Genomic DNA, 57,165 nt, shown 5'->3' with positions numbered 1-57,165 from the left:
CTCTACTACGCCTCGAACGGCGAGGGCTCGATAGGCGGATACGACATCTTCATCACCCGGCTGAACCTCGAAAACAACACCTACCTGAAACCCGAAAACGTGGGCATGCCCTTCAACTCGATCTACAACGACTACATGATGGCCGTAGACGAGATGCTCAACATCGGCTGGTTTGTCTCGGACCGGGAGCAGATACCGGGCAAGGTGACCATCTATCTGTTTATCCCCAACTCGAGCAAACAGACCTACAACCTCGACGAAATCAAGACCGACATCAAATCGCTGGCCCTCATCCGCTCCATCCGCGACTCGTGGCCCGAAGGTGCCGACTATACCGACCTGTTGCAGCAGTTGAACGACATTCAGGAGGCGCAAGTGGTGAAGCGTCCCGACTTCGTTTTTGCCATCTGCAACGGAGTACACTACACCTCGCTCGACCAGTTTACCAGTGCCGAGGCACGCAATCTCTATATCAAGGCCAACGAGGCACGCAAACACATTGCTCAACTGGAATCGAAAGTGGCCGAACTGCGGCCCCAATATACCCAATCGCAAGGGACTACCCGCCAACGGCTCTCGGCCGAAATCGGGTCGCTCGAGTCGCAGTTGCTCTCGCTCTATCCCCAACCCGGGGAGTATGAAAACCAGGCTCGCAAAGCCGAGCTCGACGCCCTGCAAAAACGACGTTAACCTCGAAATCAACTAAATACTTACAGCTATGTTCGACATTCTGGCCATCGCCCTGCTGATAGCAATAGCCCTCACACTGGCTGTGCTGGAGATATTTTTCCTCCCCGGCATCACCATCGCCGGCATCTGCTCGCTCGTCTTCTACGGAGGCGGCATCTACTATGCCTACACGATATACGGGTCGAACGGGGCCGTCATCACCCTGCTCATTGCGGCCATAGCCACCATTGCGACCCTTATCGGATTCATGCGGTCACGCAGTTTCGACAAGGTAGCCCTGCACACCGAAATCGACTCGGTCGTCCCCTCGCAAGTATCGCCCGACATCCAGGTGGGCGACGAGGGTATCACCCTGAGCCGGTTGAACCCCATGGGCACGATCAAGGTAGGCTCGCACACCCTCGAGGCCCAGGCCGAAAACGAGCTGATCGACGAGGAGACCCCGGTGCGCATCACCCGCATCGACTCCAACGTAGTGATTGTAAGCAAAGCCGAATAACCCCTATTTCAACTAAAGAAAAAAAATAACCAACAAACAATCAAGATAATGGTAGCAATCGGACTATTACTGGCGTTCGGTATTATCGTAATACTCGCCATATTCTTCTATTTCGTGCCCTTCCTGCTATGGATTTCGGCGCAAGTGTCGGGGGTGAGAATCTCACTCATACAACTCTTCCTGATGCGTATCCGTAAGGTTCCGCCTCAAATCATCGTGCGGGGCATGATCGAGGCCCACAAAGCCGGCCTCAAAAACATCACCCGCGACGAACTCGAAGCCCACTATCTGGCCGGCGGTCACGTAGAGCGCGTGGTTCACGCCCTCGTATCGGCCTCGAAAGCCAATATCGACCTGGGATTCCAGATGGCAACAGCCATCGACCTGGCCGGCCGCGACGTATTCGAGGCGGTACAAATGTCGGTAAACCCCAAGGTAATCGACACCCCGCCGGTTACCGCCGTAGCCAAGGACGGTATACAGTTGATAGCCAAGGCCCGCGTGACGGTACGCGCCAACATCAGGCAACTGGTGGGCGGTGCCGGCGAAGACACCGTACTGGCCCGCGTAGGCGAAGGCATCGTCTCGTCCATCGGTTCGTCCGAGTCGCACAAGCAGGTGCTCGAGAACCCCGACTCCATCTCGAAACTGGTATTGAAAAAGGGACTCGACTCGGGTACGGCCTTTGAGATTCTCTCGATCGATATTGCCGACATCGACATAGGCAAAAACATCGGGGCTACCCTGCAAATGGACCAGGCCCAGGCCGACAAGAACATCGCACAAGCCAAGGCCGAGGAACGCCGCGCCATGGCCATCGCCCTCGAACAGGAGATGAAGGCCAAGGCTCAAGAGGCCCGCGCCAAAGTAATCGAAGCCGAAGCCGAAGTGCCCAAGGCCATGGCCGAAGCCTTCCGCTCGGGAAACCTGGGCATTATGGACTACTACCGCATGAAAAATGTCGAAGCCGACACTGCCATGCGCGAAGCCATAGCCAAGCCAACGGCCAAGCCCGAGAAGTAATTTCGGGCCCCAAAAGCCGATATTTCGTCGTCAAAAGAAGATTATCGGTCACAAAAGCAATTGGAAAGAAAAAATATTCGTATATTTGAAACCTTTTTGACGACAAAGTTGTTATATAGGAAAACAAAATAAACAATGATTATGATGTTTCAACTACCGCCACTGCCCTATGGTCCCAGCGATTTGGCCCCGGTTATCAGCCAGGAAACCATCGAATACCACTACGGCAAGCACGAACAAACCTATATCGACAACGTGAATAAAATGATCGAAGGCACGCCCTATTCCGACATGCCGCTCGAGCAGATTATTCGAGAAGCCGAAGGCGCCCTGTTCAACAACGCCTCACAAGCGTGGAACCACATATTCTATTTCTTCTCCTTCTCGCCCAACGGTCGAAGAGCACCGCAAGGGAAGTTGGCCGAAGCCATAGAACAACAGTGGGGAAGCCTGGAAAATTTCCAGAAAGAGTTTGAACAGGCCGGCGTGACCCTTTTCGGGTCGGGCTGGGTATGGTTATCGAAAGACCCGCAAGGGAAACTGATAATCAGCAAAGAGAACAATGCAGGTTCCCCGCTGACCAAGGGGCACACACCGTTGCTGACATTCGACGTGTGGGAACATGCCTACTATATCGACTACCGCAACAGACGAGCCGAACACCTGCACCGCTTGTGGGAAATCGTAGACTGGTCGGTTGTCGAGTCGAGATACAACGAATAATTCGCATAGTCGCGCGTGAGCGTAACTCTATCTAGCACTTTAAAATAAGCATAATGTGATGAATTCTAAAGAAGAGATGCTGCGTGAGCAGCGTCTCTTTTTGCTTTAAAAAGAATTAAATCGAAATACAAATAGATATATTTTTATCTATTTTGCATACAGATGATAAATTTTCCCTATATTTGCTATCATTCAGATGCAATAATTGCATCTTTATTTACATTTTTAATTACAAACATCACATGCCTATGGCCACTAAAAAATTTATTCTCTCTGAGAAAGAGATTCCGCAGGCTTGGTACAACATTGTCGCCGACATGCCACACAAGCCCATGAGCCCGCTGAACCCGGCCACCAAACAACCGCTCGCCGTCGAAGACCTCTACCCCATCTTTGCCGAAGAGTTGTGTAAACAAGAGCTGAACGCCACCGATGCTTGGATAGAGATACCCGAGCCCGTGCGCGACATGTACAAGATATGGCGCCCCACCCCGCTGGTGCGAGCTCTGGGTCTCGAGAAGGCACTCGACACGCCGGCTCATATCTATTTCAAGAACGAGAGTGTAAGTCCCGTAGGCTCGCATAAACTCAACTCGGCCATTCCCCAGGCCTACTACTGCAAACAACAAGGTGTGACCAACATCACCACCGAAACCGGTGCCGGGCAATGGGGGGCCGCCCTCTCGCTCGCCGCCAAAGCCTTCGGTCTCGAGCTGGCCGTCTATATGGTCAAGGTGAGCTACCATCAGAAGCCCTACCGCCGCTCCATCATGCAGACCTTCGGTGCCCAGGTAATCGCATCGCCCAGCATGTCGACCAAAGCCGGACGCAAGATTCTCACCGAGCACCCCAACTACCAGGGAAGCCTGGGCACGGCCATATCCGAGGCGATAGAGCTTGCCCTGAGCACCCCCAACTGCAAATACACCCTGGGCAGTGTGCTCAACCACGTGTCGCTGCACCAGACCGTCATCGGCCTCGAAGCCGAAAAACAGATGGAGATGGCCGGCGAATACCCCGACGTCATCGTCGCCTGTTTTGGCGGAGGGTCCAACTTCTCGGGCATCGCCTACCCCTTTCTGCGCCACAAGCTGCGCGAAGGCAAGGAGATCCGCCTCGTGGCTGCCGAACCCGCCTCGTGTCCCAAGCTGACCAAAGGCGTATTCCAATACGACTTCGGCGACGAGGCCGGCTACACCCCACTGCTCCCCATGTACACCCTGGGGCACAACTTCGCACCGGCCCATATCCACGCCGGCGGACTGCGCTACCACGGGGCCGGGACCATCGTCAGTCAGCTCAAGAAAGACGGATACCTCGAAGCCGTCGACATCGACCAGCTCGACACCTTCAAGGCGGCAACCCTCTTTGCCCAGAGCGAAGGCATCATTCCGGCCCCCGAGTCGGCCCATGCCATCGCCGCAACCATCAAGGAAGCGCTCCAGGCCAAAGCCGAGGGTAAAAAACGGTGCATCCTCTTCAACCTCTCGGGGCACGGACTCATCGACATGGCCGCCTATGACCAATACCTGGCCGGCGACCTCAGGAACTACAGCCTCTCCGAAGATGAAATCAAGAAGAATATCAATGAGTTAGACAAGATTATTTAACCATGCAAAAAAACTCCGGGAAAAATATTCGAAAAAATAATTGATTTTTTTCGTCCAAAAATTTGGTCAGTTCAAAAATACCGCCTATATTTGCATCGCCTTTCCGAAAGAAAGCAAGCCGGCGGTTTAGTGTAGTGGCCTAGCACGCAACCCTCTCACGGTTGAGACTCGGGTTCGATTCCCGGAATCGCTACAACAAGAAACGAAAACTCAAAAGCCTATCAATTAGACTTTTGAGTTTTTTTCTATCCCAAAACGGGACAAATACGAGACAGAACCGCGTCAAATACGCCCCTTGTTTAGCGAGTCACCTGCGATTCGTTAAATAAAAAAATGCTTAAAAATATCCTTCCCGCGCGGATTGATTTTAACAACGATAATCTCGGATCAACGTAAAAACCTGAGGGATTCATAAGATTAAGCATAAATTTTAGCTAGTCTGAACAAGAAGAACGCCTTATCCTTTACTCCTCTGAACTGCGAACGGAAGCTCTTTATTTTGGCATTGAAGGATTCAGAAGCCGCGTTTGTGGAACGCCTCTCAAAGAAGTTAATGATTTCCAGATAATGTGTCTGTATGGATCTTGCCACTCTGCCAAAAGCCAGGAAGCCCGATTTGTCCACCTCGTCATACCATCTGGCAAGTCTTGTCAATGCGGTATCCTTATGCTTACACTGGTGATATATCAGCCCGAGTCTCATGGAAAGATAGTAGGCCTTCTTTATCTCGGGATATTCTCTGAAGAGGATTTTGGCTCGTACACGCTGTGATTCGGTCCATAAAGATTCCTTCTTATAGAGAAGATAGATGCTTCTTGCCAGCAGCTGCTTTCTCGAATCCCCGTTCTCGAATACCGGAGCATGATAGATTTTCCCGCAAGCTTTGGCATGTGCCATCTGTATGGATTCCTCATCCAAGGCTTCCCAGCGTGCCTTCACTCTCATTTCCTGAACCTCTTCATAAGCCAGTTTCTGGACATGGAAGCGGTCTGTGACACGGCGTGCGGCAGGGAAGCAGATTCGTGCCGTCTGCTCCATGTTCGGAGCCATATCGAGGGTTATCTCCCTGACCTGAAACCGCCTGCGTCTGGAGAGCTTCAGCAGGACGGATGTGACGATCCTTACATCGGTACCCTTTATGATGGCAATGATACTTCCCAATCCTCCTCTTCTCTCCTTGTTTATCAGGATTGTGTAGAGTTCTCCCTGTGAAAGGTTGACCTCATCAATTCCCACATACGGACCGATATTCTTCTCGAAAAGAATCCATTTTTCGGCATGGGGGAGCTGGTCCCAGCTCTTGTAACCGCTCAAGTGGTTGCGGTACTGACGCTCCAGAAGATCTCCGTCCACGCCGAAGAGGAATCCCAAAAGCTTGCAGCTTACCGGAAGTGTATCAATATAGTTCTTTTAAAAAAGACGCAAATTCTTGCGTCATACGGCTCCCTTCTGCAACCAGCTTCCAGTTGCGGCTTACATAACGGCCATCTTCCTTCACAATCCATCTGCGCCGGCGGATATTCAGGAAAAGTTTCTTGCCACGAACCGGAAAGTCCTGAACCACTACAGGATCATAAAATCCCTTGCTTTCCACTTTCATTTTTGAATGTTCTTCAGGGACTTCGTTTTTCTCTTCCAGATATATTACTATTTCCGTACTGCTTTCCTTTACATCCGAGATGATAAAATAATCCAATGTCCCTTCGGGAAGAAGGAGACGATAGCCGTTGCTTTCCATATCTGTTGCTGATTCATTGTTCGCAAAGATACGATTTTATACGGTTTACTCCTCAGGTTTTTACGTTGATCCATAATCTCCCGCAAAACTCCCCAATAGACAAGATTATCAGTTTCACCTACCCAAGGCTTCGCGAAAATAAACCGGTGTGGTATGTCGAATTTTATGCCTTCGACCCCGTCCGAAAAACCATGCGTCGGAAACGCATAAAGGTGGGTAGGTTGGCCACCACAAAACAGCGCAGAGAATATGCCGCCGGGCTCATTGTCCGCCTCTATCAACAACTTATACGCGGGTGGAACCCCTGGGTGGATATAGTTACTAAAACAAACTTTTTGTTTGAAGATGCAGTCAAACGATATGTGGAGAACAACAACCAGATGTACAAAGATGGCATCTTCCGGAAAGAGACTTATATCAGCCACGAATCGATGATCCGAAAACTGGTCGGCTATAACGAAAGCCGAGATGTGCCCATCACATACCTCTATCAACTCGACAGACTATTCTGCAACGACTTCCTCGACTACATTCACCTCACACTCGGTAATTCTCCGCTATACCGTAACAACTGCCTGGTTTTCATTAAGGCATTTTGCACATTCTGCGTAGAGAAGGGGTTGATGAACGAAAACCCGGCGAAAGGGGTTAAGCCATACAAGCGCAACCTCATTGAGAAGCGGAGGAAGGTCATTCCACCGGCTATCGTCCGGCAGATAGGCGAGCACCTGCTTCGCCACGACAAACACTTCCTGCTGGCATGCTACCTGCTCTACTATTGTTGTGTGCGCCCTATCGAGCAGACAAGGTTGAAGCTGCAATACTTCAATCTGAAGGATTGTACTCTCACCATACCCGCTGAGGACAGCAAAAACAGGAGAACCCAAACGGTAACCCTACCCAAAAAGGTGATATTGCTCATGCTCGACTTGGGTGTGTTCAACAACCCGCCGCACTTCTACCTTTTCTCGAATGAACTCCTCCCTGGCAGTGTGCAAATAGACCGTCGGCTCATTACCATCAGGTGGTCGCGCCTGAAAAAGGAGTTGAAGCTCGACGACGACTACACCTTCTATTCGCTTAAGGATACAGGAATCACCGAGATGCTGGAGAAGAATCTCAGCAACATCTCGGTGAGAGACCAAGCCAGACACAGCTCGCTGGCCGTTACCGACATCTACACCCAGCGGAGGAAGAAGGCCGACAAGCACATCGTAGACCTCGATGGGGCTCTTTAGTCGGTTCGATAGAACGTTCCCTTCAAGAGCTGTGACATGCCGTATTCTGTGAATGTGGCCGTGATTTTTTCACAGATGTATGACTTTCCTTGAATGAAAAACAACCCCCTAACAGGCGGAATCTTGTTCGCCAAAAACTGGAAATTGTATTTTTTACAGCTGTCGATTGGAGTGTCGAAATAGGTAATGTCGCCAGCTGCTCTATTTAGTCGTATACTATAGTCTGTCTCAACATAAGTCCAGTCCTCATTTGTAGATATTTTGTCGATGATTGGCCTGGGGAGCAGCCCGTTAAAATAGTTCGTGCCGTCCCAGAATGCGACAAAAAGTTGGGAAAAATAGCCCGCGCTCTTTTCGTCCTCACCCGCTTCGAGCATCTCTATTGGGCGATATACAGAATTGTTCCCTGCCTCTGAGTCTCCATCGTCAAAGTTGAGATCCAGGAATATGCACTGTCCTTTGCTCGTCTCGGTGTCATCTATCCAGGCGGGCACAATCCCTATCTCGATACTGTTTCCCTCCTCATTTTTCCCAGAACGCTCACCGAACTGATTCACCGGCTGTAGGATATTGATTGCCAAATCGTAATCAGTCCCAGAAACTGGGTCGTGATAGCCTCCAGGAATAATCCGCAAAGCTCTAAAAACGAAATAGGTACCCAGATTCGCTGCGTATAAAATTTTGTTCAATTTTGAGTCTGGGAGGTAACTGGCGACTACACTCTGCTTCAGATTCTGATTGTCCGCAATTAACTCGTCCATTGTGTTATAACGTACAATCATCTCATCATGTCCTTCAATCAACCAGGGGCACGAGTAGAATTTCCACATTTCATGGTCACAATCGGAATATCTCAAGGTTGATTCACATCTGTATGAAGATTCACCCTCGGAGCTAACCTCTACTGTAAAATCATCGGAAACATCGTTAAGGGTTATCCAGGCATTAAAATCCGCATCTTTAGAGATGAAATGGAGTGTCACAGTCTTACCCCTATGGTCAATGTCGATAAATGCAGACAGGAAGTTCTCCAAATGTTCAAAGAACTCGGTTACGGTCCAGTGAGGAAGGGCTTTGGCTATTTGGGGCATATCCCAGGCATACGGAAGCGAATTGCAAACAATGAGATGACGATATTTCGATCTTTCCCATTCCCCGAAATCATAGCTATACCCCAGGGTCTCGCAAATTTGTTTTGCGATAAACAGTAAATACGGCTGGAACGACACCCCCTTGGTGTCCGGGTGCCATTTATAGGAGCCATTTTCATATACGACCTCATTCTGTATATTCCCCGAATAGTTGTTGACCCAGGGCAAAGCTATATACTTTGTCATGCGGTCGATGCTTCGCCAAAGCCATTCTGGAGGTGTATTACTCATAATCACATACTCAAATTCGCCCAAGTCGAGTTCATTGATGTATATTTCGTCGAAATCGCCGATGAAGTTTTGGGCGCTCATGCCTTCAAGGAATTGTCCCTTGATTTCAGACTGCGACACCTCGACAATAGCGAGAACCCCCATTTTATAGAAATTGGTATCCCGCAGTTCACAGGAAAAGTTCACTTTTTCAATATCGACATCTTTCCGATACAAATGCCCGAATATCGCCCGGTTCTGAGGGCAGTCGATTATTGGGAATGTAATAGACAACGTGTACTCATCAGCACCTGAGAATAACCGATTCTCAGAGATAAATTCAAAGGAGGTGCCTTTCTTCAAGACAGCCTCTTTACCATCTACAAATATTTTCATTTTCGGCGTGATTTAGGGGTTTTGTTCCTTATGAGACGATCGTATTCGTCCTGAGCTTTCTTGATTCCTCGGTCGCCGGTAACCGTGTTAACCGTGACAAACGGCTGGTCGAGACGGTCGTTCAGTTGCTTGATGGTCTCGTTGTATGAGTCAATCAGTGCGACAAGTTGGTGGTAGGGGACGCTCCCATCAGAAAATCCCACCGAGGTGTTAGTTGCAATTGGTGTGGTTCTGAAGCTACGAACCGTGCCGATTGTATTGGTACGCTGTGCATACTCGAGGGCATCGATGATGGGCCGGGTTACCGGCGACGTCACCAGTTTCTGGCTGGCGACCCACTCGCCGGCATGGACGATACCGGCCGGCTCGTTCACCGGACCGGGGCGAGTAAAACCGCCGACAGCATATCCTTGCGCCTCGGAGGCTTGCTGCTGCTTCTTGATTGCGGCTATCTGCACAGCCCCGGCGGCTACGGCCAAACCGGCGGCAATAGGGGCCATGATATACCCGACAAGCGGTATCGCGGCCGCCGAACCATAGGCTGCGATGGCGTTCTGTGCCGTTTGTGCGATGGCCTGGATTACCTGCATGGCAAACATCTTGCGGTTGGCCTCGTTCTTGGCCTTGGCAATCTCTTTCTCTTTGTCCTGCTCGAGCTTCTTGACCTTGTAGGTATTTCCTTCTGCCAGCGAAATCTCCTTGTCGTAGCGGTTCTCGATGGCTGCAGTCTCCATCTCCAAATTCGACTGAACGATTGAGGAGATTTGCGAGAAGATGGCCGACATTCCAGACATGATCATACCGAAAGAGTCGGTCACAGCCCTTCCGCCATCGCTTTGCAACCATTCGGCCAGTTCGGCGTTAGCCTTCTCCATGGCATTGAAACTCTCCTCCGTAGTTTCTTCGAGATACTGCTTTTTCAGGGCCTTTTCGGCGATGACCGATGCCTCGATGATTTTCTGCTTCTTGGCGGCATCGGAGCCGGCCGTCTCGAGCATCTTCTTCGTCAAGGTATCCAAAGCATCGATTTGCAGGCGGTACTGCTGTTCGCGCTTTTCGGCCGACATAAGCGATATCCCTTGGAAATACTCCTCGTAGAGTGCCTTCTGTCGGTTCTGCGTCTCTTTGAATTTCGCCAGTTTATCGGCCTGCAACTTCTCGGTGATTTGGGTCTCGATGTCGGCGCGCTCCTGACTCCCCTCGGCATACAGTTCTTTGAGCCGATTGAGATAGGCAATCTCCGACTCGAATTTCATCTGCTGGTAGGTTTTCTCCGAAACCTGCCCCCGCATGTAGCTATCGGTGAGTGCCACCTCGCGCTCGCGGCGTTCGGCTTCTATCTCCTCCTTGGCCGCATCGAACTGCGCCTTGTTGCGCTGGGTCACCTCCTTCTCGGTGAGTTTGTTCAATTCACCGGTGATTTCGGCAATCTCCTGCTCGGTGGCTTCGGTGTTCTGCAACTTTTTCAGCAGATACTGTTTGTCGAGTTCGGCCTTCTTCTCATTGTACTGGTTGTAATCGATGAGACCCGTGGCATAGCTGGCGAGAGTTTTCGACTGCTCGAGCGCCAGCCAGTCGTCCTCTGCCTGGAACTTGTTCTTTGCACTGCCCGTGCCTACGGCTGAGCCACCAGGTGTTCCGATAATAGCCCCATCTGTCCCTTGACTGGCAAATACAGCGGTAGAAGAAATTCCATACTCTTCGGCCAGCCTTTTGTTGGCAGCCTGGAGCTTAACAAGCCGATTGTTCGCCTCGGCGTATGCTTTCCAGGCGGCATCGGCGGCGGCCTTCTCGTTGTCTGAACTGGGAGCTACTCCTATGGTCACAAGATTCGACAAAAGGGCCGACTGATCCTGGGCGGAACCTCCGACCATCTCCGAAGGGCGAATCGTATTCTTGTCGATGTATTCGCTTCTTCGGTGTTCGGCCTGCTTGTATGCGGCATCTGTATCGGCAACATTTTTCTCCAGCTCCGGCATAGACTGTTCAATCTTGACTATCTCCTCCGAATTTTCTTTAATCAAGTCGGCGGCCGCCTTCGCCTTGGCATTCTTGAGAATCGATTGGGTTAGTTCGTCGTATTTGGATTTTGCCTCCCCCAGCATAATCTGCTCGGTTGACATCTTGGCAAAATAGTCGGGGTACATAGCCTGCAATCGCTTCGCGGCCTTGATTCTCTCGTCCTTGGAATTAGCCTCATTGACTGCTGCCTGGTAGAGGGCTTTCAGCTGGGCCAGCTCCGCCTTCGATGCCGAAGCGGCGGCCTCCGACACATCGGAGATACTGCGCTCAAACTCTCGCTCTGCCTTGGCAGCTTCAGCGGCTTCTTCCCGGGCCGATTTCATGCGCTCCCGATACGACAAAAGAGCCCCTGCTCCGGCAGCCAAAACACCCACCAACAGCCCCACAGGCGACATCTTGGTGGTTCTGTTGAAGGCTTTCATCACGACGTCGGCTTTGCGTACTTGGCCCTCCAATCTAAAATATGAATATCTGAGCAATAAAACGATACTCTTCCCTGTTGCCGCAATCGAATTTCCCACTTTCTGGGTGGCATTCCACAGCTTTTGAGCTACTGTTCCGGCCTTGACTGCCACCGTGTACCCGGCATAACCGGCAGCCAGCGAAATTATCAAGGTCCGATGCTCTTTCATAAAATCGACCGTCATTTTCAAGGCTCTCAACGCAGCTGAAGAACTGGTAATCGCATAGCGCATGACGGGGAGAAGGTCCTTACCAAGAGTAACCGAAATCTCATTGAACGATTTCTTCGCTTTGTCGAGTTGCGCCTGCACCGTATTGTTTTGGACGTTGAACTCTGTAATGGCCGAAGTGCCTTCGTCAAAGGCTTCCTGAGCCAGTTTTTGCTCTCTCCGAACCGATTCGATATTACCAGCCAATACCGACAACACACTGGCAGCACGGGCTCCATCGAGTTTCATTTCGTCGAACATGGGAGCCAAAGCCTGCATACCACCGGCCCGGCCCAGGGTGTCGAGAAAATAGAGCAGGGCCTCGTTCGCATCGTTTTTCACCATCTGAGCGAACTGCTGGATATTGATACCAGCGATTCGGGCCAACTTCTCCGGCTCCTTGTACATTTTCATAATTACGCCCTGTAATGCCGTTGCCGACATCTCAACCTGCTGGGCATTCTGGTCGAGTACCGAAGCATACCCCATGATTTGGGAGACTGTCATATCGGCCTGCTTGCCTACACCGGCCATGCGGTTCTCGAAATCGACCAGACAGGAGGCCGATGCGGTAGAATTTTGCGAGACTTCATTGATGGCAGCACCCACGGCCAGCATGGCTTTACCCATACCCATTCGGTCCGCATCGCCATAAATCGACGATAGCTTACCGATATCCCGGGTTGCCCCCTCTCCCAACTCATCGAGAGCTACGTTAATCACATCGGCTGCCCGCACATATTCGAGAACGGCGTCCTGCGATGTGATACCCAATTTACCGGCTTCTTGAGCCAGTTTGTTGAGCTGTTCGCGAGAAGAGCGGGTATCCATCGTTTTGAACGATTCGTTCAGTTTCTCTACCTCGTCCATGGTCATGCCCGTAAATTTACGAACGCTTGCCATCTCGCCCTCCATATCGGCATAGCTCTGGACCGCTTTTCTTCCCGACATAGTCAACCCGGAGATGGCTGCCATCGACATGGTAATGGCATTACCCCAGTCGAACATCTTTTGCGAGAACCGAGTCCACAGCGACTCCTGCTCTCTCATGGAGCTTTTCACCGAGTTCAGTTCCCGCTGTACCAGTTTTATTTTTTCGACCTGGGCATTCCAGGCGGCTGACCCTCGCTCGATATTGTTGAGCTGCCGACGCAAAGTGGAGAGGGTTTTCGACAACTCCTTGGGGGTGGCCCTGTCAAGTCGACGCATGACACTCTCGGCCTGCTGTACCGACGAGGTCATCTCTCTAATTTCGGCGTTTGCCTTCTTCAACTCCTTCTGTAGCTTGTTCATCTCTATTTTGTCGCCGCTGTTGCGGGCCTTGGCCAGTGCATTCTCGAGGTCCTCGGCCCGTTGCCGGAGAGCCTTCAACCGCTCCTCTGCATTCTTGCCATTTACCTCCAAAACGATAGAGGCAGATGTTTCATAATTGCTCATATTCGTTCATATTTTTCACGAATATGGGCACTCCAGGCGACCCAATAAAAGACACAAAAAGAGCCTCGGGGGAAGATTCCCCGAGGCTCCGACAAAAAGTCTATTCCGATAATCGACTTACGAGTGACGATGTTTCCTTTTGATAAAACGAATGAAACGGGTGCAAAGAGCAACTATCGCCGTTATCACGAAAGCTGCCACCACAATCCAATATATGTACCAGAATATAACGCTAACCGCCGTGAGTGCTCCAAGAGCCATAATTATCACGAACAAGAGCACAAATCCAAAGGCAATCAATATAGACATATTTCCTCCTTTTCTTCGAAGATAGTGAAAATTTTCGGCATTCGCAAGCCCATCACACAAATTTTTGAGGCTTCATCACCCAACCATGTCGCCCATCAGGATAATAGGCCGAGCGGAAACCGAGCGAGAGCATGGTCATCGCAACATCGTTGGGCACTAAATCGGCCATATCGTCCAGGTCGCGCAAAATATCGTCGGTGGTACGAACGACGGCCCCCTCGTCGGTGAGAGCGGCGGCCGGCACCCACTCCTGTAAATACTGTTCTACGAGGTTCTGCAACGAAACCTCCTTCTCTTGCTTATTCATGATTCTCTCCTTCCTTCGTTAGGTGAAACATTTCGATATATTCCTCGATCATCTCCTTGAATACGGGCACCTGGGACTCCCGGTCTAACCAAACGAGCGAGCGAGGGATAGCAGAAGATTCTACCTCTATCTCTACCGACGGTTCTTTCGCCGGCTCTTCGGCCGGGTAGCGGGTAATCCGAACAATCAGGTCGTCGTGAGTAAACTCAATCGTATGGGTTTTCATCGCTCACCTCCTTTCTCCGAGAACCGGGCCGTAATACCGGCCACACCCCGATAGGCGTAGGCTGCTAGTGCGAACGCCGGCAAGCCAGCAAAGGCTCGCCGGTGGCCAGGGTGAGCAACAAGATAAACAACGAAGCGACGAAACGGACGCTTCGCCACATTTCACGGCGGGTGAGTTTGACCTCGAGCTCCCGCTCAAAAAATCGGATTAGGTAATTTTCGAGGGCCGATGTTTTTCGCCCTTCCCTTGCCTGCGACACAGGCAATGCGACTGTTCTTTTCATTTTGCTAGACAATTAAATGAAACAATATGTTGAATGATGACGGGAAGGGAACAAAAAAAGTTCCGCTCCCCGTTGTCTAGCACCTGATACAGGCTGTGGGCGCATTAACGCTCCACACGGGACGGAACTATATGTACAGCCATGGGCATAAAAAATGCCAACGGCAAAGTTGGCGAACCTCGTCGCCTGTATCAAATGCTAGACACTACAAAGATGAGATATTTTTTTGAAACGAACAAGGAATAAGGAAAAAATAAAACGGCCCCGCTTTCCCGTTGACTTCCACCTGAAACAGGCAGTGGGCGCATTAACGCTCCACACGGGGGTCGGGGCCGTACTCTATACTACCGAACCGGCCGCCATTTCCTGTGTCGCCAAACAAACCATCTTGATGCGCCGAGCGCAAAAAAATGAACAGGAAAGACAGCCGATATTCGTAATGATATCCGATATCAAGTCGGAATCTATATTATTTTTTCTCTTTATACTGAGTTGCTTCTAATTCTTGTTGAATGGGCGCACTCTTCTCAGAGTCTTTCCCTTTATAGAACGGTTCCTTAACCTTCTCTTCCGCCTTTACTGCGGCTTCTTCATTTGTAGCAGACTCTTCCTTAATTCCCGACTCTTCATTTTCTACGGCCTCTATCCTTGCTTTTTCTTCCTCCGCTTTACGACCCATCTCGTCAAATTTTGTATAAAGGAAACCGGTTAATACCCCGTATATTACAATAGCAACAATTCCAAAATAGAACCGTCTAGTCATTATATACTGTTTCCATGGTAATTGTTGTATTAAGACCGGAGATACAAGAAGATACAAACACATAAACAAAATCAACAGCACGCCCAATCCCATTGTGTTACAAATGAGTAATGGAAGATTTATTTCATCATTCGCAATAAATATATTTACTATTCCAAACAAAAAAGTTATTGCAGTAGTAAATATAGCGATCAAATCAAATGCTTTTTTATCGGTATTTTTAATAGATGATTTAATCTTATCGATTTCCACCTTCTCCTTAGTAACCGCATATATCATTTTCTGCGATTTGTACTGCTGTTCATAAGAATCTGCACGCTTAGCCAACGCATCATAATTATCGTTATTAACAAATGGCGATGGCACAAACAAATTCAATTCATATTTTTCCGAATATACACAAGACTCTTCAAACGGCAGTTGATATGCAACAAAAGCATGTGATTTACACCATTTTATACATTCTTTATATAAGGAAATCAATCGTTCTAACTCCGAGAATTTATCCTCCATTAAATGATCATTGATATCTTCCATATCAATATGTCTCTGGATACAATCAATAATGGATTGAATAGCTTTCTCGTAAGGGTGAAAATTTCGTATAGAAGTCTCTGCCTGTATATCTTCAATAACTCTTAATTCCTCTTTTATTTCCTTCAGCTTAATATCTTTTTTTACCCGAGTAAGAAAAGAAAATCGACAATTATAAAGATAATTATATACAGAATCCCAGGAGAACTCATCACTAATTTTCTCCAGCTCACTTTTTCCATGCTTAGGATCACTCTTATATGCACCATATACTCTTTTAAACTCAGCAATAAGATTGTCCATCAACTTAATTTGATTTTCTCTCTTTAGAGAAGTCCTATACATCTCCATTTTGGAAACAAATGGAGCTATTCTAATATTATCTTTATCTGGAACAGGTCTCTTCTCAAATAAAGAATAATCGCCTATATCAAGATCATTAGTCGGAATTTTTTCTTCCTTGAAATTTGAAGTAACATATCTAAGAGGCTCTTTTCTCACTCTACGGAGTATATATGCCGTCTTTTGCAGTAATAATGTATATATTTCTTTTACTCCAACAGAGGTATTTTGAACCATCATCTCAATGGAACTTCTTAACTCCAAAATTTTATAAGCTTGACCTTCATCAATAAACAAATAATACTCTTGTTGGCATATAGGAATTGCAATATTGTAAAATGTCTCAAGTAACGATTGCCTATCTGTCTTCCGGAATAACCTTTTCAGCCAAACATTGCTATTTTCATAGTCCGCCTTTTTATATTTGCTCCTAACAAGAAAAAAGAATGATTCATAAGACGCTAACGCATTGAACAACGAAGCTCCTAAATAAAAGACTTCTAGCTGAATACGGTCTTTAAGTGTTGTAATTGGTCCTACTGGAGGATTAGGGATATCCGCTAATTCCTGTTTAAACTTATCTAATACTGTACCAAATTCTTCCTCTCTTATATACTCCCCGGAAAGAATTGATCGAGTAAGATGTATAAAACTAAATTCTATGAAATCTTGGATTCTATTATAAAAATCTTGACATGCTTCACTATCACTATAATCTATATGGCTCCACTTCTCATTACCAAACTCAGCCACATATTTTTCATAGCATTTCTTCAATTCCATTATTCCCCTCCAATTTAATCAGTAAGACTAAACCGTTTATTGGAATCCTTGCGAATTGAATCCTTTGGCATCTTAGCACTCAATTGTCCCATAAATTCTGCGAAATCCATTGCCCGATTCCAACTATCCCATCTATGAGTAATCGCTACCAGGTCGAAGGCGTTTAATTCGATAAGTTTTTCATTCTCTGCGCGAAGAGCATTAACGGCATTTCGTATATTTTCAAATTCAGAACCCGCATATTCTGAGGAGTTATCCTCTCCACCTTCCCGCCTTTTAATAATTTTATACTCAGCAACATATGAAGGCAATGTATTTGCTTGAATTACATTATATACATCACTCTCCACCGGGCCATAGGGCATGGCATAAAAGTTATCAAATATATCCAAAAGATCATCACCCTTATCTTTCTTAGGAGCTGCCGTCAAAAATAACAATTTCAAGGCGGTGAGTTTAGACAACGGTTTGCCCTTTATCGTTTTATGATCATCTCTCCACTCCTCAAAAAGTTGGAGCATATAGTCAAAAGCCTTTATTTTTTTTTGTGTTTTTTCTACTATCCCTATCATAATTCCTTTTTGTACTTTTATTATACGAGAACAATAATACGATGAAAAGGGTCACAAACTATGGCATTATAATAAAATTTATATTGCCCTTATATCTTTGTTGGACAGAGCAAATCATACTATTTAAGCTATAATAATTGTCATGTGTTTGTTGCAAATATAGATATTTTTATTTTTAGTTATATCATTATATTGATAATATAATAAGTAATGTTCCTTAATTTGTAAAATATACAGTAACAAAATTCAGAACCTTTACACAAAATCACACATAAAGTATCAAAGAGCGACCTTAATATAAATAACTAATATTCAGGCATAAACCGGCACTTTATCCTATTATTTTTTATCCTTCTCGAACAATTTTCCAGCCTTCAAAACTCTATTTCACTATAAAACAGTTTCTTAGGGATTCAAAAAGGGAATTTTTCCCTTTTTTTCAGTCAAACCTTCCCCCTACTGCCCTGCGGAACGAGAGAGCCTTCCCCCAGTCGCTGGTTCGGAATATGCCCAAAGGCTCCCTGCCGGGGTACGGTGCCAGCGAGGTGCTGGGGAGGGCGCCGCCGAACGGTAGAGAAGAAGGTGCGACCTTCTCGATGGGCGGTACCTCTCCTCTTACTTATACACAAAGCCGCCCACTTTCACAAGCAGACGGCTTCGGAGGGATACCCCTTTACACAAACTAAAAAACAACTATCAGAAATTCCAAAGGGTATAGCTAACCGAGACCCCGACAAAGGGCTGAAAGCCACGAGGGGTAAGGCCATAACCGGCACCGACCCCAAGGCTCCATCTCCGAGGTTTTTCGCGCACGGTGACAACCTGAGTCCTCGGATATAAGAAAATGCTGTCAAGGCTCGGCCGAAAACCTGAGACATAGGCGGTAAATGTGCTATCGCCATACACCTTCTGCGTGATGGGGATAGCCACCTCTATACTATCGGGCAGATAAACGGCTGGTGTCGAACGCGCGGAAACGAAACGCTTTTCGCCGACGGCTTCAGCCCGTGAGATTTCGGAGCCGGCTGCCTGACCAGCGAAACGGAAGAGAAGCGTGTCACCGGCTTCCGGCGAGAAGGACGAACTGTCGGCGGCATGTTGGCCGATGCCCTGGTAGAGGCTATCACTGCCAGCCAACGACATGCGTGCGGTGTCGGCTTTCAGAGAGGGGCCACCGGCGCGATGCCCATCGATGGAAGCGGACGGAAGCCGCACTACGACATATCTCACCACCTGGCTATCCCGAGGGACAGGAAGATAATAAGGAACCGTATCGAAGAAAGTGGCGGTATCTCTCTCTCGATCCAGTTCGAGAGTGGGTCCGATGGGGCGAAGCCAGCCCCATAGCGCCACAATGAGGAGAACCCCGACGAATATCCAAGGGAGAGCTTTCATGTGAGGCTATCGAGATAGTGAACAATCCCGGCGACATGTAAATCGACAATCGCCTTTTTGCCGGTGTCGCTCAACAGGAAATCGACCTCTTCACGATTGTCCTGGAACAGGTTCTCGGTGAGCACGGCCGGGCAAAGGGTGTGCTTCAAGATGTAGAGATGGCCCTCTTTGTCGGGATCTCCGTCTGTCTCATCTTTCCGGAGCTTGAAGCCGGCGGCGCCGGCCGCCTCGTACAGGCAAGAGGCCAGGTCGTCGGCTTTCGTGTTCCCGACACTCGTCCAAGCCTCCCAGCCTTTGGCCGAGAGCCATTCCCCACCCTGCCCGGCGGCATTGACGTGAACCGATATAAGGATCGCCTGTTTCCCGGCTTCCTGGTATAGCTTGTTTGCTCTCGATACTCGTTCTTTGAGAGGGATATCCTCCTGTTCAGGGACGAGCCGAGAGACATCGAGCCCCCTGGACTCCAACTCGGCCGCAATGCGGCGCACAATTTCTCGGGTGTAAGCATACTCCAGGAGACGCCCATCAGGCGAACATTTCCCAGCTGTTTCACGGCCGTGGCCGTTGTCGAGGATTATTTTCATAGCGGCATTATTTGTATTCGGGTAAAAGGTATTGAATATTCATGGCGGCATCGTGCAGAATGGGGCGAGCCTCGCTCTCGAGTGGGATATTATCGCTCGTAAACTCGACAAAGATACTCCCCACCCAGTCGTACTTATTGTCGTTGAGCCGCTTGATGATAGCGGCATGGCACCCACAAGACGACAGTAAAGCCTTCGCATATCTATCGTCGACCTGCTCGTCGATGTTAGAGATGTACATAAAGAGATTCTTGCTCATATCGGCGCTAAACCTTGCCACCTCTGCCATCTTCAGGCTGTGGATCTTGTCGCGCATTCCTTCCACGCCCTTGCGCTTCACCTCATAGTAAACCGATAGCATACACTCATTCCCCAAGGGGTGAGGCTGCACAATATAGACCCGGTCGGCCTTCAGTAGGTAGAGGATATTCCACAACTCGCCGAACACGATAGAGGAGCTATCGTTCCTGCGTTTGTATATCACCTCCTGCTCATTCTTGAAGGCTTCGATTTTCAGATCGGTAACCTTGTCCCGCGACTTCTGAGTCGACTTCATATAGATGCTTAACACCGTCGTGATGATGGTGCCTATTGCCGTGATGATGGCAGCCAAATATTCCATATATTTCCGTGTGTTTGATTTGCTTTCTCTTTGATTTCGCCGATTTGAACTATACTAAATTTTTTTTCTCAAAAATATGGACGAACGACGAATCGTAAAAAGACAAAAAGCCCCAGCTCTCACGAGCCAGGACCCCGCAAATTATATTGATCTGCCCATCGTCTTCGCCTACACTTTTTAATATGATAATGCAACCCCATTATATGGGGACTTCATTAGGCAGCAACGTGCTGCTTGTACAACATCATGTCAGTGTAGGTGGCATTGTAGTTCATGTGGGCATTGAACTCGGCTTTCGTACAACCGTCAAAAGGGTTCCCGACGCTCTTGTTTGTGCCTATCCATTCACACAATTCGAGTATAGAGGACTTGTTTGATGTGAAATAAACAAACGAATGGTCGGCGAGAATGGTCAAGACCTTGCGTTCGCACACATTGTATTTTTCGGCCAGCACAGCTACGATATAGGAGGTTTTCTCACCATTGGCCAGCAGCCGGGCATAATCGTTGTACAGCTCGATGTAGCACACGTCGTCGAGGCGTACACCAGCGGCTTGGCAGATTGTCAGCAATTCCCGATTCAATTTCAACAGTTCGATAACTTTCATTTCAACAAAAAAATAGTACATTTGCAATATCTCACTTACATACACATACAAAAACAGCCACAAGTGTAGTCTGGGTATTTGCCCCCGGCTACGCACTTGTGGCGTGTATGTGTTAATATGTAGGTGAGATGACTATTAACAGGCCGGGGCATTTTTTATCCCCGTCCTCTTTGGCTCCTGCAGAACCTTTACATGCCTATATTTTGCGGTTTTCGTTAAACTCCAGTTCTAATTCTCTTGCCTCTTTCTCTGGGAGTTCCTCCCAGCAAGACAAATCGGTCCCGTCAGGGGCTGAAACAGCCGGAGTAACCGTGATATACTCATCTGTTTTATATACCAACAAATATCCTTCTCTCGCTTTTTCCCGTATCATTTTTCAAGCTCCTATTACTTGCCAATTTTTATCCGTAGCTACTTTTATATCTTCCTCCGTAAGTTCATGAGTACCAGGATTATTGGTAATATTTATAATTCTCTGTGACTGACCGCTGAAATCCGGCAGTTGCTCGAATACTTCCATTATAGCTCCATATTCGAATTTAGATCCGTTGATATTTATATGAGCTCCTCCAGATTGGGAGCCAAACGGGGAATCTTTACTAAATTGCAATCCGTATATGGCCGAAACAGACGAACTAAATACATTCAATTTAGTTTCAGACGTCCCAAATGAAATGGACAGTTTCGGACAGTTGTTAAATCCGTTCGCATTTAATTTGGTCGCTTTCCTTCCAATGGTAGTGGGGAAATTTATCGCTTCCTGCAAATTTATGCACCCGGAAAAAGCGCTTACCAAATCATTTACATAATCAAACAATTCCCGATTCTCCGGGAATACGATCTTTCTTAAAGCGTTACACCCCGAGAACGTATACATCATACTTGTCCAAACTCGTTCCGAATCGGTCGGTAATATAACTTCGGTTACCACTATATTCTGCTCGAAGAGATTGGAAATCTCCAAAAAATTAAATCTTGACAAATCATATCTATAATTCAACAGATTGGGGGCATATATAAATGAAAATACAGCACCCCTGTATGCCTTTATATTTTTATAATTGAAAACATCGAAAGGGTATTGCCCCAACAATTTAGAGACTGTATTCCCGGGCAATTCGTCGAACGCTATATCCTCCGAATCATATCTTATCTCATGGAGATATACCGATCTGAGCGTATCCGCTTTAAGAATATGTTTTCCGATCACTCTGACATATTCTATCCAATTGACGGCCGTATTCTGTGCCCAATTCAATATCAGATAAGAGTATAAACCGTTTTTGTTTATCGAAACCGCCTTCACTTTCGAATTGGATTTCACATTATTATAGACAGGAGAAAGTTCTATGGCATTATAAACGGCATGGTCCTCTTTGACATACAAGTCCACGTGCCAGAACCTTTCGCCGTGAGAGTCAAAAGTCCCCGTTCCTTCTTTGAATTTATGCCTGCAGATATGATATCCAGGTTCCTCCCTGCCATTCAATATTTCCGTGGTACCGTCTCCCCAATCCACTTCGATTACTTGGTCATATATCCAGAATGTTAGGTCATAATCAGGGTCTTCCCCTGTCGTATATGCAATCAACCATACATGGGACCGAGGGGTTAATTCCAAATCAGGCCATTCTGGATCCACACGATACGGCGGTCTCGATCTATATGAGGTAATAGCTGGAACGACTACGGAATTATTTATTCTGGGGACTTCTGGTACTACGACAGATTCTTTCACGGCAGTAGCCTCCGGTACGATTACTCGCTCATGAGCTACTGTACAGTTGTATGGTTCCATACATTATACAATTTTGATATTTGTAGCTTCTTTCTTCCCGTACGGGCAATATCCTTTTTCGAAATCAGAATCCTCCTGGAGGAAACGTCGCTCTACGATGAGAATCCCCCGTCGGAATGTATTCGGTTCGAAGATGCCGAACAGCTTGCCATCACGGAAGATGCAATTTTCGCGCTCATCTCCATGCTGCGAGATGATGCACGACTTCCCGGCTTCGTCTCGATAGATGAATAGAAAGTTAACGCTCTCGGGGGATATTGGGTGCCCCTCCAGGTCGCTGAAGGTGAGCTCAAATTTTATCCCTTCCCATGAATATTTTTCCTCCATTTCTGTCATATTTCATATATAATAAGTATCTTTGTCATAGCCCGATGGATATATCTTTGGGCAGTCGTAAGTGAAAAGTCCTTGTGTAGGCCCGACGGAAAAGTCTTTGGGCCTTTTTTCATATATTCTCCTTCAGCCTTTTCCCTTTTTCAAAAGTGAATGAAAAACCAACGCCATCGGCTGTATCATTGCTGACAACTCGAAGTGAAAATCTGGCGATATTTGAAATCCGAGTTCTCCCGTCGAATACAGCCAGGCCAAACTGGCGAACGACAATCTGTTCTCGAGAGTCATCATACGGGGTCTCTGTAAAGATGAACTCTTGCTTATATCGACCATAGTGAACAATGATATTCGGGAAATTGTCTTCCACGACTTGTTTTCCTATTTCATCAGGCGAGTTTGAAATCAGGGTTGCGGCTCCAGGCATATAGGGCCATCGGTAAAATTGGAATCGTGATTTTGGGTTATTCACATTCTGCGGGATTCGCCAGCCCGCCACTCTTCGGTATCCTTTTTTGTCAACATTCCTATCCCTCGTAGAGACATGGCGCATCAGGCGAATTTCAAACGTCGAGGCGTCCACCCCAGCCGGGAGGTACTCTACCGGATACAGGACAAGATTCCCATCTTCTATTTTCAGCGTGATGTCGATGTATGGTGATGCCACTCCGATAGGGCCTGAATTTTGGCTGCCAATCAAGGAAGCCATATCGTCAAGAATAAGCCCGAGACTGTCGGGAGTGATGCTGTTCGCTTCGGTTTCTGCACGGAGTGCTTTGATTTTCGCTTTGATTTCGTCGATTTGAGCCATAGTATTTCTGTTTTTCCTCAAAAATATGGACGAACGACGAATCGTAAAAAGACAAAAAAGCCCCGACTTTCACAAGCCGGGACTTCACGAGTTGTATGTAGGTTATTGGCTATTTTACGGGCTTCATCAACCAACCATGTCGCCCATCAGGATAATAGGCCGAGCGAAAACCGAGCGAGAGCATGGTCATCGCAACATCGTTGGCCACTAAATCGGCCATATCGTCCAGGTCGCGCAAAATATCGTCGGTGGTACGAACGACGGCCCCCTCGTCGGTGAGAGCGGCGGCCGGCACCCACTCCTGTAAATACTGTTCTACGAGGTTCTGCAACGAAACCTCCTTCTCTTGCTTATTCATGATTCTCTCCTTCCTTCGTTAAGTGAAACATTTCGATATATTCCTCGATCATCTCCTTAAATACGGGCATCTGGGACTCTCGGTCTAACCAAACGAGCGAGCGAGGGAGAGCAGAAGATTCTACCTCTATCTCTACCGACGGTTCTTTCGCCGGCTCTTCGGCCGGGTAGCGGGTAATCCGAACAATCAGGTCGTCGTTGGTGAACTTTATCGTGTGAACTTTCATCGCTCACCTCCTTTCTCCGAGAACCGGGCCGTAATACCGGCCACTCCCCGATAGGCGTAGGCTGCCAGTGCGAGCGCCGGCAAGGCCAGCAATGGCTCGCCGGTGGCCAGGGTGAGCAACAAGATAAACAACGAAGCGACGAAACGGACGCTTCGCCACATTTCACGGCGGGAGAGTTTGACCTCGAGCTCCCGCTCAAAAAATCGGATTAGGTAATTTTCGAGGGCCGATGTTTTTCGCCCTTCCCTTGCCTGCGATACAGGCATTGCAACTGGATTCTTCATTTTTGTAGGACATTAAAATGAAACAATATATTTTGAAAGACGGGAAGGGAACAAAAAAGGTTCCGCTTTCCCGTTGTCCTACACCTTGAGAAAGGCAGTGGGCGCATTAACGCTCCACACGGGGGTCGGAACCTATGCTTATATAGCTAAGCTATGGGCATAAAAAATGCCCGCAACAAAACTAATTGGCGAGCCATCTCGCCTTTCTCAAAATGTAGGACAATACAAATATGGGGGTTCTTTTCGAGAAAAGCAATAGAAAGCACAAAAAAAGCATCGGATTTTGTCCGATGCTTTTTAGGAGTAAATCTTGTATTATCTAACAATCTTAAGAATTTGACAGAGTTCGTGCCAATTGCATCGAATCAATTATAGGGAGCGGGTACTTCGAAAGATTCGTCCCAGCCGTTTTAACAACTAAGATACCTCGCATGGTACCAATTGCCACATTAATAAGATAAGGCATGATATATGTAATCGTGATGCTATCATTATCTTCTATAGTAACGAATTGAGCTAGGTTACTCACTTCAAATTCAAAGCGATATACACACTCAAGAAGTTCATCTTCCTTCAATTCGTACTTGACACCGAATATTAGAGCAATCTTATTATTCTCCACTTCGGGTTGAATCTGGCTAGAGAAACCAAGTTTTATATTTTCGGGAAGCACCTCTTCAGTAATCTTGCCCAGTGACATCATAAAACTCACTTCATTTACAGAAGTAAGTCTCATTTGAATATTTACATTACTCTCTGCCATAATGAATTAGTTTTCGTATGAAATAACACATGAGTTAATTTTGCTATTAGTATAGCTATTGTCAGAAACCTCCATCAAACTGTTACAAGAAGGCATTGACATAAAGATATACTTAGTTTTCGATTCTCGGCGAACCTCAACGATAGGCTCCCCGAGAACTGCTGAAATCTTAGCAAGAGTCGCAGTTGTAAAACCATGAGTTCCTGTTAGCCATCTTGAGATTTCTGAATCACGTTTACCCATGCGAGAAGCAAACTCGTGCTGAGTCATGTTCTTGGCCTTAATAAGGTCATAAATTCTGTTTGCAATGTCAATGTTGAGATTTACCTCCGCCATCACCTCAGGAGCAACATTTGCAACACATTGTTCAAATAGTGGGTTCTTCTTCATAATTATACTTAAATGGTGATAGTTTCAATTATCGGTTTCATTTTAGCGAAGTCATAGTATCCAACATGGGCTTTTTTGGATTCAACAAAAATCTGACGTTCAATCTGCCTGAGTTGGTTTACTATACCGAGTAGAGCCGGATCTTCTTGAAAAGTCTTAGTTTTCTTTATGCCTCCATTCCCTATAACAAGTATCTTATCCGATATCCGAATACAATATAATCGCAACGTCCCAATAGACCGACTTCTACGGCAAATACAGAGTGGTATGGCTTTAATTTTTCCTCCTTCCAACCTAAATAGGTTGTCTCTCGCACCACAATCATCAGCCATTTTCTTAATAGTACTAATGATAGCATCGAAATCTTGTTTCAGTTGAGGATAAGATAGATCTTTATTGTTATACATGAATTTCTCGAACTCGGTCATAGTCTCCCCATCAAATTTTGGAGAATAAATACTAATATTCTCAGACTCTATTACCAGTTCAAGTTTTCCCATATAATTATACAACGATTGGGAGTGCAAATATATAGTAAGATATCGCGTTTTCCAAACAAACTTAACAAAAAAGTGAATTTTTTAGGGTTTATCAGATGTTCGGTGCAAAGAATAATTTACATGCCTTTACAGACGTGCAACACCTCACGGCTCGGGGGTATCGTACTCAAAACTCTCGAGAGAGACGTCCTCGTCCAACTCTTCCCAGCGTATTCCCATCGCGTCGATACTGTATTTCTCCCGCTGTGAGTCGCTCGCATGAAGGAGCCGAGGATACCACCGCAACGACTGCCATAAGGTTTTACCTTCAGCCGTGAGGATATAAATCCTATCATTCTCAAACCATAATTTTTTCACTTCCATACTATAACAAATTTATCTCACCTATGTTCGATAAGTGAGATAAATCTAAGATATACATTTATATCCTGCAAATTTCCGAGCTGTTTTTTGAGGCACAATCACAAAGGGTGATTCTTATAAAATTCGGTGGACTCTTTCATACGCTTTTCGTCGAAAATATCGGACATGACACCGATAAACTCACGGCCTATGTTATCGGCAATAAATTCACGCATCTTAAATACCGAAGCATAATATTTCCAGGAGAACCATCGGCGACGCTCTCTTACTTTCTTCCGTCCCTCTTGCCCAGGATATATATTCCCGGGATTTCCCCGCCAGACTTCCTTTCCGGTTCCATAGTCCTGCCATAAACCATACTCCAGGAATTGCTGGATAAGAGTTACCTCTATGAAACGGCCGTCGGCCCGCACAGGAAGAGATGTCACCGAATCGAGAAGGGCCCCGGTATCTATAACCCCCATATCGACAATCTTCTCTTTCCAGATATCGATCATCGTCCCGTTAAACCCGCCGACAAATTTGGCCCGTTCTTCAAGAGCTTTTTCTTCAGTTATGTTATTCCCATTCATCGTCGTTGACTCTTAAATCGGTGTATGTACTCACGGATATGTTGAAAAAGGAGCAGGCACAGCCAGAAAAGAAATATTTGTCTATCTCGCTGAATCGGATTTTCTGGTCGATGAAGATACGGTTCTCGGCGAGGCGCGTACTCTCGAGAATCAGCTTCGACATGAACTGCCGAAAAATTTCCCGTTGCAAGTCGAAGGCCTCCATGCGGGCCTTCATATCGTCGATTTTATGCCGCACGGCGAAGAATACCGTTTTTGTCCGAACGGTATGCGGGCTATTGGTCAAATCGGTAGAGCCTGAGGAGATATCACTCACGCACACGAAGGCGGTGGTGTTTTGCATATTGGCGAGAGCTTCCTCGAAGCCTTCGAGGCTACTGACCAGGCAAAAGCGAAAACCGTGCTTCCGCGCGAGTTTGTTGCTCTCGGTCAACCGCCGGAAAAAGTCGGCAGCGTCCCAGTTGAATGACTTACTTTCCATATTTCCGTTGCATTTCTTCGTATTCTCTTGCCTGGGCGTCGAGCTCTGCAAGCGCCCTCCAGGTATCCATATCGAGAACCTCCTTCTCCTTGGTTATATCTCCCTTGGTCAAGGCTCGAATGGTGGCATTCATGGCGTCCTGCAACCGCTTCCCAAGCGGGGCACCCTGTGAGAGCAGGTCGTCAGTTGAGACCTCGTCGGCCGGTTGAAAGAAGTAGGGAAACTGTTGCGCCAGCATCTCCTTGAGTGAGGCAAACCAATAGAATATCGAGAGCTTCTCGGCGGTGTTGGTCTTGATATTTTTAGCACTATATAGAATCTCGGCCATCTCATTGAGCAACTCCTGTTTCTGCGTCGCCAGGTAGCCCTGGTATAGGTTATCGCAATAGATGTATTTCCGCAAGGGAACCCCCTCGAAATCGCGAGGCAGCGCCTTATGCCTGCCTATGTGCGAGATTCGCACCGGGTATCGTGGATAACCATCGATCCAATCGAGCGCGTGCACGGCATCGGCAATCATTTCGCTGCTCATTTTGAAGGTCTCGCCCCGGTGCTTCACCATGTATTCATGCTCACCGCATTGGCTCAGCACCTGCATTTTCGCCCAAGCAAAGAAACAATAGGTTCGAATCTGCACAATCGACAGATTGTCGCTGTACAGGTTGTAGAGGTAGTAAAGCTGGCGGTCGGTTAGCTCTGCCCAGTTGTGTGGTAAATAAATCGCAACAATATTCATAGCTATATATAATTAAAAAAAATGTCAAAACCAGAATCCTGAGCTTTCCTTCTCGTTGTAGAACACTGGCGGATCGAATAGCTCGGCCGTCTTCGAGCTGTGCCACTCGGGATATTTGTCGGGATTGCTTCGTATGAAATTCACCACATCGGTGAGTGCCCGATTGTCGAGCTTCCCGCTCTCTATCGCCCGGGCGATGATGCGACGTACCCGCCCCCCAAGCAGGGCATATTCAGAGCCTTTCTCGAAGGGAGCCAATCGCAGCCGCTCCATCAGCTCGGGCGAGACGAACTCGTCGGCTACCTCATTCTCGATAGGTGCGGCCAGGTTACGGATTCGCAGATATTCATTCCAGAACTGCTTTTCGGGGTCGGCGAGCCCAGCCAGGTGGGTCTCCAGGGGTAGGAACAGAGACGAGGCGAACTCCTTCCCTTGTGGGGTATCGGCATAACCCTCTATTGAGGCCAGCTCTATCACCATGGTCGAGGCTGCCTTGTCGCGCATACGTGCCAGCGAGAAGAGCAGCCGCTCGATACGCTCTTTCGAGGCCGGTACGACATTCTGGTTGTTCACGATGCCGAAGCCGTTAGGCGTGAGCACGAGGTCGAGCGATGGCACAGCCATACGAAATGCCTCGTTGGCCACATAGACCGACGCGGCATTCCGCAGGGTGTCGGTCATCTGCATGGGCTGGGCCATTCTATCGGGGCCGAGGAATATGTTGCAGAGCGAAGCCTCTGCTATCACCATGTTTGGCTCTATCTTCTCGTAGAGAGTATCTTCGCCATCTACCGTGATCAGGACGTTCGGAATGAAACGCCGCAAGTCTTCATCATTCAGGATTATCATAGGGAGGCGTATTAGTGGTTACAGTTTTTGCATCGGTTTTTTCGTCGAGTGTCGTGAGCATGATGAAGGGGCAGTCGGGGAATGCCCCCTTCCACCCGTTAAAGCGAATGACCAGCTTGTGCACCGTAAAGAGCAAATCGTGATAGGGCTTCTGCAATGCCTGGGCGATTGTGTAGAGCTCGCGCTTGTCGCTCCCGCTGTTGTTGGTCTGAGCTTTTCCGGGCACAGAACCGACCAGGTTGGAATGCACCCGCATAGTGAAACATATCATGTTCACGGCCTCGATGATATCAGAGGCCCAATCGCCTCCCTCCTTGTCAGTCTCTATCTTGTTGATGACCACGTCGTGCACCACGTCGCCATTTGGATTGGTGTAGAACTGCGAGAACCAGGCCTTGCCGCTGTTTTCGACACCGGTGAGGAAGTCGAGTATCTTCTTTTTCTCCTCGACTACCCTCGCCTGCCGTTTGGCTCGGTCTGTGATGCCTTCAGCCCGGAATACTCCCTCCCAGTATTTGTCGGAAATTTCGATGTGGTATTTGATGGGGGCTGAGTTTTTGAGTTTGGCCTCCTTGGCCAGACCAATAAGCCGCTTGATGTTGTACCACCGTCCCCGGAAAAGTGAGGCATAATAGGGTATCGGATAATAGGTATTATCGGGAGTAGGCACCTTGGTGAGCACGGCAAATTTGCGGGTGGTGGTGCGCATACGGGTCTGTCCGTCGTCGCCGGGCATTCGGCCCATTCGCACCATCAGGTCGTAGAGAGGAGCATTCAGGTCGAGCAGCTCGATGTCCTCTACCTGTTTCGCCATAGGTTTGCTGTTTCTCCAATTCGCGTAATAGAGTTTATCGATTCGGCCATTGGCATCAGCCACGCCCAAACGGCAGTAGCAGGCTTCTTTGCGAATCAGCCTCAAAATCTTCGAACCGTCACCGTTGAGAATTATCACGTTGACGCAGAATGCAAAGTATTTCAAATCCTGGCATACGCCCAAGAAGCTCGCCGGTATGTTATTGCCCACGAAGAAGTTGTCTATCTCCTCCTTTACGTCGTCGGTGCAAACATCGGCGTTGTAGAGCAGCCCCGACCCGTAGCAGATTTCAGCATTGAACATCTGGCAGGTAGAGAGTGTCTCGTCTCGTTCTATCATCTCGAGAATATAGTATGGCATCTGGTCGTCGGCACCCCAGGGCATATACATGTGGTTGTCGTCAATGGGCACGGGAGATATTTCTCCCGACTCTCGAAATTCGGTCTTGCTCAATTCCGACGAGAATAGGGCCTTCGCCTGAAGGCCTGGTATATCGTCGATGCTGGTGTAATTTATGGGGTCGTAGTCGTTCATAAGAAAACGGTTAAGTTGTTAATTTCGAATATGCAAACATCGCGCACGGTGCGAATCTCCCGGCTATCGAGCAGCTTCACGCGGCGTATTCCCTTGTAGAAGTCATAGCGCAGAGAAATGCAGTTGTGCCAGTGCTGGATCTGGCCGGATTTTGTCCAAAGAGTTATATCGACGGGATCACCAGCCTTGAGCATTTCCCGCATGGTATTGATGTGAATAGAACGTGCCATAGACAACACTATTTAAACTGGAATTCAAACTGCTGCGAAAAAGAGCCTTCTGTTTTCCTCTTGGTTGAATTTATCCTGGGATAGACATCGGCATATTTCCAGGTAAATTTCACTTTGTTTAGCTCTGTGTTCGAGTTACTGATTTCGCAAGTAGATTCAGTGATAAGGACCTCTGTCATCTCATTGATAGAATCGGCGTCGGAGTCGAACATCTTCACGAGAGGCGAGAAAAGGAATTGCTCCACCCAGTCCTTCACCGGGGAAGAAAGAGCTGAAGTTTGGACCTCATATTTTTTTTCGATTGTCCGGTCGTAGAATGTCTCCCGGCGGTTGATTACAGCCGAATCTCTCTCGACAGTTGTCTTTGCGGTGGTAATCCCCTGAATTTCGAAAAGCTCGAACACATTGAAAGCGTTGAGAAAAATCATCTGGGTGAGATTCTTCCGATCAGTGACGTAATAGGTAATATTCCGAGGCCCGACCGACACCGAGAAGGAGAGGAGCTTTATCTCTTTGCCCGGATATGATTCTTGAATTTTATGTACATAAGCCTGGGCAGATACATGGATATTATGCAGTGCAATATCCTTTTCCTCTATCTCCTCATTTGCCCAGTCCATCGTTGCGAGAATCCCATCGACATAGAATACAACATGATGGCGAATAGTGATATCCTCACCTTTCTTTGAAATGAAAGAGACCAGATCGTATGCCGACGAAGATATTTGTTTCGCGGACAACGTAGTCAGAAAATTTCCCTCGATAAACGGCTGGGCATAATCGTCCATAAAATAGTTGGAAAAGATCGCCACAAAATCACGACGAAAAGGGTTCTCTGGGCGTTCTGGACTCTCTCGAAGAGAAAAAGATGCAAATGAAAGCTGATTCTCAATAAGGTATTGCTCCATTACTTGCCCTAAATCGGACAAATAAATAAGACCATTTTCGTTTGCACAAAGGTAGACAGAGAATATCGATTGTTCACCTGCCCAAAGTTCGATGCGCTCCCAGCCCTGGTCAGAAACCAGTTCAAGATCCGGGAATGCCGAGGTGAAAATAATATCACTAAACCAAGTATTGAGTCTTACTATCATACGCCTTCTATTTGTGTCCAAAAATAGGAGTATGCGGCAGTACTCAAAAAGACAAAAAAGCCCCGACTCTCACGAGCCGGGACTCCGTAAATTGTATGTAGGTTATTGGCTATTTTACGGGCTTCATCAACCAACCATGTCGCCCATCAGGATAATAGGCCGAGCGAAAACCGAACGAGAGCATGGTCATCGCGACATCGTTGGGCACTAAATCGGCCATATCGTCCAGGTCGCGCAAAATATCGTCGGTGGTACGAACGACGGCCCCCTCGTCGGTGAGAGCGGCGGCCGGCACCCACTCCTGTAAATACTGTTCTACGAGGTTCTGCAACGAAACCTCCTTCTCTTGCTTATTCATGATTCTCTCCTTCCTTCGTTAGGTGAAACATTTCGATATATTCCTCGATCATCTCCTTGAATACGGGCACCTGGGACTCTCGGTCTAACCAAACGAGCGAGCGAGGGAGAGCAGAAGATTCTACCTCTATCTCTACCGACGGTTCTTTCGCCGGCTCTTCGGCCGGGTAACGGGTAATCCGAACAATCAGGTCGTCGTTGGTGAACTTTATCGTGTGAACTTTCATCGCTCACCTCCTTTCTCTGCCGAGAACCGGGCCGTAATACCGGCCACTCCCAGATAGGCGTAGGCTGTCAGTGCGAGCGCCGGCAAGGCCAGCAAAGGCTCGCCTGTGGCCAGGGCGAACAACAAGATAAACAACGAAGCGACGAAACGGACGCTTCGCCACATTTCACGGCGGGTGAGTTTGACCTCGAGCTCCCGCTCAAAAAACCGGATTAGATAATTTTCGAACGCGTAGGTTCTGCGTTCGACGCGCGACGGGGAGACTGTTCCCCGAATCGCGATGGATTTGTTTGTGTCCATAAGCTCTTGTGATTTGGCGTTTATAGGCAGAAAAACGGCTGCCATGTCCCGTTGTTCGCCAAAACACAAGAGCTCTTCCGTAGGGAAAAATTCAACCGGGATAGACAGCCGTCATTTCGTATAACATGCCATACTGCTATGGCGATGATGGACACAAAAATGGCCCAATTTCGTATTGAGCCGTTAACCGAGACCCTACCGGAGAGCATACGCTCTTGTGATTTGGCACTACAAATATGGGGGTTCTTTTCGACACTACCAAATATTTCCCATAAAAAAGCCCCGACTCTCACGAGCCAGGACTTCGCAAGTCATTGAATTTATGAATCGAATTTATGTTATTCCGTTCGTAGAATAGCGATACAAGGCATTCTGCGGAAACTTTTCGCACCCAATGTACAAGGTATCGAAAGCATCGGTACCGTCGGTGCGGTGCTCGAGCAGGGATTCCTCAGACTCTTCGAGCTTTTCCCCACCCTTATCTTTCCGGAACCCGTTCCGCCCGCGCGATACGCCGGCAGATTGTATCGCAAGAATGAGGTCATCGTTATTCTGGCGGTTGAAGAAAGGCATTAACCGCTGCTTGCCTGCGAACCCTTGATTTATGAGCAGGTATTTCTCATCGTGTCGCATGGGATTACCCAGGTAAAAATCGATGACCTCCCAACCATGTCGCTGGAACTCGTGGCACACCACCCAGTGAAAATCCTGCTCATTGATGGCGTAATTGGATCCGAGAGCAGTGCTGTCGTAGTAGTAGACCACGGTCTTGTTTTCGTGATTTTTGTAATAATAGCAAAAGTCTTCGATAAGTGCGGGAATCTTACGCTCATATTTAACAAAAAATGACTTTAGGACGTTCAATCGACGCCCCGAAGGCTGCCCGGCCACTATCCAGTTGATGTTGGCGTTGTAGTCCATGCCTATACAGATAGGCTCCAGCGGGTTCACGTCTTTGTCGGCCCGGCTATCGAGCAGCGTGGGGTCGAAATCGTAGCCCAGCGAGTCGAGATATTCGAAATCGCTGTCGTTGTATTTGTGGGCCTCCTTCATCGATGAATAGAACCCGTCCTTAGCGATGCCGATACGCTGGCAGAGAATAGATGTCTGAAAGGTCTTGGGCGTGAGGTCGCGCTTCATCTGCTTGATGTAGTTCTCGCCCAGCAGTTGCAGGTTTTCGATGGAGGAATACTCTCGGTAATAGACAGCCACCGAGCGCATTTTGTTGAGATTAGTGTCGAGACGTCGGATATAGCCTTGTAAATACTTGGGCACCGGCTTTCCGGCCTTCTTAAGCTCACGAATGCGGTTCTTGATCTTCCATATCTCGAAGACGGTCGCCTTGATGGTATCTATCAATTCGACGTCCATCTTCTCCTTGTAATGCAGGAACCACGACCCTTTTTGAGTCTGTGGCATGTCGCTCAAAATCATCAGTGAGTGGTTACAGGAGTGAGCCCCGAAATAGGATTTGATTCCGCCATTGGCTGGGAGTGTCTCTTCCTTGAGCTTTTTGTAGTCGATGAACTTGGCTTCATCGACGAGTACCCAGGAGAGGGTGAGCGAGTTGGACGAACCTGGCCTGTCCTGCGATATGATGATGGCTACCGAGCCGTTGTAGAAGGAGATGACGTGCTCATAATCGGCCGGTTCGGTGATAGGCTTGGCGAAAGTCTTCGGCGGTCGACGGCCCACGACGTAGTGCACGCCGTTGATGAAGCCCCAGCGCTTCCAGGCAGCGAATAGCCCCGGGAGAGTGTTCGTGAGGCCGTGTTTGAACGTAGGTACCACGATGCCGCCAGTAGAGCCTGGCATGCGCTGCATGTTGCGCAACACAAACGGTGAGGCAATGCTATCGGTCTTGCCTGTACGACGCCCGGCAACAATTACCGTAGTATTGGCTCCGATGAGCTGGGTGAGCCGCTGCGGGGTATTGAAATAGACCTTATTTCCCGTTTCCATCGCCAAACAGTTCTTCTTCCTCGAGGTCAGCTTCCTCGAACTCTATATCTTCGATGTCGATAGTCTCTTTCCGATACTTGTCGAGCATCTCCTTGATTTTCTCATTGATATTGGGGATAGGCTTGATACCGAGTACCGATGGGTCGTCGGTGGCGGTGAATGGCTGCACCACAATCTGGTCATAAGGCATAGCCCGCTCGTCTTCGATGTCTACCTTGTTGTACTTGGCGTAACTGGAAGCCGCCCTCTCCATAGTTTTGGTGTCCTTGAGACTCTTGGCCATTTGGTAGGTTTCGAGCAGCATCTCGTTAGCACGCCACCTGTGGTAATCACGCGATGCCTCAGTTATGCGGGGAATCATCGCCTTGATGATGCCAAGGTCGGAGTATGCCGACGCCTGTGAAACCTTGTAGCGCTCCATAAGGGTATCGACGAACTGCCGGTCTTTGGCGTCGGGATTGGCCACTACCCATGCGTACATATCGCGCAGTCGAAGCAGACGATTCACAGTAATATCGTCGTACTTCTCCTTGAGCTCGGCCTCGGCAGTAAAGAGGTCGCGCTGGCATATTTCTAAAGTGTTGGGCATGGGCATGGGTTTCCCTCATTCATCAGTTTATTTTTTTTATGCCCGTACACCGGAGGCCCTACCATGTCAACGGTCGCCGCCGGTGTACGGAGCTTATAGCTGGCTCCCCCTATTCGAGGACGCCCAATTGTTTCAATTCGGTGGTCAACTTGGCCGGAGGCTCCTTGATGAGCTCATAGTACTCGAGAATTTTGGTCTTTAATTCTGGACTTGGGTTCTTTTTGTAGCGCCCCTTCGCCAGGTTGGTCAGCATAAGATTGCGCTTTCGATCCTGGACATCTTCGTTGCTGGCAGCATCGGACGGAGCGCCCGAATCGGAGGGTTGCTGTACCACGGTTTTAGCGGTAGCCTCAGGCGAATAGTGGTCGTATCGCTCCCAGTTGTCGTGCAGTTTCTTGTCGAGCGCAATCAACTCCTGCAGGAAGGGATATCGCTCGCTATCGGGGCACGGTGACTCCTCGGTCGAGAGCAGCCGGAGCCTTGTATGCACATCGCGCATACGCTGTGTGATGCCCAGATTCTCGACATATAGCGATTGAATATCCTCGGGGAGCGAATCGTGGTCGGCTCGTTTCCCCTTCTTGAACTCGGCCACCTGGTTCGAATCCTTGAGCGAAAGGTGTTTCTCGACAATCTTCTCTACCTTTGCCTCCATCTGTTTCACCTGCTCATGGGTGAAGGCCTGCACCCTGAAGTTGAAGTATTTCTGGATCTGGCGAATAATGTATTCGGCATGTTTGGCCGGATTTACAGAGAGATTGCGATACTGAATTTTGTTACCACACAAGCGGAGAAGATAGAGGTTTCCCTTTTCATAGTCTCGTTGCTCATGGGGAGTAGCGAGCCATTCTTGTAAGGATTCAGTTAGTTTTTGGTCCATAATTCAAATATTTCTATATCAAATTATTCCGTCAGAAAAAAAAATCGAGAGTATCGAAGTTATTCTCCGGCACATCGTTCAGGAGTCCGTCCTAATCCTTCCATACTCTCGACCACTTTTTAATTACTCACCAGGAACTTCCGATCCATCGGCCATGAAATCACCATCTTCTGTTTCAATTTTACCTTTGTAGAAGGGAGCCGGAGTCTCATCGGTAGCCTCGACCGAAATGGTAGTAGAGGCTGTTCCGGTAGGCCCCTGACCGAGGTCTTGAGCGACGGTAGACTTCGTCTGCCAGCGTTCACAGCCAACCACTCTCCAGCGGTCGGACATGTCCTGCACGAGATAGACGTTGTCGTTATTGTTGATGTAGGACGCAGCTGCCGAAGCCTCGGCTCCTACACCCGGGTGCACAATCGTCAACTTGTTGAGCTGCGTCTGGCTGGGCACTTCGCCCTGTGCCTCGCTCGTGAGCTGTGCCTTCTCGGGAAGATGGTCGATGTACTTCCATTTCGAGTCTGCGTTGAGTTCAAAATTTCCGGTCAGTTCTGCCGAAGTGGCTCTCCCATTCTCGTCGCGAGCCAAAGTAGGCCATTCTACTATTTCAGACTTTGAAATGTAGTACAACCGGCGGCGTACACCGGGAAGCACGGGGGTGCCTTGGCACCACCCGAGCGATTTCTGGATATTAAGACATTCTGGCATAATAAGTGATTTTATCAGTTATAGATTATTCCTCCGTGGACACGTCGACCATGAGCAGCATGCGCGGGTCAATCGAGTAGAATTGAACCCCGAAGAACATGGCAGCCGACAGGGTAAGGAACCAGGGCTTGAATCGGTCTACCTGGATATTCTCGACATCACTCATGTTGTCGTAACCGTACAGCATGTTAGATTGGGGAGCCAGGAAGAATTTGTTGGATCCGGCAAGGCATGGAAGCGGGGCCAACGTGGTGCGGTTGCTCGAGCCCTCGACATAGGCTTGCTCGAATTGCTTGTTGTACACGATACCGCCATGAGAGAGCATATAGGCATCGTTGTAAGCATCGGCAAATTCGGGCGAGCAGTAGAGGAACTTCTTGGCAGCCCGGAGAGCCGGGTGAGCTTTCCGCTCGATAGTCTTGGCCACATCGAGCGCATCGGCCTCGCTGAACCCGGTCGTAATCTTCAGCAAGTTTCCCTTGGCCGCGGAGATGTTTCCAGCGGTCACTTCCGCATCTGCTATTGTGGTAAAACCGTTGAAGAGGTCGGCGGTAGTATCGCCCTCCTCGTTACGCCTTGCTGTGAATAATGCGTTGTGCAGAGCTTCGCCCAGGCTCTTGGCCACGGTGGCGAGCACGAGTTTGGCTGAAGGGGCTACCTTCTGCCCATCGCCCAGGAACGAGGCGCCCTCGCCGAGCAGGGTGGTGATGACCGAGTTGGGCTCGAAGTCCTCGCAAGCATTTCCGAAAAAAGTTTCGAGCTCACGGTATTTCACATCGGTAGTCGTCGAAGAACTTTTTGAGGCTTTGTAGGGGCCAAACTGGGCGTTTGATGCAGCGGTGCCAACATGGAGTTTCCCACGCACGCCGGGAATGCCGGTCATAAAGCGGAGAGAATCTTTGGCGGCCATCATGGGTATGAGAAGGAGCTCTTTCCGCCACTTCTCGGCGGCTTTTTTGTATTCCTCGTCAGAGAAAGAGATAGTATGTGCCATCTTAAACAGGGATTTGGTTAAACAATTCTTGTGCTCTGTTAACGGTATCGACATACGAGTCGAATGGAGATTGCTCCCCCTCGGCCGATAGATCATCGACAACATGCTTCGTGTCGTCAGCAGGTTTCTGGCGAAGGTTATCGAGCTCGGTATCCTTGCGGGCGATGGTCTCTTTAAGTTCATTGAGCCGGGAGTTCATCTCCTGGAAGCTGGAATCCAGTTTTTCCATTTGCTCGACGGAAAGGGTAAATTTTCCGCCGGTCTCCTCGATTGCCTCAATCCCGAGGCACCCGAGAATAGATTGGTAATTTTTGTTCATCGTTGCGGTTTGTTGTTGATATTGAGTGGTTCCACGGAAGAATGAGGAGAGCATCGAGAAGATTTTCTCCATGAGTGAGTCGTTTCGCTCCTGTACCGAGAAAGGTAAAGGAATACCGGCTTCGGAAAGATCCTCTATCACCTGGGCGGTGACTTTGGGTGTGACATCGCCAGGTAGATCACAGATCTCATCAACGAATCCCCAATCGAGAGCCTCTTGCGCCGTAAGCCACCCTCCGACCTTCATCAAGTCGAGAAGTGCTTGTTTATCCTTCTTGCATTTGTTCGCATACATCGTCGCGATGTTGAGATCGATTTTCTCGAGGTCCTTCTTCTGTTTGTCATACTCCTCGATTAACTGGCGAAGCTGGTCGGCGTTCATGCTGGCCCACTTGGATATCACCGTGCTGCATTTGTGAACGAGATACATTCCCGAGGTTGCAATGCTAACATGTTTAGCACCCAACGATGCTACCGTCGCAGCACTGGCATTCATGCCAACATAGTGAACAGAAACATTCCCGTGCCGGCGAAATGCCTCACAGATAGAAAGAGCAGAAGCGACACTTCCTCCCAGCGAGTCGATGAGCACATTTACCTCTTTCGATTCGCTTTTCTCAAGGATATACTCTACATAATTAGAGTCGAAGTCGTATCCGCCAACATATCCTTTGAGCTTAAGGTCAAATTTTTTTGCCATAGAATTACCTTTTTAGCCAAAGGTAACATCTGGACAACAAGCAATAAAAGACTATAAATTCAACGGAATGAGCGATTTTATAGAAACCCAAGAGATTTCAATCTGAAAACCGGCCGAGTCTCCCGAAGGCGGACCGATAATCTCTTTTACATTGACAACTGGGAAAGGAGACTCTCGGGCCCCAATCAAATAAGATTTACCCGATGCACATGATATGATAAAGGCAACATTTTGTTCATCAAACGGGAAATACTCATCTGTAAGGAATTCCAACGTCGTTTTCTCACTTGTTGAATTGTTATCGTTCTCTATGTTATACTCACATTTAGGGGAGCCGACAAAAGATATTTCTGTTGTGTCCGCTAACACAGAAACAGGCAAATTCGCTTTGCTTTTCAAAGAGACATTCGGCGGGAGCATACTACAACTGACAACCTGTAAACGGCAAATGCCCGGTAAAATTTGTTTCATTGCTAAATATTTGTTATTGTGCGATTTGTGCTTTTCTGTTAAATTCTTCCTTTGAGGTCGTAGCGTTTCTTTGCTGTTTTTTTTGATACGTCTTTCTCATACGAAAATACATCTGTCGAATAGTTTCCCAGCTCTTCGGATCGTCGGAGATTTCGTGTTTCTCCATAAAGGTCCAAATGAGGTCAGAAAGATTGTGGGACAGACTGTCGAAAGTGTGCAGCTCATTCCAAAGCTCAATTCGGAATCGAATATAAATCGTCCGCTCAAGGGTCTTCTTCGCTCGGGGTGGTAGAAAATTGTAATATCGAGGATCCTTCGTTTTGAAATAGGGAATCTCAATCGCCAAAGAATCGGGAGATTTCAACGGAACCGGGATATCGGCCGGCTGCGTCGTCAGAGAATATTCCAAAATATCGTTTTCGGCACTCCCCCTCGGAAAGCGTATCTGGCCATTTTGGCCAAACTGATGAAGCAACCATTCGGCAAGATATTTCTCCAAATGGATATAAACATAGTATTGAGACATGGCGTAAGAATTTAATACACAAATATATAAATAATAAAACGAATTGTGAATATACAAACAACAAAATGAACAAAAAGGATTAAAATATTTCTATATGTGTATTCTATGAAAAAACACAAAAAAATAGTGCAGGAGTACGCGGAACAAGTAAATACCTGAGAAATAGATGCGTACGACCGTACTTTTTCCGCACCAAAATTTTTGTCGTACTTCTGCACAGTGCGCACTGTTTTGCACTGGAAGAGATTGAGAAAAGTACGGAATCAATACCCTGATTATCAAAAGGTAAATTTACCACCGTACGAAAGTACAATTTTTCTACTACTATTAAGATTCAAAATAATTAAAAAGAAAAGAATATATATACACATACTTATGTATATCTGATTTTCAGCGTTTTTCGTGTTTTTTGTACGGTTGCACTTTCCATACATTTTCCCGACAAGGGGGTGCGGGGGATAAAGCCTGGCATTAAGAGACCAATAAGGGCCAGTACAATAATGCACTGGCCCTCCTGAATATCTTCTCCAGACCCTCTCCTCAAAAAAGTGCTGGTTGAATAGTTGAACGAATCAGCTCTTCAACCGCTTCAACAGTCGAAGGCAAGAACCTTGCATGATTCTGCTTAATATATCCCAGGAAATAGAGTTTCGCCTCTCGTTCCTTCATAAAATAGCCATATTCCAACGATGGAAGACGAGAAGCTCGCCGCCCATCAGCAAAGAAGATATCGTATCCGATTGCGAACTTATCGGGCGCGACCTGCCCGATAAGAAGTACGACACGTTCTCGACGATTGTCAACAACAACATCTTTCTTGTAATTCCGAAGTTCGCCTGAGTTTTCAAAAACCCGAATCCGGTAGTTTTCATAGGGATTAAAATTCACACTCATATTCTAAATTTAAAATGGTTGTTTCTTTGCAAAATCAAGACTGAATACTCCGAAATATTCTACGCCACCCGATTTGTCCGCTTCTCCCACGAATGTCTCTCCGGGGTGCTCGTCAATCCAGTTTCGGAACGATATGCCGGACTTGTTCGGTCTCGATACATTGAAGTGGTACCCTTTGAAATCACAGTAGAGCACAACCTTCGTCCGGAAATTGGAGGGTGTAACCCCGAATTTGCTATCGGGGAAAGAGCTGTGATAGGCATCGTACATGGTCTTTCTCGGTATGCGTTCATTCAGATTGTTTGCCGATTCGTCGAAATAGGTCTCTGCCCACTGAACAAAAGCCTCGCCCATTTGCTGCTTGAGAGTTCTCATCTTGATGTCTCGCATCGGCGGCGGCACCGCACCCTGACCGGTTCGGTACCAACTTTCGGCCATAGATTTGAAGTAGAACATACAACACTCGGCCATGAAATTATCGAAAAGGTTCCACTGATCCTCGTCCCAATCGGCAAAGAACTGGTGTCCAAAATCATCGATAGGCCGATGGTTGTCGTTGTACCAGTCTGAGAATGCCATATAGGTGATGCGCTCGAGCGCTGAGCGGTTGTTGGCATTGATGGCGTGGTTGGTAGTGATGTAGAATTTGGGTGACTTCTCATTGGGAATGATGAACCGCGCCTTGGTCTTCGGATTGACAGCCAGGTCGCCGGTTACAGCGAAGAAAAAGCGCTCGAAATCGAAATTTACCTTGACGTCATCGATGAAGATGTTGCGAGTTCTCGGCGTTACATTCGAGTAGATATAGTCGTCGTTTTTGGTATTTCGCCCGTCAATAGCTGTCTGATCGAGTATTTTTGCGAGTGCTGCCCCAACTAGCGACTTACCGGTTCGTCCATTTGACTGGGCAACCTCTCCCATCTGGCCGTCCATCGCGATAACCGCCTTCAACTCGGTTTGATATTTGTAGTCGCACATGAGAAACCCGATAGATGTAATCTTGTTGACGACATGCTGCTGAAATTCCCGCTCCTCCTGGTCAGTAGGTGTGTGCCCTGGTATGTTCCAAAAATTGGAAGTATTGCAGATGAACTGGAAAAATTCACAGGCTTTCCCCTCTTCTGTCGGAAAAACAGAAAAGCCGGCGGCCGGGTCATATTCGATTTTATCAATAACGGGAACCCGCTTGAACTTTCGGCGTATGACTTTGTCGCTCCACACCTGCCCCAGCAAGTCACCGAACTCAATCCCGCGCGATGTTATCTGAATTTGGCCGTTTCGGTAGTACATACGTTGGATGTGCGGCTCGAAATTGTCGAAATTGTCGTCTATTTTCGTGATGCGCTCGAGCTTGTCCGGCCCCAGGAGAGAACCGAGGCGGGAGGCCAGCATCGTAATTACATCGCGATCCTTACAAGTTTGTAGCGCGTAATAGTACACGAAATCGCGAATTTCGGTTGGCCCAGAAAGATGGACGACGCCGTCGTCAATGCGAACGAACTTATATTGATCGACCTCCAAGTCGGAAGTGTGAATGCGATAGAAGCCATTGGCTGAAATGAATTGCAGGGCCTCGATATAGTCGAAGTCGACAGTTTTCTTCCCCTTATCATTCGCCCCGATGACCCAGAAGTCTCTCTCACTCGAATAGCGCGACGCCTGGACAAGTTTGCCGTCCTCAATTCGGTAGTTTATCTTGGCAAAACGAAAATTAGGAATTTGCAAGAGCTCCTCCTTGTGACGCTCGAAGAATCCATCTCTATCGTTCAACAGCCAAAAATCCTTGATTTGAAAATCGGTCTTCGATGTGATTTTGTATATGTCAAGGAATTGCCCTTTTCCGTCATGGGTGTGCATAACGGTGTCTATCTCCTTTCGCAGCACCTCCTCTCTCCCTTTGAGGGTGTTGCAAAGTAAATCGTCGATACCTTTGTCGTGCGAGGGTGTGTCGTTGATGTGGCCGAAGAAGATGTCAACCGACACACCGATATTGTGCATTGTCTGAACGTACTGCTTGAATTTGATAACGGCCTTGGCGAACTGATTCGGCCGCTGATCGACGTGGTCCCCTATCTGAATCTCGCGGTGGAGGTAGTCCCAGTCGCTATCCATCAACAGAATAACATTCTTTATCGTGCATTTTTGAACCAGGTACTGAAGATCCTGGATTAACCCAGTCTCGGCATTCCCGATATTGTAAATTCCTTGAATACCGATAGAAGCAATGCCGTGCTTACAAGCTTTCTCTGCCTTCTTCTCCCCCTCCTGAACGATGAGAGTCTCGATGTGAGTTTCGGAAAGGAATCGCTCCCTGATATATTGAGGAATATAGAACTTTGTCGGGGCCCCCTTGGGTGTCTGGTATTTGATCTCCCGGCCATCTTTATCAAGATGTAACGATGGATTCGACCATCGGATCCTGACGTATGGTTTGAGACTGCCGGCGGCGCCTCGCGTGGCATATTGAACAGGGTTCCCCCAAAGGTCGTAGTAGTAAATGAGCATTTCATCATCGTTCTTGTTGATGTTGAAATACTTATCCATACCGCCTCGCTGGAATGCCGGCAGATAGATTTCCCCACTTTTATCGTCGAGGCGAACTTTTGCCGTGACATCTTTCACCGTAAGGCCACTGGCTTCCAGTTGAGAGAGACAAAACGACTGCTTTACTTTCTCTCGGCTTCGGTCGATAGCCCTCTGCCGCTTCTCCGATTCTGTTTCGAGAAGAATATTATAGCGCGATGCTACAATTTGAAGGGCTTCTATGAACTCAACCTTATCATAATATTGAACGGCATCGATAGCTCCATTTATGGTGAACCCGCAAGAGAAGCATTTCGCAATATCCATATTGGTTTTATGCGTGACACAAAGCCCCTTGTTCCGTCCCGACTTATGGCACTCGGGGCACTCGCAATATTGAGTTGCTCCGCGCCCAGAGAGTCCTGGTATAAAGTCGCGAATATCTGCCGCCGATTTCACCCTATCAATATCGAATTTGTTGTATTTTTTCATTTGAATAGATTATTTGAGTCTGCGAACCTTACGAATTCGGCTTTATTGTGAATGTTCAGCCGCTGGAAGGCATTTCGGATATGGTTGTTTATCGTGTGTATAGACAAAAACAGAGCATCGGCAATTTCTTCTTTCGACTCTCCACGATACCATCTTTCCAGGATTCTCTTCTCGGCTTTCGAGATATGGCTCTCAAATTCAGGGTGACATACAATATTTTCAAATTTGCATTCTCCCCGGAGAGGACAAAGAACGTGCTCAAAATGGAAGGTAGAGGCTTCGATGTCTATGATATTGTCTATGTTGCCAAAGTTGCAGCGACAGAATCTCGAGACAATCCGATATCGGAAAAGTGGAAGATTAGCCTTGCTCTTGGCATATTCAGAGGCCAAAGCGATATATGCTTTTGGATAGAACTTTTCAATCAGATTCGCAATTAAGGTCACAATGTCGTAGTCTTGTACCTTTAATCGGCACGGTGATTTGCCCCCACTTCTATACCATAGTTCATCGTTAAAGATGAAAAATTCAATGGAGACAGTAAATAGTTCGTCCATGTCATTTTTCACAGATTAGAGGCCTCGAGAATATCTGTTGCCCAAAAATTTCTTCAATTTTGTTCTTGTGTAATTCAGGTATTCGGCAGAGGCCGTATTTCCAGTTGTACACCGTACGGCGAGAGACTAAACAGCCTGTAACTATTTTGTCGATGGCGACCGTACATTCATTCGACGAAAAGGTGGAAAGGAACTCGGATAAAGCGATAGAATCTTTTGTTTGTTTTCCCATAAATTTCTACATTTATAAAATTGTTGTTATATTTATAAACCAAAATATACAAATAGATTGATTTAATACACTATTTGTTTGATTATAAAACTAACTATTTATATATAATTAACAATCTGTTGTATTATGAAAAATATAGGACCTGAATTGAATCGAATTATGACCGAGCGTAGAATCGTTCGGAAAGATATTGCCAAAGAGGTAGGAATCACCCCGACCTATCTATCGTCCATTGTGCGGAAAAACTCAATCGATTGCGAGCTCCTGGATAAGATCTGCAAGGCGATAGGTATCTCTGCCTCCTATTTTTTCGATGATGTTCCCGGAAACCATGTGAGTGACATAAGCGCGACAACATTCTTCGGAAACGCAAACGTACACATCACCCAGGGGGAAGTAGAGATGTTAAAAGAGCTCTTGGCTGAAAAGGAAAGAACTATTAAAATTCTGATGGCCGAAAGAAACTTAGATCGAGCCGAGAACGAGCCAAAAATCTGACAAAAGGGCTCTATCAACAGCCCCACAGTGGCTATTTGAGTGAAAAGATGAATAAAAAAAGATTCGCTACAAAGCAAGAAATGAAACTCAGAAGTCTGACATTCAGATTTCTGAGTTTTTTCTTTTTATCCTCCCGGGACAGAAACGGGACAAAATGGATTGGATCAACGTAAAAACCTGAGGGGTAAAAACTGATAAATTTATATCTCTGTTAGAAACAAATCAGCCACAGACGGTTATCGTAGATCAGCGTAAAAGCGAGGCAGTAGAAAAATGGTGGAGACTTGTTTTCCAAATCAACATGAATCCCGACCTTTTTCGTATGGAAACAAATCAATTGGATGTTCTTGCGGAGCCGTAGAAAAACGGTGGAGGATTCACAAAATCCCCCTACATCCGACCGACGAAATCGAAAAGACAAGTTTCAAAGGAGCGAGCAATATATCTGCTTCTTCCATTACAGGGCAGGCATGGTAGCATTGTCGGGGCTGGAGGTGCGGCGCGACTTCTTCTTTTCTGGCGCAAATATCTTTTTGAAAAAACGATAAATTCGGCTAATGATACCGGCTATCCCCCCAACAAGAAACGCTACGGCGGAGAGCCCGAACACGACAAAAGCGACAATCGAACAGCCTGCAATAGCCAAGACCACCGCAAACATAACCATATAACCAAAGAATTCGAACAGAAACATATCGTCGTCTCCTATTGTCTTTACTGATGGGACCAAGCGATGACAGAAGGTTAAACGGGCTTGAACTCTCTGCCACCCTCCGTATTCTACAAATATACGGAAATCGAGCTGAAATACAAATAGAAAGAGGTCTGTTTCAGTATTATACTCCTTTTTCAGAAAAGAGAGGTAGCCCCGACGGTTCGACTGTCGTTCCGCCCTTCCATTCGTTGCGTACAAGAGCAATAACTATTTTAGTTTAAAATTAGTAGCTAATAGCAACTAATTAAAAATATAGTATTACCTTTGCGCTGAAAAAAACAGAGATGCCATGACGAATGAATTGCTGGGAACAACCGTAGGGAAGCTGCGGAACAAGCTGCACAGGCTTATGAAACAGCGGTATGCCGCCGAGGCTGAAGTGAAACTGACGGTCGAGGAGTTTATCCTGCTGAACATGATCGAGGCACAGACCGACCAGATTTTGCAGAATATCGCCATCGCTACGGGTAAAAACAAATCGGTAGTGATGCGCATGATCGACTCGCTGGAGGAGAAAGGGCTGGCCAAACGAACGGTCAACCCCGAGGATCGTCGCGAAAATCTGCTGAGCATTACCGACAAGGGGGCCGAGGTGGTGACGCAATATCAGGCTATCGAGAAACGGCTGTCGAACGACCTGCTCGAGGGTATTCCGGCCGACGAGGTGGCGACCTTTTTCCGCGTGGTCGACCTGATAACCCAACGGGCCAACCGCCTGTGATGCGGCAAAGGTTCTCCCACCTCCCGGGAACCCCCGCTCCATCTTGAGGTGTACCCCTTCCCTACCGGGACAGGCTATATAATACGGCCGACGGTATACCGAAGAGTGTCAAGCCTATCCGAGCGAAACAGACCGTTCGACCCGTCCCCGGACATCGGACAATTCAAACATGCTCCTACCCCCTCAAGCAAGGCAGGAGGAGCAGAATTTTTAAATGGATACTGTTTTAATCAAATAGTTGCTATTGTAGATTATTTATATTACAAATTATTGTATATGAAATACATCACTTTCATTTTCACAAGTTTCCTGCTCTCTGCCCCTTTTGCCCTACCCGGACAGACTACGGGACGCGTCATGAGCCTGGACGAACTCTTCGCCCTGGCCGACACGCAAAGCAAGAGCATCAAGATATTCGAATCGGCCGTGACCGGGGCCGAGAAGGATATATCGGTGGCCAAGAATGCTTACCTGCCCACGGTAGACTTTTCGGCTTCGGCCACCTACAACGGCAATGCGTGGGTATCGGATCGCGACTTTTCCAACGGGCAGACCTTCGCCTCGCCCCATTTCGGCAACAGTTTCTCGATCGAAGCCTCGCAGGTAATCTTTGCCGGCGGGTCCATTCATCACCAGGTCAAGGCTCTCGAGGCCCAACAGAAGATTGCCGAGTGGGACCTCGCCGCCCACCGGCAGGAGGTCTATTTCCTGCTCACCGGCTACTACCTCGACCTGTACAAATACCACAACCTGCTCACCGTGTACGACCGCAACATCGAACAGACGTTGCAGGTGATTCGCGACATGCGGGCACGCGAGGCGGCCGGGGTGGCGCTCGACAACGACATCACCCGCTACGAGGTGCAGTACCAGAATCTCCAGTACAAACGCACCGAGCTGGTGAGCTCGATCGAGATTTACAACGACAAGCTCGTGACCATGCTCGACTTGCCGAGCCAGACCGAAATCTACCCCGATACCACGCTGCTGCACGGCTCCATGCCCCAGACAGACGAAAACGACTTCCAGGAGCAGGCATTCCAGTGCGCTCCCCTGCTGAACAAGAACCGATTGACCATCGACTGGCTCACCCGTAAACGGAAAGTTGCCCAAGCGGGATACATGCCCCAAATCAGCCTCATCGCCGGCGACAACCTCAACGGCCCCATCACCTACGAAATTCCGGTACTCGACAACAACATCAACGTCTGGTATGTAGGCGTGGGGTTGAAGTTCAGCCTGGGCAACCTCTACAAGACACCCAAAGAGGTATCGCGGTTACGCGTATCGATCGGGCAGGCCCGATACCAGCTCTCCTCGGCCGAAGAACAGGTGACCCTGGGTGTACGCGAAGCCTACACCCGCTATCTCGACTCGTTCGAACTGCTGAAGACGCAGGAGAAAAGCCGGCAACTCGCCACCCAGAACTACGAGGTCATCGCCAACCGCTATGCCAACGACCTGGTACTGGTCACCGACCTGGTGGATGCCGACAACCTGAGGCTCTCGGCCGAGGTGCAATATGTAAACGCCCAAATCAACATCATCTACAACTATTACCGGCTCCTGTATGCCGCAGGTGCCATACACCCCATAAACAAATAAAAAGAGTATGAACAAGAGAACTAAAAAAATAGGTCGCAACATCGTCGTGATTGCCATCATTCTCGTCGGGCTGGGCTGGGTCTGCTCCCGGTTTATCCATCTCGGACGGGTCGAATACACCGACAATGCCCAGATACGGCGCAACATCATCCCCATCAATTCGAGAGTGCAGGGATATATCCAGAAAGTATGCTTCGACGATTTCCAATTCGTGCACAAGGGCGACACGCTCGTCGTCATCGAGAGTTCGGAATACAGGCTCAAGGTGGTGCAGGCCAAAGCCAACTATCAAAAGGCCCTCATGGAGAACAGTGCCATGGAGACCGTCATCTCGACCACGGCCAACAACCTCACCGTATCGGATGCCAACATCGAAGAGCTGCGCATCCGGCTGAACCAGGCCAAGACCGACTTTCACCGCTACGAGCAGCTCTATGCCCAGAAGGCGGTGACCCGGCAGCAGTACGACAACGCCAAGGCCGACTACGAGGCGACCCGGGCCAAATACGACATGCTGGTGCGCCAGAAGCGGAGCACCTCGCTGGTAAAAGACGAGCAAACCCAGCGGCTGGAACAGAACCAGACCAACATCGAGGTGGCCCAGGCGGCCCAGCATCTGGCCGAGCTGAACCTGTCGTACACGGTAATCGTGGCCCCCTGTAACGGCGTAACCTCGAAACGGGCAATCCAGGAGGGGCAACTGATACAGCCCGGGCAGACCCTGCTGTAGGTCGTCGACCACGACAGCGTGTGGGTCATCGCCAACTACAAGGATACCCAGACCCGCCACATCGACGAGGGCATGCCGGTCGACATCGAAGTCGACGCCGTGCCCGGCATCACCTACCAGGGACGGGTAGCCACCCTGTCGAGTGCCACGGGTGCCCAATATTCGATTATCCCCCAAGACAACTCGGCCGGCAACTTCGTAAAGGTAGAGCAGCGTATCCCCATCAAGATTGTCTTTACCGGAGAGAACCGCCGCGAAGATATGGACCGTTTGCGCTCCGGCATGAACGTGGAGTGCGAAGTAAACTATTGACGCCATGCCTGCACCCATACCATCGCCCGAAGAGGTAGCCTCGGCCCGCCGCATCCAGGTGTGGAAGGAGTTCATCCCCCTGCCGCTGCGCTTTCCACTCATCCTCTTCATCATCATCGTCTACATGTTTTCGGGAGGCGTATACATGTCGGCCGTCTCGGAGATGTCGGGCAGCCTGTCGTGGATTACCGAAGACATCATGATGGCCGGCTACGCCTCGATGACGGGACTGACCATGGCCTTTCCGCTGCTGTTCCGCATTCTGTTCCGCTTCCAGCCGCGCAGCCTGCTGCTCTTCTCGGCCGGGGTCTTCATCGTGAGCGACTACCTGTGCATGGTCTGCGACTTTCTGCCGCTGGTGGTGCTGCTCTCGTTTGTCAGCGGCTTCTTCAAGATTGTAGGCACCTTTGTCTGCTGGAGCAACGTACAGCTCAAGATTACCCCCAAACGCGACTTTGCCGTCTTCTTCCCCTTCCTCTTCACCTTTGTGCTGGGGAGCGTACAACTGGCCAACATCGTCACGGGGTACAGCCTCTACGCCTTCGACTGGCAGGCCATGCACCGCATCACGATAGGCGCCTTCATCGTGGTCTTTGCCCTGGTCTACTTCGGCATGCGGCGCAACTACCGGCAGAGCCCCTATATCCCGTTCAAGGGCATCGACTATCTGGGCGGCATCCTGTGGAGCCTGTGGCTGCTCTGCATCGTCTTCATCTGCGTATACGGCGACCACTACGACTGGCTCGACGGCGAACCCATACGGGTAGCCCTGCTTTTTGCCGTGGTGCTGCTGATACTGTGCATCCAGCGGGCCGCCACCATACGCCACCCCTACATCAGTCTGGGAGCCTTTTCGCAACGCAACATGCTGTTCATCTTTATTCTGTTCGGGTGCATGACCCTGATGTCGGCCACAGCCACCTCGACCCAGAATGTCTTCACCAACTCGATACTGGGGTTCGACGCCCGCCACAATGCCGACCTGAACTGGGGTGTACTCACGGGAATCGCAGTGGGTACCGGCATCTTCTACCTGGCATTGACCCGCTGGAAATGGCGGGTAAAGAGTATCGTGCTTGCCGGCTTCTTCTCGTTTCTGCTCTATCAGGTGATGCTCTATTTCCTCATCGACGCCTCGACCGAGAAGTACATGCTCTACCTGCCGCTGGTATTCAAAGGGGCCGGAGTGAGCCTGGTATACACCTCGCTCACCTATGCACTGACCGGAAGCGTGACCTTCGTGCACTACTTCGAGGCCATGTGTGTCATCGGCTTTATCCGCACCAGCTTCGGGGCTCCGCTCAACTCGGCCATTCTTGCTCGACTGCTCAAATACGCAAGTCTGGAAAACACGGCCACCCTGGGCGGCGAAATCGATGCCATGCACCCCATGGCCCACTCGTTCATGACGCTGTACAGCGAGTTTCAACGGCAGATACTCCTGGTGAGCCTGAAGGAGGTCTACGGCTATGCCGTCATCGTTGCCATCGTCATTCTACTGGCTATTCTGGCTTCGGACTATCGGTGGCTCATCCGCCCCCGACGCATGTGGCGGCTAACCCAAATCTGGAGGGTCGTTCACCGTCAATCGAAACAGCTCGAGACCACTGGCGAATAAACCGGAAAAACCACTCTTCATCATAAGTAACCCTACACATAGAGGGCGCCCGACTGTGAAGCCGGACGCCCTCGCTTTTTTTTATTGCAGGATTCGATGTATCAATATCCGCCGCCCAGGGCATGATAGAGATTGATGACCCCCTGTATTTCGTCGAAGCGGTCGGAGACGGCCGAGAGCTCGGCCTCGAGCAGTGTCTGCCGGGCGGTGAGCACCTCGAGGTAGTTCTGCGAACTGTGCAGCATCAAGAGCTCGGAACTGTGCACGGCCGACTGGAGCGACGCTATCTGCTGCTGATCTATCACGAGCCGTTGCCGGGCCGTCTGCCATTGCAACAGGGCATTGTTCACTTCGGTACCGGCATCGAGCAACGACTGGCGGAAGGAGAGCAACGCCTCCTGCTGCTGTGCCTTGGCCACTTTCAGGTTGGCCACATTCTGCCCCCGGTTGAAGAGCGGCTGCACCAGCGAACCCACAGCCGTGAAGAGCCATTGCCCAGGGTTGGTGATGACGGCACCGGCCGCATTGGTCCAGCCGGCCGACCCGCTGAGGGTAATCGAGGGGTAGAAGGCGGCATAGGCCTGGTTGGTCACATAGAAGGCGGCAGCCAAGGCAGCCTCGCTCTGACGCACATCGGGGCGCCGCTGCAGCAGTTGCAGGGGCACACCCACCGACAGGGTGTCGGGGAACGACTGGGCATCGAGCGTAGAGCGCTCGATCTGCCGGGGCACATCGCCCAGCAGCGACGAGATGGAGTTTTCCATCTCGGTAATCTGCTGTTGCATCATCAGCAGCGAGGCATCGACCGCCAGCTTGCTGGCCTCGATTTGGGCCACGGCCATCTCGGTCGTCTGTCCGGCCTCTTTCAAGGCACGCATCACCCGCAGGTTCTCGGCCCACAGTTCGGCCGTCGAGCGGCTTATCTCGTATTGCTTGTCGAGCATCAACAGGGAGTAATAGCTGTTGGCAATGGTAGCCACCAACTGGGTCTGCACGGCCTGCCGGTAGGCCTCGCTCTGCTCGAGCACCGCTCTGGCTTCGCGCTTGGCGTTGGTGATGCGGCCGAAGAGGTCGATCTCCCAATCGGCCGAGGCGGCCAGGTCGTAGCTTTTGGTAGTGCTACCGCCCTCGACGCTGCGGAGGGTCCCCTGCGGGGTAAGCGATACCGATGGCAGGTAGGCCAACTTCGAAGCGGTGAGCAACGCCTGCGCCTCTTCCACCTTGAGGCGGGCGATGTTCAGGTCGGTATTATTGGCGATGCCGCTGTCGATGAGATTCTGCAACAGAGGGTCGGTAAAGAGCTCCCTCCACGAGAGGTCGGCAATCGAGGCGGAATCGGCCGAGGCGGTCGAGCGCAGGTAGAGGCTGTCGGTCTCGGCAATCGCGGGACGTTCGTACGTCCGATATTGACAACCGGCCAGGCCGGTCAACAGAAACAAACCTATAAATATCTTTTTCATATCGAATGGTGATTCAGGAAGTCGTATCATTTCTTTTCTTCTATCTTGGGCAACTTACGCTCGGGCATGAGCTTCTCCTGCAGGGTTTGGAACACGATGAAGAGCACCGGCACGATAAAAAGCAGGGCTATCGTACCGATGAGCATACCGCCCACGGTACCCACGCCAATCGAGATGTTGCCGTTGGCCCCTACGCCCGAAACGAACATCATGGGCAACATACCGAATATCATGGTGAGCGAGGTCATCAGGATAGGACGCAACCGCACCTGAGCCGCCGAGATGGCTGCCTGCGAGATGGTCATGCCGTGACGGCGACGCTCCGAGGCATACTCGGTCAAGAGGATGGCCGTCTTCGACAACAAACCGATGAGCATGATCAGACCCGTCTGCAGATAGATGTTGTTTTCGAGCCCGAACATCTTGGCAAAGAGGAAACTGCCGGCCAAACCGAAGGGTACCGAAAGAATCACCGCCAGCGGGATGAAGAGGCTCTCGTAGAGGGCACACAGAATGAGGTAGATAAAGACCACGCAGATGACAAAGACCAGCGTCGTGGTATTGCCCGTGCTGGACTCCTCGCGCGACATGCCGCCGAACTCGAAGCCATAGCCCGTAGGCAACGTCTGGGCAGCTACCTCCTTCACCGCCTGGATGGCCTGGCCCGAGCTGTAGCCCGTGGCCGGTGCACCGTTCACCTGAATGGCCGAGAAGAGGTTGAAACGGGTCAACACCTCGGAGCCGTAGATGCGGGTGAGTTTCAGGTATTGGGCGATGGGGCTCATCTCGCCCGCATCGTTGCGTACGAAGATGTTGTTGAGCGCCTCGGTGTCGAGCCGGTATTGGGGCGGAGCCTGCACCATCACGCGGTAGAGCTTGGAGAATCGGTTCATGTTCGACGCATAGTTACCGCCGATGTAGCCCGAGAGGGTGCTGAGCACGTCGGTGGGCGACACGCCGTTGCGCTTGCACAGCGCGGCATCGACCTCGACGAGGTATTGCGGGAACTTGGTATCGAACGAGGTGGTGGCCCGTCCGATTTCGGGCCGCTTGTTGAGCTCGGTAAGGAAGTTGCGGGTGTACTTCAGCAGGTCCTCAATCGTGCCGCCCTTCTGGTCCTGCACATAGACCTCAAAACCGCTGCTCACGCCATAACCCGGAATCATGGGTCGGGTGAAGGCCATGATGTCGGCACTCGAGATGAAGGCCGTGCGGCGCTGTATCTCCTCGATGATGGCATCGACGGCATCCTCTTTCTTGGGACGTTCGCTCCAGTCCTTCAACCGGATGGTGAACATACCGTTGCAGGCACCCTGCCCGCTCAGCATCGAGTTACCGGTAATGCTCGAGAGCACCTCGATTTGCGGAATCGTGCGCAGACAGCTATCGACCTGCTCGATGACCTTGCGGGTCTCGTATATGCTGTTACCCGGCGAGGTACGCACGTCGACAAAGACGGTACCCATATCTTCGTTGGGCACCAGACCGGTCTTGGTGGTCTTGAGCAGCACGAAGAATCCCACGCAGGCAATCACCAGCAGCACGCCGGCCAGCCATTTGCGCTTGATCATAAAGAATACGCCCCCTTTATACTTCATCACCAGCCGGTGGAAAGCCGTATCGAAGGCCATGTGAAAGCGCGACGAGAAGCTGAGCTTCTTGCCGTCGGCCCCGGTCTGGTGGGGTGTCATAATGAGGGCACACAGGGCCGGACTCAAGGTCAGGGCGTTGAGCAGCGAGATGGCCACGGCCGCCGCCATCGTGAGACCGAACTGCGTATAGAAGGTACCCGTGGTACCGCCGATAAAGCTCACGGGGATAAACACCGCCATGAATACAAAGGTAGTCGTAACCAGAGCCGAGGTGATGCCGTCCATGGCATCGATGGTAGCCAGGTAGGCCGACTTGTACCCCTCGTCGAACTTCGCCTGAACCGCCTCGACCACCACTATCGCATCGTCGACCACCGTACCGATAACCAGCACGAGAGCAAACAGCGTAAGCATGTTGAGGCTGAAGCCCACCAGATAGAGGAAGGCAAAGGTTCCCACCAGCGACACGATAATGGAGACGGTCGGTATAAAGGTGGATCGGAAGCTCTGCAGGAAGATATAGACCACCAGTACCACCAGCAGAATGGCCTCGATGAGGGTCTTGACCACGCTCTTGATCGAGGCGTCGAGGAAGTCCTTGGTACTCATCAGGTCGACAATCTTGATACCCTTGGGCAGGGTCTTGGAAATCTCGGCCAACGAGCGGTCTATCTCCTCGATAATCTCGTTGGCGTTCGAGCCCGAGGTTTGCGAAATCATGATGATACAGCCCGGGTGACCGTTCACCTCGCCGATGTAGTCGTAGGAACGGGTACCCAGCTCGATGGTGGCCACATCTTTCAGGCGCAATACCTCGCCACCGGGAAGCGACTTGATGACCATGTTCTCATAGTCGACCTCGTTTTCGTAACGGCCCCGGTATTTGAGCACATACTGGAAAGTGTTCTCGGCCTCGGCTCCCAACGTACCGGTAGCGGCCTCGATGTTCTGCTCGTCGAGCACGCCGGTAATGTCGGAGGGAACGAGTCCGTACTTCTTCATCTTGCTCGGGTCGAGCCAGATGCGCATGGCATACTCGTAACCGAACACATTCACCTCGCCCACGCCGGCAATACGCGACAGGCGAGGCTCGATGTTGATTTTCATATAGTTGGCCAGGAAAGCCTGGTCGAACGAATCGTCGGGACTGTAGACGGCCAGCTGCTTGATGTTACTCGTCTGGCGCTTGCGCACGTTCACACCGCTGCGGGTTACCTCGGCCGGCAGCAAACCCTGTGCCGAAGCCAGCCGGTTCTGCACGTTCACGGTAGCCATATCGGGGTCGGTACCTTGACGGAAGTAGACCGTGATACGGGCCGAGCCGTTGTTCGACGAGGTAGAGGTCATGTAGGTCATGTTCTCCACACCGTTGAGGGCCTCCTCGAGAGGCACCACCACACTCTTCTGCACCGTCTCGGCATTGGCTCCGGTATAGGAGGCCGATACGCTCACCGTAGGCGGAGCAATCTCGGGAAACTGCTCGATAGGCAATTGAGTCAAACCGATAATTCCCAGGATAAGAATCAATACCGAGATAACCCCGGCAAAGATGGGACGGTCGATAAAGGTTCTTATCTTCATAAGGCACTATCGTTTGGCTGGGTTGTAGACTGTTCTATATCGATGGCGATACCCTCGTGCAACAGACCGGCACCCTCGGCCACGATTACGTCGCCGGCCGTCAGCCCCGAGAGCACGATGTAGTTCTGCCCGTCGTCGTATTTATAGACGGTGATGGGGGCCGACTGGGTTTTGCCGTCGACCACCTTCCACACAAACACACGGTTCTGCAACTCGTAGGTAGCTGTCTTGGGTATCACGAGGCTGTTCTTGTAGACGGTAGGAATCTCTACCGAACCGCTGCCGCCGTTGCGCAACAGCCCGTCGGGGTTGGCAAAGGCGGCCCGCATGCTTACGGCACCCGTACCCTCGTCGACCGTACCGCTGATGGCGTCGACCTTTCCCGGCAGGTCATAGGTGCTGCCGTTGCTCAAGAGCAGCTTCACCTCGGGCATCAGCTCCTTAGCCTTCTGCAGCGAACCATATTGTTGAATGAGGTCGAGTATCTGGTTCTCGGTCATGGAGAAGTAGGCATAGACCTCGGCATCGTCCGAGACGGTAACCAGCGGCTCGGTAATGGAGCTGCTGACCAACGCCCCCACCCGGTAGGGAATCATGCTGGCCACGCCGTCGACGGGGCTCTTCACCTCGGTATAGGAGAGGTTGTTGCGGGCATTCACCTCCTGGGCCTTGGCTTGAGCCAAAGAGGCCTTGGCTTCGGCCAACGTGTTTTGGGCTGTTTGCAAATCGAACTCCGAGACTACCCGCTCCTTGTAAAGAGCCTCCTTGCTCTCGGCCGAGAGCTGGGCCGTAGCCAGTTGGGCTTCGGCGCTGCGCACGTTGGCTACCGCTGTCTCGAGGGCTGCCTTGTAGGGCACCTGGTCGATGATAAAGAGGGTCTGCCCCTTGCGCACGACATCGCCCTCGTCGATGCGAATCTCGGTAATGATGCCGCTCACCTGCGGCCGTACCTCTACGAACTGACGGCCGCGGAGGGTTGCCGTGTAGTCCGATGTCAATGTCTGATTCTTAGGCTCTACGGTCAGTAGCTTGTACTTTGCACCCTCGCTCGATTTCTGCTCCTTGCAAGCCACAAGCAAAGGCAAGACTGCCATAGCCAGAATGATAATCTTTTTCATTGTTGCTGTTTTATGTGATAAATACTAAATAATGCGTATGGAATAGAAAATACCTATCTTAAACCAATTCTCAAATTTATAAACTATCTCACAATATCGGAACATTTATTGATAAACGGCAAAAAAGTGATGCCTAACGGCACGGCAGATTCTTAAAAATAAACTACCTTTGTGATAACGCGAGGGGCCGCCTTCGCACCACGCAAATACCAGAGCCATGACCAACTACACACGCATCAGCATCTATATCGACTTGATTTTCAGCTTCATAATCTTGCCGCTCCTCATCATGCTGGTACCGGTAGAGAAGTGGATTATTCACCACACCTACTTCATGCTCCTGCTCATTGTCTACGTCTATCTGCTCTATTTCACCTACCGCAAGGTGAATATACCGGGGCTCATCATGCAGCGGCAGTTCAGGCTCGTCGTGCTGCTCATGGTGGTCCTCATCTTTATCACCTGGGCCATCAGCCAGATACCTATCCCGAAAGACGACTTCATCGAGTCGCCTCGCGACTGGGGCATACGCCAGCACATCCGGAGCTTGAGCGTGTGGTTTTTCTTTTTCGTCGTCACGGGGTTCAGCCTGGCCATCGAGCTGATGTTCGAGCTCTTCA

Annotated in this window: 58 protein-coding genes, 1 tRNA gene and 3 pseudogenes (2 of these 62 cut by a window edge); 13 read left to right on the top strand and 49 right to left on the bottom strand. The window is 49.3% G+C overall.

What is annotated here, in order from left to right; translation table 11 throughout:
* The 6 genes from ABGT88_RS05855 to ABGT88_RS05830 form a co-directional block, all read left to right on the top strand.
* Positions 1-690, top strand: the end of a protein-coding gene (locus ABGT88_RS05855; RefSeq protein ID WP_346700960.1) for a tetratricopeptide repeat protein. The gene continues 762 nt to the left of window position 1, outside the view; the window shows 690 of its 1,452 coding nt (coding positions 763-1,452); its start codon lies beyond the left edge, outside the window; it ends in the stop codon at positions 688-690.
* 28 nt (positions 691-718) lie between these two features.
* Positions 719-1,189 (top strand): NfeD family protein, encoded by a 471-nt coding sequence (locus tag ABGT88_RS05850; RefSeq protein ID WP_289542945.1) that lies wholly within the window; start codon positions 719-721, stop codon positions 1,187-1,189.
* A gap of 48 nt (positions 1,190-1,237) precedes the next feature.
* Positions 1,238-2,212, top strand: a complete 975-nt coding sequence (floA, locus tag ABGT88_RS05845; protein WP_298663128.1) for a flotillin-like protein FloA — start codon at positions 1,238-1,240, stop codon at positions 2,210-2,212.
* A 141-nt stretch (positions 2,213-2,353) separates the two neighbouring features.
* The gene (locus ABGT88_RS05840; RefSeq protein ID WP_258327012.1) at positions 2,354-2,935 is read left to right on the top strand and encodes a superoxide dismutase; all 582 of its coding nucleotides are present in this window, start codon (positions 2,354-2,356) and stop codon (positions 2,933-2,935) included.
* Positions 2,936-3,183: 248 nt separating this feature from the next.
* Complete coding sequence (locus ABGT88_RS05835; RefSeq protein WP_087407746.1) at positions 3,184-4,545, top strand: TrpB-like pyridoxal phosphate-dependent enzyme; 1,362 nt, start codon at positions 3,184-3,186, stop codon at positions 4,543-4,545.
* Between the two features lie 120 nt (positions 4,546-4,665).
* Positions 4,666-4,738: transfer RNA gene (locus ABGT88_RS05830), tRNA-Glu, on the top strand.
* 224 nt (positions 4,739-4,962) lie between these two features.
* Here the strand turns inward: ABGT88_RS05830 and ABGT88_RS05825 are convergent.
* Entirely contained in the window at positions 4,963-5,883 is a 921-nt protein-coding gene (locus ABGT88_RS05825) for a transposase (RefSeq protein ID WP_346702827.1), read from the bottom strand.
* Between the two features lie 58 nt (positions 5,884-5,941).
* Positions 5,942-6,283: a hypothetical protein gene (locus tag ABGT88_RS05820; RefSeq protein WP_346700957.1), complete on the bottom strand. Its 342-nt coding sequence runs from the start codon at positions 6,281-6,283 to the stop codon at positions 5,942-5,944.
* 335 nt (positions 6,284-6,618) lie between these two features.
* On the opposite strand from ABGT88_RS05820, the gene ABGT88_RS05815 reads away from it, so the two are divergent.
* On the top strand, positions 6,619-7,521 hold the full coding sequence (locus ABGT88_RS05815) for a tyrosine-type recombinase/integrase (protein ID WP_346700955.1): 903 nt from the start codon (positions 6,619-6,621) through the stop codon (positions 7,519-7,521).
* On the opposite strand, the gene ABGT88_RS05810 is transcribed toward ABGT88_RS05815, so the two are convergent.
* From ABGT88_RS05810 to ABGT88_RS05600, 43 genes and pseudogenes are all read right to left on the bottom strand, one after another.
* Complete coding sequence (locus ABGT88_RS05810) at positions 7,518-9,278, bottom strand: hypothetical protein (protein ID WP_346700953.1); 1,761 nt, start codon at positions 9,276-9,278, stop codon at positions 7,518-7,520. The two genes, ABGT88_RS05815 and ABGT88_RS05810, sit on opposite strands and share 4 nt — an antisense overlap.
* On the bottom strand, positions 9,275-13,408 hold the full coding sequence (locus ABGT88_RS05805; protein WP_346700950.1) for a phage tail tape measure protein: 4,134 nt from the start codon (positions 13,406-13,408) through the stop codon (positions 9,275-9,277). Before ABGT88_RS05805 ends, ABGT88_RS05810 begins: the two co-directional genes overlap by 4 nt.
* A gap of 361 nt (positions 13,409-13,769) precedes the next feature.
* Entirely contained in the window at positions 13,770-14,024 is a 255-nt protein-coding gene (locus ABGT88_RS05800; protein ID WP_346700948.1) for a hypothetical protein, read from the bottom strand.
* Complete coding sequence (locus ABGT88_RS05795; protein ID WP_346700946.1) at positions 14,017-14,250, bottom strand: hypothetical protein; 234 nt, start codon at positions 14,248-14,250, stop codon at positions 14,017-14,019. Before ABGT88_RS05795 ends, ABGT88_RS05800 begins: the two co-directional genes overlap by 8 nt.
* 64 nt (positions 14,251-14,314) lie before the next feature.
* Positions 14,315-14,533 (bottom strand): hypothetical protein, encoded by a 219-nt coding sequence (locus tag ABGT88_RS05790; RefSeq protein ID WP_346700945.1) that lies wholly within the window; start codon positions 14,531-14,533, stop codon positions 14,315-14,317.
* Positions 14,534-15,002: 469 nt separating this feature from the next.
* Positions 15,003-16,955: a hypothetical protein gene (locus ABGT88_RS05785; RefSeq protein WP_346700944.1), complete on the bottom strand. Its 1,953-nt coding sequence runs from the start codon at positions 16,953-16,955 to the stop codon at positions 15,003-15,005.
* 14 nt (positions 16,956-16,969) lie between these two features.
* Positions 16,970-17,527 (bottom strand): type II toxin-antitoxin system antitoxin SocA domain-containing protein, encoded by a 558-nt coding sequence (locus tag ABGT88_RS05780; protein ID WP_346700943.1) that lies wholly within the window; start codon positions 17,525-17,527, stop codon positions 16,970-16,972.
* A gap of 696 nt (positions 17,528-18,223) precedes the next feature.
* Complete coding sequence (locus ABGT88_RS05775) at positions 18,224-18,922, bottom strand: DUF6808 domain-containing protein (RefSeq protein ID WP_346700942.1); 699 nt, start codon at positions 18,920-18,922, stop codon at positions 18,224-18,226.
* Positions 18,919-19,506, bottom strand: coding sequence for an N-acetylmuramoyl-L-alanine amidase (locus ABGT88_RS05770; RefSeq protein WP_346700941.1), 588 nt, complete (start codon positions 19,504-19,506; stop codon positions 18,919-18,921). The genes ABGT88_RS05775 and ABGT88_RS05770 overlap by 4 nt, the downstream gene beginning before the upstream one ends.
* Before the next feature lie 7 nt (positions 19,507-19,513).
* Complete coding sequence (locus ABGT88_RS05765; protein ID WP_346700940.1) at positions 19,514-20,128, bottom strand: hypothetical protein; 615 nt, start codon at positions 20,126-20,128, stop codon at positions 19,514-19,516.
* A 215-nt stretch (positions 20,129-20,343) separates the two neighbouring features.
* Positions 20,344-20,547 (bottom strand): annotated as a pseudogene (locus ABGT88_RS05760) (DNA adenine methylase); the annotation flags it as partial.
* Positions 20,533-20,736 (bottom strand): annotated as a pseudogene (locus tag ABGT88_RS05755) (hypothetical protein); the annotation flags it as partial. The pseudogenes ABGT88_RS05755 and ABGT88_RS05760, both read right to left, overlap by 15 nt.
* 376 nt (positions 20,737-21,112) lie before the next feature.
* Positions 21,113-22,534: a hypothetical protein gene (locus ABGT88_RS05750; RefSeq protein WP_346700939.1), complete on the bottom strand. Its 1,422-nt coding sequence runs from the start codon at positions 22,532-22,534 to the stop codon at positions 21,113-21,115.
* A gap of 3 nt (positions 22,535-22,537) precedes the next feature.
* Complete coding sequence (locus ABGT88_RS05745) at positions 22,538-22,870, bottom strand: hypothetical protein (protein ID WP_346700938.1); 333 nt, start codon at positions 22,868-22,870, stop codon at positions 22,538-22,540.
* A gap of 109 nt (positions 22,871-22,979) precedes the next feature.
* On the bottom strand, positions 22,980-23,675 hold the full coding sequence (locus tag ABGT88_RS05740; protein ID WP_346700937.1) for a hypothetical protein: 696 nt from the start codon (positions 23,673-23,675) through the stop codon (positions 22,980-22,982).
* A gap of 109 nt (positions 23,676-23,784) precedes the next feature.
* The gene (locus ABGT88_RS05735; RefSeq protein WP_346700936.1) at positions 23,785-24,033 is read right to left on the bottom strand and encodes a hypothetical protein; all 249 of its coding nucleotides are present in this window, start codon (positions 24,031-24,033) and stop codon (positions 23,785-23,787) included.
* A complete protein-coding gene (locus ABGT88_RS05730; protein ID WP_346700935.1) occupies positions 24,026-24,259 on the bottom strand; it encodes a hypothetical protein in 234 nt (77 codons plus the stop codon). Before ABGT88_RS05730 ends, ABGT88_RS05735 begins: the two co-directional genes overlap by 8 nt.
* Positions 24,256-24,543 carry a hypothetical protein gene (locus ABGT88_RS05725; protein WP_346700934.1) on the bottom strand — a complete coding sequence of 96 codons (288 nt, stop codon included), beginning with the start codon at positions 24,541-24,543 and terminating at the stop codon, positions 24,256-24,258. The genes ABGT88_RS05730 and ABGT88_RS05725 overlap by 4 nt, the downstream gene beginning before the upstream one ends.
* Positions 24,544-24,871: 328 nt before the next feature.
* Positions 24,872-25,306 (bottom strand): hypothetical protein, encoded by a 435-nt coding sequence (locus ABGT88_RS05720; RefSeq protein WP_346700933.1) that lies wholly within the window; start codon positions 25,304-25,306, stop codon positions 24,872-24,874.
* A gap of 6 nt (positions 25,307-25,312) precedes the next feature.
* Positions 25,313-25,696, bottom strand: coding sequence for a helix-turn-helix transcriptional regulator (locus ABGT88_RS05715; RefSeq protein WP_346700932.1), 384 nt, complete (start codon positions 25,694-25,696; stop codon positions 25,313-25,315).
* Positions 25,697-25,704: 8 nt separating this feature from the next.
* Entirely contained in the window at positions 25,705-26,196 is a 492-nt protein-coding gene (locus ABGT88_RS05710; protein WP_298663035.1) for a hypothetical protein, read from the bottom strand.
* Positions 26,197-26,340: 144 nt separating this feature from the next.
* Positions 26,341-26,559 (bottom strand): DUF2442 domain-containing protein, encoded by a 219-nt coding sequence (locus ABGT88_RS05705; protein WP_346700931.1) that lies wholly within the window; start codon positions 26,557-26,559, stop codon positions 26,341-26,343.
* 98 nt (positions 26,560-26,657) lie between these two features.
* Positions 26,658-27,131: a hypothetical protein gene (locus ABGT88_RS05700; protein ID WP_087424608.1), complete on the bottom strand. Its 474-nt coding sequence runs from the start codon at positions 27,129-27,131 to the stop codon at positions 26,658-26,660.
* Positions 27,118-27,612 (bottom strand): hypothetical protein, encoded by a 495-nt coding sequence (locus ABGT88_RS05695; protein ID WP_346700929.1) that lies wholly within the window; start codon positions 27,610-27,612, stop codon positions 27,118-27,120. The genes ABGT88_RS05700 and ABGT88_RS05695 overlap by 14 nt, the downstream gene beginning before the upstream one ends.
* Positions 27,602-28,348 carry a hypothetical protein gene (locus ABGT88_RS05690; protein ID WP_346700927.1) on the bottom strand — a complete coding sequence of 249 codons (747 nt, stop codon included), beginning with the start codon at positions 28,346-28,348 and terminating at the stop codon, positions 27,602-27,604. The genes ABGT88_RS05695 and ABGT88_RS05690 overlap by 11 nt, the downstream gene beginning before the upstream one ends.
* Before the next feature lie 24 nt (positions 28,349-28,372).
* Positions 28,373-29,197 carry a DUF6712 family protein gene (locus ABGT88_RS05685; RefSeq protein WP_346700925.1) on the bottom strand — a complete coding sequence of 275 codons (825 nt, stop codon included), beginning with the start codon at positions 29,195-29,197 and terminating at the stop codon, positions 28,373-28,375.
* A complete protein-coding gene (locus ABGT88_RS05680; protein ID WP_346700923.1) occupies positions 29,181-30,545 on the bottom strand; it encodes a hypothetical protein in 1,365 nt (454 codons plus the stop codon). The genes ABGT88_RS05685 and ABGT88_RS05680 overlap by 17 nt, the downstream gene beginning before the upstream one ends.
* Positions 30,542-30,775 carry a hypothetical protein gene (locus ABGT88_RS05675; protein ID WP_346700921.1) on the bottom strand — a complete coding sequence of 78 codons (234 nt, stop codon included), beginning with the start codon at positions 30,773-30,775 and terminating at the stop codon, positions 30,542-30,544. The genes ABGT88_RS05680 and ABGT88_RS05675 overlap by 4 nt, the downstream gene beginning before the upstream one ends.
* 8 nt (positions 30,776-30,783) lie before the next feature.
* Complete coding sequence (locus ABGT88_RS05670) at positions 30,784-31,869, bottom strand: hypothetical protein (protein ID WP_346700919.1); 1,086 nt, start codon at positions 31,867-31,869, stop codon at positions 30,784-30,786.
* Between the two features lie 109 nt (positions 31,870-31,978).
* On the bottom strand, positions 31,979-32,227 hold the full coding sequence (locus ABGT88_RS05665) for a hypothetical protein (protein ID WP_346700917.1): 249 nt from the start codon (positions 32,225-32,227) through the stop codon (positions 31,979-31,981).
* A complete protein-coding gene (locus ABGT88_RS05660) occupies positions 32,220-32,453 on the bottom strand; it encodes a hypothetical protein (protein ID WP_087425022.1) in 234 nt (77 codons plus the stop codon). Before ABGT88_RS05660 ends, ABGT88_RS05665 begins: the two co-directional genes overlap by 8 nt.
* Positions 32,450-32,752, bottom strand: coding sequence for a hypothetical protein (locus ABGT88_RS05655; RefSeq protein WP_346700914.1), 303 nt, complete (start codon positions 32,750-32,752; stop codon positions 32,450-32,452). Before ABGT88_RS05655 ends, ABGT88_RS05660 begins: the two co-directional genes overlap by 4 nt.
* A 333-nt stretch (positions 32,753-33,085) precedes the next feature.
* Positions 33,086-34,714: a hypothetical protein gene (locus ABGT88_RS05650; RefSeq protein WP_346700912.1), complete on the bottom strand. Its 1,629-nt coding sequence runs from the start codon at positions 34,712-34,714 to the stop codon at positions 33,086-33,088.
* On the bottom strand, positions 34,698-35,303 hold the full coding sequence (locus ABGT88_RS05645; protein WP_346700910.1) for a hypothetical protein: 606 nt from the start codon (positions 35,301-35,303) through the stop codon (positions 34,698-34,700). The genes ABGT88_RS05650 and ABGT88_RS05645 overlap by 17 nt, the downstream gene beginning before the upstream one ends.
* A 109-nt stretch (positions 35,304-35,412) precedes the next feature.
* The gene (locus ABGT88_RS05640; protein WP_346700908.1) at positions 35,413-36,183 is read right to left on the bottom strand and encodes a hypothetical protein; all 771 of its coding nucleotides are present in this window, start codon (positions 36,181-36,183) and stop codon (positions 35,413-35,415) included.
* Between the two features lie 123 nt (positions 36,184-36,306).
* Entirely contained in the window at positions 36,307-36,888 is a 582-nt protein-coding gene (locus ABGT88_RS05635; protein WP_346700906.1) for a hypothetical protein, read from the bottom strand.
* Between the two features lie 25 nt (positions 36,889-36,913).
* Positions 36,914-37,882 (bottom strand): hypothetical protein, encoded by a 969-nt coding sequence (locus tag ABGT88_RS05630; RefSeq protein WP_346700904.1) that lies wholly within the window; start codon positions 37,880-37,882, stop codon positions 36,914-36,916.
* A 1-nt stretch (position 37,883) separates the two neighbouring features.
* On the bottom strand, positions 37,884-38,900 hold the full coding sequence (locus tag ABGT88_RS05625) for an ATP-dependent Clp protease proteolytic subunit (protein ID WP_346700902.1): 1,017 nt from the start codon (positions 38,898-38,900) through the stop codon (positions 37,884-37,886).
* Between the two features lie 51 nt (positions 38,901-38,951).
* Complete coding sequence (locus tag ABGT88_RS05620) at positions 38,952-39,371, bottom strand: hypothetical protein (RefSeq protein WP_281694245.1); 420 nt, start codon at positions 39,369-39,371, stop codon at positions 38,952-38,954.
* A 13-nt stretch (positions 39,372-39,384) separates the two neighbouring features.
* Positions 39,385-39,897: a hypothetical protein gene (locus tag ABGT88_RS05615; protein WP_346700899.1), complete on the bottom strand. Its 513-nt coding sequence runs from the start codon at positions 39,895-39,897 to the stop codon at positions 39,385-39,387.
* Positions 39,898-40,437: 540 nt separating this feature from the next.
* Complete coding sequence (locus ABGT88_RS05610) at positions 40,438-40,791, bottom strand: hypothetical protein (RefSeq protein WP_346700897.1); 354 nt, start codon at positions 40,789-40,791, stop codon at positions 40,438-40,440.
* A 9-nt stretch (positions 40,792-40,800) separates the two neighbouring features.
* Positions 40,801-43,806, bottom strand: coding sequence for a hypothetical protein (locus tag ABGT88_RS05605; protein ID WP_346700895.1), 3,006 nt, complete (start codon positions 43,804-43,806; stop codon positions 40,801-40,803).
* Positions 43,803-44,363 (bottom strand): helix-turn-helix transcriptional regulator, encoded by a 561-nt coding sequence (locus ABGT88_RS05600; RefSeq protein ID WP_346700893.1) that lies wholly within the window; start codon positions 44,361-44,363, stop codon positions 43,803-43,805. The genes ABGT88_RS05605 and ABGT88_RS05600 overlap by 4 nt, the downstream gene beginning before the upstream one ends.
* Before the next feature lie 358 nt (positions 44,364-44,721).
* On the opposite strand from ABGT88_RS05600, the gene ABGT88_RS05595 reads away from it, so the two are divergent.
* Positions 44,722-45,093, top strand: coding sequence for a helix-turn-helix transcriptional regulator (locus ABGT88_RS05595; protein WP_346700890.1), 372 nt, complete (start codon positions 44,722-44,724; stop codon positions 45,091-45,093).
* 457 nt (positions 45,094-45,550) lie between these two features.
* Here ABGT88_RS05595 and ABGT88_RS05590 read toward each other — a convergent pair whose 3' ends face one another.
* Positions 45,551-45,787 carry a hypothetical protein gene (locus ABGT88_RS05590; RefSeq protein ID WP_346700888.1) on the bottom strand — a complete coding sequence of 79 codons (237 nt, stop codon included), beginning with the start codon at positions 45,785-45,787 and terminating at the stop codon, positions 45,551-45,553.
* A gap of 310 nt (positions 45,788-46,097) precedes the next feature.
* Here ABGT88_RS05590 and ABGT88_RS05585 point away from each other — a divergent pair, with 310 nt between their 5' ends.
* The 4 genes and pseudogenes from ABGT88_RS05585 (at position 46,098) to ABGT88_RS05570 (ending at position 50,794) form a co-directional block, all read left to right on the top strand.
* Positions 46,098-46,529, top strand: a complete 432-nt coding sequence (locus ABGT88_RS05585) for a MarR family winged helix-turn-helix transcriptional regulator (protein ID WP_258327014.1) — start codon at positions 46,098-46,100, stop codon at positions 46,527-46,529.
* A 276-nt stretch (positions 46,530-46,805) separates the two neighbouring features.
* Positions 46,806-48,134, top strand: a complete 1,329-nt coding sequence (locus ABGT88_RS05580) for a TolC family protein (RefSeq protein WP_346700886.1) — start codon at positions 46,806-46,808, stop codon at positions 48,132-48,134.
* A 7-nt stretch (positions 48,135-48,141) separates the two neighbouring features.
* Positions 48,142-49,176 (top strand): annotated as a pseudogene (locus ABGT88_RS05575) (HlyD family secretion protein).
* Between the two features lie 4 nt (positions 49,177-49,180).
* Complete coding sequence (locus tag ABGT88_RS05570; RefSeq protein WP_346700884.1) at positions 49,181-50,794, top strand: MFS transporter; 1,614 nt, start codon at positions 49,181-49,183, stop codon at positions 50,792-50,794.
* Positions 50,795-50,895: 101 nt separating this feature from the next.
* Here the strand turns inward: ABGT88_RS05570 and ABGT88_RS05565 are convergent, their stop codons facing one another.
* From ABGT88_RS05565 to ABGT88_RS05555, 3 genes are read right to left on the bottom strand one after another with little or no spacing between them, the layout of a single operon-like run.
* On the bottom strand, positions 50,896-52,254 hold the full coding sequence (locus ABGT88_RS05565) for a TolC family protein (RefSeq protein WP_346700882.1): 1,359 nt from the start codon (positions 52,252-52,254) through the stop codon (positions 50,896-50,898).
* Positions 52,255-52,280: 26 nt separating this feature from the next.
* On the bottom strand, positions 52,281-55,427 hold the full coding sequence (locus tag ABGT88_RS05560; RefSeq protein WP_346700880.1) for an efflux RND transporter permease subunit: 3,147 nt from the start codon (positions 55,425-55,427) through the stop codon (positions 52,281-52,283).
* Positions 55,424-56,545, bottom strand: coding sequence for an efflux RND transporter periplasmic adaptor subunit (locus tag ABGT88_RS05555; protein ID WP_346700878.1), 1,122 nt, complete (start codon positions 56,543-56,545; stop codon positions 55,424-55,426). Before ABGT88_RS05555 ends, ABGT88_RS05560 begins: the two co-directional genes overlap by 4 nt.
* 217 nt (positions 56,546-56,762) lie before the next feature.
* On the opposite strand from ABGT88_RS05555, the gene ABGT88_RS05550 reads away from it, so the two are divergent.
* On the top strand, positions 56,763-57,165 hold the beginning of the coding sequence (locus ABGT88_RS05550; RefSeq protein ID WP_087409444.1) for a sensor histidine kinase. Its footprint extends 608 nt past the window's final position; the window shows 403 of its 1,011 coding nt (coding positions 1-403); the start codon lies at positions 56,763-56,765; the stop codon falls past the right edge of the window.

Origin of the sequence: Barnesiella sp. An22, from assembly GCF_963931395.1 — a bacterium.
GTDB classification, from domain to species: Bacteria; Bacteroidota; Bacteroidia; order Bacteroidales; family Barnesiellaceae; genus Barnesiella; species Barnesiella merdigallinarum.
The sequence above is the reverse complement of the archived record's forward strand: the minus strand, read 5'-3'. Positions and strand labels throughout refer to the sequence as shown.

Excerpts from the sequence above, each read along its gene's own strand:
- ABGT88_RS05770 (WP_346700941.1), bottom strand. The coding sequence starts at position 19,506 with ATGAAAATAATCCTCGACAACGGCCACGGCCGTGAAACAGCTGGGAAA.
- ABGT88_RS05765 (WP_346700940.1), bottom strand. The coding sequence starts at position 20,128 with ATGGAATATTTGGCTGCCATCATCACGGCAATAGGCACCATCATCACG.
- ABGT88_RS05785 (WP_346700944.1), bottom strand. The coding sequence starts at position 16,955 with ATGGAATTGAAGAAATGCTATGAAAAATATGTGGCTGAGTTTGGTAAT.
- ABGT88_RS05565 (WP_346700882.1), bottom strand. The coding sequence starts at position 52,254 with ATGAAAAAGATATTTATAGGTTTGTTTCTGTTGACCGGCCTGGCCGGT.
- ABGT88_RS05635 (WP_346700906.1), bottom strand. The coding sequence starts at position 36,888 with ATGCCAGAATGTCTTAATATCCAGAAATCGCTCGGGTGGTGCCAAGGC.
- ABGT88_RS05805 (WP_346700950.1), bottom strand. The coding sequence starts at position 13,408 with ATGAGCAATTATGAAACATCTGCCTCTATCGTTTTGGAGGTAAATGGC.
- ABGT88_RS05645 (WP_346700910.1), bottom strand. The coding sequence starts at position 35,303 with ATGCCCAACACTTTAGAAATATGCCAGCGCGACCTCTTTACTGCCGAG.
- ABGT88_RS05630 (WP_346700904.1), bottom strand. The coding sequence starts at position 37,882 with ATGGCACATACTATCTCTTTCTCTGACGAGGAATACAAAAAAGCCGCC.
- ABGT88_RS05740 (WP_346700937.1), bottom strand. The coding sequence starts at position 23,675 with ATGGCTCAAATCGACGAAATCAAAGCGAAAATCAAAGCACTCCGTGCA.
- ABGT88_RS05705 (WP_346700931.1), bottom strand. The coding sequence starts at position 26,559 with ATGGAAGTGAAAAAATTATGGTTTGAGAATGATAGGATTTATATCCTC.
- ABGT88_RS05680 (WP_346700923.1), bottom strand. The coding sequence starts at position 30,545 with ATGAACGACTACGACCCCATAAATTACACCAGCATCGACGATATACCA.
- ABGT88_RS05570 (WP_346700884.1), top strand. The coding sequence starts at position 49,181 with ATGCCTGCACCCATACCATCGCCCGAAGAGGTAGCCTCGGCCCGCCGC.
- ABGT88_RS05745 (WP_346700938.1), bottom strand. The coding sequence starts at position 22,870 with ATGACAGAAATGGAGGAAAAATATTCATGGGAAGGGATAAAATTTGAG.
- ABGT88_RS05700 (WP_087424608.1), bottom strand. The coding sequence starts at position 27,131 with ATGAATGGGAATAACATAACTGAAGAAAAAGCTCTTGAAGAACGGGCC.
- ABGT88_RS05720 (WP_346700933.1), bottom strand. The coding sequence starts at position 25,306 with ATGGCAGAGAGTAATGTAAATATTCAAATGAGACTTACTTCTGTAAAT.
- floA (WP_298663128.1), top strand. The coding sequence starts at position 1,238 with ATGGTAGCAATCGGACTATTACTGGCGTTCGGTATTATCGTAATACTC.
- ABGT88_RS05780 (WP_346700943.1), bottom strand. The coding sequence starts at position 17,527 with ATGATAGGGATAGTAGAAAAAACACAAAAAAAAATAAAGGCTTTTGAC.
- ABGT88_RS05590 (WP_346700888.1), bottom strand. The coding sequence starts at position 45,787 with ATGTTTCTGTTCGAATTCTTTGGTTATATGGTTATGTTTGCGGTGGTC.
- ABGT88_RS05695 (WP_346700929.1), bottom strand. The coding sequence starts at position 27,612 with ATGGAAAGTAAGTCATTCAACTGGGACGCTGCCGACTTTTTCCGGCGG.
- ABGT88_RS05560 (WP_346700880.1), bottom strand. The coding sequence starts at position 55,427 with ATGAAGATAAGAACCTTTATCGACCGTCCCATCTTTGCCGGGGTTATC.
- ABGT88_RS05730 (WP_346700935.1), bottom strand. The coding sequence starts at position 24,259 with ATGAAAGTTCACACGATAAAGTTCACCAACGACGACCTGATTGTTCGG.
- ABGT88_RS05835 (WP_087407746.1), top strand. The coding sequence starts at position 3,184 with ATGGCCACTAAAAAATTTATTCTCTCTGAGAAAGAGATTCCGCAGGCT.
- ABGT88_RS05615 (WP_346700899.1), bottom strand. The coding sequence starts at position 39,897 with ATGTCTCAATACTATGTTTATATCCATTTGGAGAAATATCTTGCCGAA.
- ABGT88_RS05725 (WP_346700934.1), bottom strand. The coding sequence starts at position 24,543 with ATGAAGAATCCAGTTGCAATGCCTGTATCGCAGGCAAGGGAAGGGCGA.
- ABGT88_RS05795 (WP_346700946.1), bottom strand. The coding sequence starts at position 14,250 with ATGAAAACCCATACGATTGAGTTTACTCACGACGACCTGATTGTTCGG.
- ABGT88_RS05600 (WP_346700893.1), bottom strand. The coding sequence starts at position 44,363 with ATGGACGAACTATTTACTGTCTCCATTGAATTTTTCATCTTTAACGAT.
- ABGT88_RS05555 (WP_346700878.1), bottom strand. The coding sequence starts at position 56,545 with ATGAAAAAGATTATCATTCTGGCTATGGCAGTCTTGCCTTTGCTTGTG.
- ABGT88_RS05605 (WP_346700895.1), bottom strand. The coding sequence starts at position 43,806 with ATGAAAAAATACAACAAATTCGATATTGATAGGGTGAAATCGGCGGCA.
- ABGT88_RS05650 (WP_346700912.1), bottom strand. The coding sequence starts at position 34,714 with ATGGAAACGGGAAATAAGGTCTATTTCAATACCCCGCAGCGGCTCACC.
- ABGT88_RS05685 (WP_346700925.1), bottom strand. The coding sequence starts at position 29,197 with ATGATAATCCTGAATGATGAAGACTTGCGGCGTTTCATTCCGAACGTC.
- ABGT88_RS05750 (WP_346700939.1), bottom strand. The coding sequence starts at position 22,534 with ATGGAACCATACAACTGTACAGTAGCTCATGAGCGAGTAATCGTACCG.
- ABGT88_RS05660 (WP_087425022.1), bottom strand. The coding sequence starts at position 32,453 with ATGAAAGTTCACACGATAAAGTTCACCAACGACGACCTGATTGTTCGG.
- ABGT88_RS05775 (WP_346700942.1), bottom strand. The coding sequence starts at position 18,922 with ATGAAAGCTCTCCCTTGGATATTCGTCGGGGTTCTCCTCATTGTGGCG.
- ABGT88_RS05675 (WP_346700921.1), bottom strand. The coding sequence starts at position 30,775 with ATGGCACGTTCTATTCACATCAATACCATGCGGGAAATGCTCAAGGCT.
- ABGT88_RS05655 (WP_346700914.1), bottom strand. The coding sequence starts at position 32,752 with ATGGACACAAACAAATCCATCGCGATTCGGGGAACAGTCTCCCCGTCG.
- ABGT88_RS05625 (WP_346700902.1), bottom strand. The coding sequence starts at position 38,900 with ATGGCAAAAAAATTTGACCTTAAGCTCAAAGGATATGTTGGCGGATAC.
- ABGT88_RS05810 (WP_346700953.1), bottom strand. The coding sequence starts at position 9,278 with ATGAAAATATTTGTAGATGGTAAAGAGGCTGTCTTGAAGAAAGGCACC.
- ABGT88_RS05610 (WP_346700897.1), bottom strand. The coding sequence starts at position 40,791 with ATGAGTGTGAATTTTAATCCCTATGAAAACTACCGGATTCGGGTTTTT.
- ABGT88_RS05710 (WP_298663035.1), bottom strand. The coding sequence starts at position 26,196 with ATGGGAAAACTTGAACTGGTAATAGAGTCTGAGAATATTAGTATTTAT.
- ABGT88_RS05670 (WP_346700919.1), bottom strand. The coding sequence starts at position 31,869 with ATGATAGTAAGACTCAATACTTGGTTTAGTGATATTATTTTCACCTCG.
- ABGT88_RS05820 (WP_346700957.1), bottom strand. The coding sequence starts at position 6,283 with ATGGAAAGCAACGGCTATCGTCTCCTTCTTCCCGAAGGGACATTGGAT.
- ABGT88_RS05800 (WP_346700948.1), bottom strand. The coding sequence starts at position 14,024 with ATGAATAAGCAAGAGAAGGAGGTTTCGTTGCAGAACCTCGTAGAACAG.
- ABGT88_RS05640 (WP_346700908.1), bottom strand. The coding sequence starts at position 36,183 with ATGGACCAAAAACTAACTGAATCCTTACAAGAATGGCTCGCTACTCCC.
- ABGT88_RS05840 (WP_258327012.1), top strand. The coding sequence starts at position 2,354 with ATGATGTTTCAACTACCGCCACTGCCCTATGGTCCCAGCGATTTGGCC.
- ABGT88_RS05665 (WP_346700917.1), bottom strand. The coding sequence starts at position 32,227 with ATGAATAAGCAAGAGAAGGAGGTTTCGTTGCAGAACCTCGTAGAACAG.
- ABGT88_RS05595 (WP_346700890.1), top strand. The coding sequence starts at position 44,722 with ATGAAAAATATAGGACCTGAATTGAATCGAATTATGACCGAGCGTAGA.
- ABGT88_RS05790 (WP_346700945.1), bottom strand. The coding sequence starts at position 14,533 with ATGAAAAGAACAGTCGCATTGCCTGTGTCGCAGGCAAGGGAAGGGCGA.
- ABGT88_RS05715 (WP_346700932.1), bottom strand. The coding sequence starts at position 25,696 with ATGAAGAAGAACCCACTATTTGAACAATGTGTTGCAAATGTTGCTCCT.
- ABGT88_RS05585 (WP_258327014.1), top strand. The coding sequence starts at position 46,098 with ATGACGAATGAATTGCTGGGAACAACCGTAGGGAAGCTGCGGAACAAG.
- ABGT88_RS05620 (WP_281694245.1), bottom strand. The coding sequence starts at position 39,371 with ATGAAACAAATTTTACCGGGCATTTGCCGTTTACAGGTTGTCAGTTGT.
- ABGT88_RS05850 (WP_289542945.1), top strand. The coding sequence starts at position 719 with ATGTTCGACATTCTGGCCATCGCCCTGCTGATAGCAATAGCCCTCACA.
- ABGT88_RS05735 (WP_346700936.1), bottom strand. The coding sequence starts at position 24,033 with ATGAATAAGCAAGAGAAGGAGGTTTCGTTGCAGAACCTCGTAGAACAG.
- ABGT88_RS05690 (WP_346700927.1), bottom strand. The coding sequence starts at position 28,348 with ATGAATATTGTTGCGATTTATTTACCACACAACTGGGCAGAGCTAACC.
- ABGT88_RS05580 (WP_346700886.1), top strand. The coding sequence starts at position 46,806 with ATGAAATACATCACTTTCATTTTCACAAGTTTCCTGCTCTCTGCCCCT.